A 55,639-nucleotide genomic window follows, 5' to 3' on the forward strand; every position below is an offset into this window, starting at 1 on the left:
GAGCAGCAGTGCGGCGAGCGCCTGCAGCCCGGCGGCGACGAAGACGAAGACGCGGCGCTTCCCGGTGCGGTCGGACCAGCGGCCGAGGCCGAGTGAGGCGAGCACGACGAACACCATGTAGATGAGCGTCAGCACGATGAGGTCGTCTTCCGCGTTCTCGTCCTTCAGCCCGAACATGAGGAAGTACAGCAGCAGGCTCGTGCCGAGCGCGTTGCCGACCGAGACCAGCACGCGGCTGAGCAGCGTCCAACCGAAGTCGGGGTAGCGGCGCGGGCTGATCCAGAGCGAGGCGAGGATGCCGCGGGCGCTCACCCGCGCCCGATCGGCCGCGAGGAGCGGCTGGTCGCGCCGCAGCAGGAACGGGACGGCGAGCAGCACGAGCAGGAGCGCGAGCACCGCGTAGCCGGCCACCTGGCCGGCTACGAGCTCGGTGACGAGGAGGAGGCCGGCGATAATGCCGACCGCCTGCGGCGCCGACATCCAGCCGGACACGAAGCCACGCTGGCCGACCGGCACCTGATCGGAGATCGTCGCGGTGAGCGCCGCCGTCATGATGCAGAAGCCGATGGATGCCGCGACCCACGCCGTGCCGATCGCCCAGATCTCGGTCTGGAGGCCGAGCAGCACGAGGGAGACGGCGAACACGACCGCGCCGATCGCGATCCACGGCCGGCGGCGGCCGAAGCGGCTCGTCGTCCGGTCGCTCATCGCCCCCGTCAGCGGGTAGGCGATGATCGTGGCGACGGCCGCGATGCCGGAGATGATCCCGAAGGCGACGACCGAGTCGACCCAGTTCTCCGGGTGCAGCTCGGCGTCGATCTGCGCGGGCAGCAGCAGCTGGACCGGGGTCAGCTGGGCCATCCACACACCGAACCAGACCGTCGCGAAGGCGGCGATCCAGCCCGCGGAGACGCGCCGGACGGGCTCGGCGAACGCGCCGATCGCGCCGCTCGGCGGGCCGGATGCCGCGCCGGTCGCGGCGGCGCCGGGCTCGGGTGCGCCGGGGTCGATTCGGGTCATCGGGGATCCGCCATTCTCGAGAGGGCGTCGGCCGCTGCGGCGACGACGCGGGCGGCGGCCGCGTCGTCGCGGTCGACCAGCCAGGTGAGGGTGAGGCCGTCGGTGAAGGCGACGAGCACCCGCGCGACGTGCTCGACGGGCAGCCGCCAGCGTGCGCCGGTGAGCTCGGCGGCGGCCTCGAGGGCCTCGACGACGAGCTCGGCGTAGCGGTCGTACTGCGCGACGGCGAGCGGATGCCGCTCCGGCGAGCGGAGCGCGTACTGGGTGAGCTCGAGCATCGCCTGCTCGTGCTCGGGGTCGGCGCGGAGGTGCTCGAAGTAGCGGAGCAGGCCCGCCTCGACGAGCTCGGCGAGCGTGGCGCCCGCGCCGGCCGCCGCGATGAGCTCCTCCGGTGCGACCGCCTTCCGCTCGCGGGCGACGACCGTGCCGATCAGTTCGTCGACCAGCTCGTCGCGCGAGGCGAAGGCGTAGTGGAAGCTCGCGAGGCTCATGCCCGCCTCGGCGACGATCGCCCGGGTCGTCGCCTGCGCGAGGCCCTCGCGGGACACGACGCGGAGCGCCGCCTCGATGAGGGCCGAACGACGATCGGCCGCCGACATCCGCGCCATCGCGTGCTCCTCGTCGTCGACGCGCCGCGACTGCTGCGTCGCGACGGACTGGGACGCTTGACCCAGTCCGCTCAGTATGCAGCATCCGGCCCGCGATCGCTACGCTCGCTTCATGCGCCTCGGTGTCCTCGATGTCGGTTCCAACACCGTCCACCTCCTCGTCGTCGACGCCCACCCGGGCGCGCGGCCCATCCCGACCGCCTCGAACAAGTCGGTGCTGCGCCTCATGCGCTACCTCGAACCCGACGGCTCGATCAGCTCGGAGGGCGTCCAGGCGGTGCTCTCCGCGGTCGGCGAGGCGGCCCGGGCCGCCCGCGAGGCGGGCATCGACGAGCTCCTGGCCTTCGCCACCTCGGCGATCCGCGAGGCGGCGAACGGCGAGCACCTCCTCGACCTCGTCGAGCGCGAGACGGGCATCCGCCTCGACGTGCTCTCGGGAGAGGACGAGGCCCGCCTCACCTTCCTCGCCGTCCGCCGCTGGTACGGCTGGTCGGCCGACCGCATCCTGCTCTTCGACATCGGCGGCGGTTCGCTCGAGATCGCCCTCGGCGGCGACGAGGTGCCCGACGTGGCGCGCTCGCTGCCGCTCGGCGCGGGACGTTCGACGATCGCGTTCCTCCCCGACGATCCGCCCTCGGTCGAGCAGGTCGGTCGCCTGCGCGAGCACGCCCGGCGCGTGATCGAAGGGGCGCTGGGCGACTTCCGCGCGCACCCGGGACCGGACCACGTCGTCGGCTCGTCGAAGACGATCCGCTCCCTCGCCCGCCTCGCGGGCTGGACGGAGGACGGCGTCGGATCGTCCGGCCGGGCGATGCTGAAGCTCAAGGGGCTCGACGACTGGATCCCCCGCCTCGCCCGGATCCCCGCCGACGCGCGTCCCGCGCTGCCCGGCATCACCGCCGACCGCACCTTCCAGATCGTCGCCGGCGCCGTCGTGCTCTCGGAGGCCATGCGGGCCTTCGACGTCGACGAGCTCGACGTCTCGCCCTGGGCGCTCCGCGAGGGCCTCATCCTGCGCCGGCTCGACCACCTCGACTGAGGCCGGCCCCCGGGCGGTCGGGCGGCGCGGCCGCCGCCGCACCGCAGGCCGCCGCGCGCCGCCGCGTGCCCCCACTGGGATTCGAACCCAGACTTGAGCGGGTTTAAGCCGCCTGCCTCTGCCGGTTGGGCTATGGGGGCGCGGCGCGGGGCGGAGCGCCCCGGAACGCCGAACGCGGCGCCGCCCGGAGGGCGACGCCGCGTCACAGTGTAGTCAGGCGCTACTTCGCCGCAGCGGCGACGGCCTCTTCGATCGGCGCGTCGGCAGCGGGCGCCTCGGCGGCCGGTGCGGCCTTCTTCGTCGTGGTGCGCTTGGCCGGGGCCTTCTTCGCGGCCGGCTTCGCCTCGCCCTGCGCCGCGTCGACCGCGGCAGCCTTCGCCTTCGGCGCAGCCTTCGCGGCTGCGGCCTTCGGCTCGGCCTTCGCCGGCTCGGCGGGCTTCGTCGGGGCGGCGTCGGCGGCCGGCTTCGGACGGGCGGCGAACTCCTCGAACGCCGCGCGCGGGCGCTGCACGGCCGACAGCGACACGATGTCGCGGCCGAGCCAGAAGTTGTTCCACCAGCCCCAGAAGACGCGGAACTTGCGCTCCCAGCTCGGCATGGCGAGACCGTGGTAGCCGCGGTGCGCGAACCAGGCGATGAGGCCCTTGATCGCGAGCTTGCCCGACTGGAACACGCCGGAGCCGAGGCCGAGGCCGGCGACCGCGCCGAGGTTCTTGTGGACGTAGTTCTTCGGCTCCTCGCCGCGGAGCACCGCGACGACGTTCTTCGCGAGGAGCTTGCCCTGACGCACGGCGTGCTGGGCGTTCGGCACGCAGTAGCCGCCGACGCCGCCGCCAGTGAGGTCGGGGACCGCCGAGATGTCGCCGGCCGCCCAGGCGTCGGCCACGATGTCGTCGTCGTCGCCGACGCGGAGGTCGGCGCGGGTCTTGATGCGACCGCGCTCCTCGACCGGCAGGTCGCTCGTGCGCACGATGGCGGGGTTCGCCATCACGCCGGCGGTCCACACGATGAGGTCGGACTCGAAGCTCTCGCCCGTCGACAGCTCGATCTTGCCGTCGACGGCGCTCGTGAGCTGCGTGTCGAGGTGGATCTGCGCGCCGCGCTGGTCGAGGTGCTTGATGACCCAGTGGCTCGTCGGGAGCGACACCTCGGGCATGATGCGGCCCATCGCCTCGATGAGGTGGAAGTGGGTGTCCTCGAAGCTCAGCTGCGGGTAGTACTCGAGCAGGGCGCTCGCGAAGGAGCGGAGCTCGGCGAACACCTCGATGCCGGCGAAGCCGCCGCCGACCACCGTGACGGTGAGCAGGCGGTCGCGCTCGGGACCGGCGGGCAGGTTGGACGCCTTGTCGAAGTTCGAGAGCAGGCGGTCGCGGATCGCGACGGCCTCCTCGATGGTCTTCAGGCCGATCGCGTTCTCGGCGATGCCGGGGATCGGGAAGGTGCGCGAGACGGCGCCGCCCGTGACCACGACGACGTCGTAGTCGAACTGCCAGGGCTCGCCCTCGGCCGGGGTGATCGTCGCGGTCTTCGCCGCGTGGTCGATCTTCGTGACCTTCGCGGTGACGACGTTCGTCTTCTTCAGGTGACGGCGCTGCGCGACGACCGCGTGGCGGGCCTCGATCGAGCCGGCCGCGACCTCGGGCAGGAAGGGCTGGTACGTCATGTAGGGCAGCGGGTCGACCACGGTGACCTCGGCTTCGCCGGGACGCAGCCACTTCTCGAGCTTCCACGCGGTGTAGAAACCTGCATACCCGCCGCCGACGATGAGAATCTTGGGCACGGTGAATGGACTCCTTGATTTCTGGGGATGGGCGGTCAGTCCCCGCCGCCGCGGGTGCTCCGCCTGATATGCCGAGTGGCGCCGATGCCCAACAGCGCTGCTAGCGTACCAAATCCCGCGACCAGTGAGAGCGGGATCGTGATATATGCGAGCGTCCACGAGGTGGGCAGCAGGGTCTGGGTGCTCGCCGACTCGGGCAGCGGGGGGTCGGCGTTCGGCACGATCTGCTCGTCCGGAGCCTCCGTCGCCGGCGCCTCGCCGCTCGCGCGGCGGTGCAGGCGGATCCAGTCGGAGAGGCTGCCGAGGGGGTTCGCCTCGACCTTCGGCACGTCCTCCGTGAGGGCGGCGACCGGGTCGATGATGCCGTAGCCGTAGAGCGGCCCGCCCACCGGATGCCCCTTCGGGTCGGCCGTGGAGATGACGCGGTTGATCACGTTCGCCGCGTCGAGCTCGGGGTACTGGGCGCGCACGAGGGCCACCAGACCGGAGACGATCGGGGCCGCGGCGCTCGTGCCGCTCCACTGCACGTAGGAGCCGTCAGGGCGCACGCCGACGAGGTCCTCGCTGGGCGCCGCGACTGCGATCGTGATGCCCTGGGAGCTCGCGTCGAAGCTCGCGTTGCCCTCGCGGTCGACGCCGGCGACGGTGAGCACGCCGGGGATCGTCGCCGGCGCCCCGACCTCGGTGGTGCCGCTGCCGCGGTTGCCTGCGGCGGCGACGATCACGACGTCGTGCTCGAAGGCGTGCATGAACGCGGCGTCCCAGCTCTCGGGCCAGTCGCGGGTGTTGCGGGTGAGCGACATGTTGATGACGTCGGCGCCGTTGTCGACGGCCCAGGTCACCGCCTCCGCGATCTGGTCGTCGTTGGATGCCGCGGCGCCGGTGTCCTCGCCGAAGGCGACGGAGGCGGTGAGGATGGATGCCTCGGGCGCGACGCCGATGACGCCGTTGCCCGGGGTGGACCCGCGTCCCGCGAGGAGCGAGGCCACCATGGTGCCGTGCTCGGGCTTCTCGCCGACGGGCGTCTGGCCGTCGGGCGAGCCGAGCCCCGAGACATCCGTGCCCCCGGTGATGGCGCCCTTCAGCTCCACGACGGTGCCGGCGACGCCGGTGTCGATGACGGCGACGGTGACGCCCTTGCCCTTCGTCGTGTTCCAGGCCGTCGAGAAGCCGTACTCGCTCAGCCAGTACTCGAGGTCGCGCACGGTGTCGGCGTGCGCCGGTGCCGCGCCGACGCCGACGAGGGCCGCGGTCGCGGCGGCGAGCGCGAGCCCCCGCACGATCCGCGACGCGCGCCCGCCGCGCCGGCGCCCGGTCATCGGCCGGGCTCCCCCGCGGCTTCGCCCGCGCTGGATGCGTCGTCGCCCGCCTCGTCGTCGACGCCGTAGTCGGCGCACTGGCACACGGCGGGCGACCAGCTCGAGCGGGCGAGCGCGAGGTCGCCGATCGGATTCGCGCCGGGCCCGGCGGCGAGCGCGTGGGCCGCGACGGCGTGCAGGCACTTCACGCGGGTGGGCATGCCGCCGGCCGAGATGCCGGCGATCTCGGGCACCTCGCCGAAGCGCGCGCGGTCGGCGAGGTAGTCCTCGTGCGCCCGCGCGTAGCCCGCGGCGAGCTCGGCGTCGTCGTGCAGCAGGGCGTTGCACTCGACCATCAGCTGCGCGGCCTCGAGGAAGCTCATCGCGGCGGTCGCGGCGGGGTGGCTCAGGTAGTAGAACGTCGGGAAGGGGGTGCCGTCGGCGAGGCGCGGGGCGGTCGCGACGACCGTGGGCGCGCCGCACACGCAGCGGGCCGCGATGCCGACGACGTCGCGCACGGGTCGGCCGAGCTGGGCCGAGACGATGCGGAGGTCCCGGTCGGCGACGGGCTCGAAGGGCGGGCGGGTCATCGGGTACCTCCGGATGGGGCCGCGGCGGGCGGCGTGGTCGCTGCGGGGTCGGCGGGCGGCGCGCTCGGGTCGGCGGGCCCGGGGGCGAGCCCGGCCGTCATCACCGAGTCGAGCAGGCTCGTCAGCCAGTCGTGCTTCGCCTCGGTCACCTCGGCGGACACGGCCTGCTCGGTCTCGGTCTTCGCGGCGTCGCTGCGGTCGTCGATGACGAGGTAGCTGACCTCGCCGGGGAGCACGTAGTAGAGCCGTTCGCGCGCCTGCGTCACGATGAACGTCTCATCGCTCCAGCGTTCGCGTTCGGCACGGAGCTTCGTGAGCTCGGCCTCCTGCTGCGAGACCTCGGCCCGGAGCTCGGCGATCTGCTGCCGCTGGGAGGCGAACGCGGAGATGGTCGGGGCCAGCACCACGACGGCGAGCACGAGCAGGCCCATCATGATGAGCGAGAACCCGGAGAAGCGGATGCCGCCGAGCCATCCGCTGCGGACGGCGCCGGCCTCGGGCGTCGCGGCGCTCGCCGACGGCGTCGCTCGCGCACGGGTGCTCCGCGGCTCGCGCGCCCTCCCGGCCGAGGTCGGGCCCGGCTCGTGGCCCGCTGCGGGCTGCGCGGGCGGTCTCGGCCGTCCGGGGCGCTGGGGACGCTTCGGTCCGCTCATCGCGCCTCCTTCCCGGCCGATCGCCCGGGGACGCAGCAGGGGGCGGCCGCTCGGCCGCCCCCTGTCGTTCGCGTGCGCTCTCGCGCCGCGCCCGTCTTACGCCGTGAAGCGCGGGAACGCCGTGCGACCGGCGTACACCGCGGCCTCACCGAGCTCTTCTTCGATCCTCAGAAGCTGATTGTACTTGGCGACCCGCTCGGAACGGGCGGGCGCGCCCGTCTTGATCTGGCCGCAGTCGGTGGCGACGGCGAGGTCGGCGATGGTCGTGTCCTCGGTCTCGCCGGAGCGGTGCGAGAGCACGGCGGTGTAGCCGGCGCGCTGCGCGAGCTTCACCGCGTCGAGCGTCTCGGTGAGGGTGCCGATCTGGTTCACCTTCACGAGGATCGAGTTGCCCGCGTGCTGCGCGATGCCGTCGGCGAGGCGCTTCGGGTTCGTGACGAACAGGTCGTCGCCGACGAGCTGGAGCTTCTGCCCGAGCGAGGCGGTGAGCTCGGCCCAGCCGGCCCAGTCGTCCTCCGCCAGCGGGTCCTCGATCGAGACGAGCGGGTACGCCTCGGCGAGCTCCGCGTAGTACGCGTTCATCTCGGCCGCGCTGCGGTCCTTGCCCTCGAAGCGGTAGACGCCGTTCTCGAAGAACTCGGTCGAGGCGACGTCGAGGCCGAGCGCGATGTCGGTGCCGAGCGTGAAGCCGGCCTTCTGCACGGCCTCGGAGATGAAGTCGAGCGCGGCGCGGTTGTGCGCGAAGTCGGGGGCGAAGCCGCCCTCGTCGCCGAGGCCGGTCGAGAGACCGTTGGCCTTCAGCAGGCTCTTCAGCGCGTGGTAGGTCTCGACGCCCCAGCGGAGGCCCTCGGAGAAGGTCGGGGCGCCGACCGGGAGGATCATGAACTCCTGGATGTCGACGCCGGTGTCGGCGTGCGCGCCGCCGTTGATGATGTTCATCATCGGCACGGGCAGGACGTGCGCGTTCGGTCCGCCGAGGTAGCGGAACAGGGGCAGGTCGGCGGCGTCGGCCGCGGCCTTCGCGACGGCGAGGGAGACGCCGAGGATGGCGTTCGCGCCGAGGCGGCTCTTGTTGTCGGTGCCGTCGGCCTCGATGAGGGCGGCGTCGACGAGGCGCTGGTCGCTCGCGTCGAGGTCTTCGACGGCCGGGCCGAGGACGTCGAGCACGGCGTCGACGGCCTTCTGCACGCCCTTGCCGAGGTAGCGGTCGGCGTCGCCGTCGCGCAGCTCGTAGGCCTCGAACGCCCCGGTCGACGCGCCCGAGGGCACCGCGGCCCGCGCGAGCGAGCCGTCGTCGAGGAGCACCTCGACCTCGACGGTGGGGTTGCCGCGCGAGTCGAGAATCTCGCGCGCGCCGACTGCTTCGATGAATGCCACAGTGGACTCCTCTGATGGGGGCTTCGTGGGGTTGGGAAGGTGTGGACGACGCCATCGTGATCCGCCGCCCAGTCTAGAGGCGTCGGCGGGGGCCACAACTCCGCGGGTCGCGCTACTCGCCGAGCTCGCGGAACTCGAGCGCCGCGGCGTCCGCCGTCTCCGGCGTGACGGTGGCGAAGGCGTCGAAGCCGTCGGCGGTGACCCGGTCGAGGAGGGCGCGCAGGTTCTTCACCCGGCGCTCCAACCGGACGCGGATGCCCGAGGCGACGAGCTCGCGCTTGATCGCGAGCAGGCGCTCGGCGGGGACGGCGCCGTCGTGCACGAGCACGACCGCCCGGGGGCGCCCGGCGTCGCGGAGCTCCAGCAGGTCGACGATGCGCTCGAAGCCGATCGAGAAGCCGCAGGCGGGCACCTCCTGGCCGAGGAACCGCCCGATCATCCCGTCGTAGCGGCCGCCGCCGCCGAGCGAGTAGCCGAACTCGGGGTGGGCGATCTCGAAGATCGTGCCGGTGTAGTACCCCATGCCCCGCACGAGGGTCGGGTCGAACTCGATCGCCGCGCCCGGCAGTGCGTCGCGGAGTGCGAGGAGCTCGCGGTAGGCGTCGAGGTCGAGCCAGGCCGGCGGCGGGACGACGCCGTCGTGCAGGTGCCAGTCGGCGCTCGTGAGGCCGTGCAGCGCCTCGACGACGGTGTCGGCCGCGGGGACCGCGCCGATCTCGACGAGCTCGGCGGCGACGCCGTCGACCCCGATCTTGTCGAGCTTGTCCACGGTGATGAGCGCGCGCTCGCGGAGCTCGGCCGGGACGCCCCAGGCGCCGAGGATGCCGGCGAGGATGCGCCGGTCGTTCAGCCGGATGGTGCAGCCGGCGAGCCCGAGCGCGTCCAGGGTCGCGACGGTCGCGGTGAGCAGCTCGAGCTCGGCGAGCGGGGTGGCGTCGCCGATGATGTCGATGTCGCACTGCACGAACTGCCGGTAGCGCCCCTTCTGCGGGCGCTCGGCGCGCCAGACCGGCGCGATCTGGATGGATCGGAACACGGGCGGCAGGGCCGCGCGGTGGGTCGCGTAGAAGCGCGCGAGCGGCACCGTCAGGTCGTAGCGGAGGCCGAGGTCGGCCAGGGAGAGCGCATCGCCGGACGCGGCCGCCGCGGCGAGCTCCCGCTCGCCGAGGCCGCGCTTCATCACGGCGAAGGCGAGCTTCTCGTTGTCGCCGCCGAGGCCCGCGTGGAGCCGCGAGCTGTCCTCCACGACCGGCGTCTCGATCTCGTCGAAGCCGTGCGCGGCGTAGACCCCGCGGATGACGCCGAGCGCGTGCTCGCGGCGGGCCTTCTCGGCGGGGAGGAAGTCGCGCATGCCGCGCGGAGGCGTGACGGTCTGGGCCATGCGCCCATTCTTCCAGGCGCGGGCGGTCGCTCGCGCCGCCGGACGCCGGGCCCGCGCCACCCGGTTAGCGCGGCTCGGCGTGCGCGGATGCATCGGCGGCCCGCACCTCGGCGGTGAAGTCCCGCACGGCGCCGCGCAGCGCGCGCTCGGCGTCCAGGCCGCGCGCCCGCGCCTCGGCGACGATCCGGAGCAGCGCCTCGCCGAGCTCGGCCTCGTCGCCCGGGAACGAGCCGCCCGGGAACGAGTCACCCCGGAATGAGTCAGCGGGGGACGAGTCGGCCGGGAACGGCTCGCCCGGCACCGCCTCGTCCGGGGCATCCGTCCGCGGGCCGGGCACGACCCCGGCCTTCTCGGCCTTCGTCAGCACCTTCGCGGCGAGCGCGAGCGCCGGCATCCCCATCGGCACGCCGTCGAGCACGCTCGTGCGATGCGGCTTCTCGTCGGCCTTCAGCTCGTCCCAGAACCCGACGACGTCCTCGGCGGTCTCGGCCTCGCGATCGCCGAACACGTGCGGATGCCGGGCCACCATCTTCGCCGTCATGTGCCTCGCGACGTCCTCGAGGTCGAAGTCCTCGCCGGGGGTGTGCGCGGCGAGATCCGCGTGGAAGAGCACCTGGTAGAGCACGTCGCCGAGCTCCTCGATCATCTCCGCGCGGTCGCCGGACTCGATCGCGTCGATGAGCTCCCAGCACTCCTCGACGAGGTACTGCACGAGCGAGGCGTGCGTCTGCTCCGCGTCCCAGGGGCAGCCGCCCGGCGCGCGGAGGAGCGCGACCGTCGCGATGAGCTCGTCGAGGGCGGGGTGGGCGGCTGCCGGCGATGCGGCTGCGGGATGCGCTGCGGCGGTCATGGGCCCAGCCTAGGCGCACGCGGAATCCCCGGATCGTGCGGCGGGCCCCGCTCCCCCGCCCGGTGCGCTAGCGTGCTGCACAGGGGGATCAGCGAGGGAAGGGCGCGGACGCTGATCGGCCGGACGGATGAACTCGCGAGGCTCCTGGCCTTGCTGACGACGGAGCGCGCCACGCCCACCGCGATCTTCCTCGACGGGGCGATCGGCATCGGCAAGACCGCGCTCGTGAGCGCCGTGCTCGCCACGCCGGGGCTGCCGCGCAGTTACTTCGCCCGCCCGGCCGAGTCGCCGGCGCTCATCCCGCTCGAGGGGGTGCGCGGCATCGTCGAAGCGCTCCTCGACGAGGATCTCCCGGCGCTCCTCGCGGACGGCCGCTCGATGCGCTCGCTGCGCCGACGCGTGCACGACGCGATCACGGGGCCCGCGCTGCTCGTCGTCGACGACGCGCAGTGGCTCGACGACGATTCGCTCGATCTGCTCGTCGAGCTGCTCTCGACGCCCGGCGCGACCGGGACGGCCTTCCTCTTCGCCCATCGCAGCTCCTTCGAGCCCGAGCGCTTGTCCCGGGCGGCGACCCGCGGCGGCCTCCTCGTCACCCGCCTCTCGCTCGGTCCGCTCGACGAGGCCGCCGCCCGGCGGCTGCTGGGGCGCTACGGCTCCGACGCCCCGGAGGCGCTCCGCCTCGCCGCGGGCAATCCGCTCTACCTGCGGCTCCTCGCGGAGGGCGGCCGTGCCCTCGCCGGGGCATCCGATCCGACGGGCCTCGCGGATGACGCGCCGGCGAGCCTCGATCGCACCCTCCGTCTGGAGATCGCGGGGCTGCCGACCGACGCGCGAACCCTCCTGCACGCCCTCTCGCTCGAGCCCGCCCCGCCGCCGACCGCGTTGCCCGCCCTCACCGGGCTCGACGACGCCGCGCTGCTCCGCGCGGCGGACCGGCTCGCCGTGCACGGCCTCACCGATCCGCACCAGCTGGAGATCCTGCATCCGCTCGTCCGGGCCGCCGCGTACCGCGACCTCGGCGCCGCGGAACGGCGACGGCTGCACCGCAGCGCGGCGGGGCTGCTCCGCCGGCCGCTCGATCGGGCCGCGCACCTGCAGCGCCTCGGCGCCCACCTCGCGGAGGCGGAGCTCGAACAGCTGATGGCCGCGGCGTCGCAGGTGCTCGCGACCGCACCGCGCAGCGCCCTCGGCCTCCTCGAGCCGACCCGGCGCCTCCCGCACGCCGGCCGCGACCTGCTGCTCGCGCACGCACTGCTCCTCGACGGGCGGCCGCGCGAGGCCGAGCCGCTCCTCGCCCGGCTCAGCACGACGGACGAGACCTGGCGGCCCGCGACGGCCCTCCTGCTGCAGTCGCTCCGCATCCAGGGCCGGCCCGACGAGGCGGTCGAGCTCGTCCGCGAGGTCCCCGAGTGGGAGCGCCATCCGGAGCTCGCCGTCGAGGCGGCCACGCTGATGGTGATGCACGAGCACAGCCAGGACCTCTCGCGCATCGAGCGGGCCGCCGGGGCCTCGGGGTCTCCGGGCGTCCGCGCGGCGCTCGCGGCCCTCGCCGCGCTCGCGCACCTACGGCGCGGCGACGTGGCCGAGGCGCGTGCCCCGTACGCGACCGCGCGCGAGGGGTTCCTCTCGATCACGGGATCGGAGATGCTGCCGGTCATCGACGCCGTCACGGCGGCGGGCTGGAGCGCCCACATGGTCGGCGACTTCGCCGGCGGCGTCGCCTTCGTGGAGCGGGCGATCCGGCTCGCGGAGCAGCACGGCCGCTTCCACGCGCTGCCCCACCTCTACTCGATCCTCGCCTTCCTCAGCATTCCGCTCGCCCGCACCTCGGAAGCGACCGAGCTCGCCGAGCAGGCGATCGACGCGGCCGAGCGCTACCAGTGGCCCGACGTCGTCCCGCTCGCCACGACGGCGGCGCTGGTCGCCGCACCCGATCGGCAGGCGACCGAGCACTGGTACGGCCGGCTCGCCGCGCTGGCGCCGCCGCGCACCTGGTGGTGGCGCGAGGTGACCCAGATCTTCCGCGCCCGGGTCGAGATCCGCTTCGGGCTCCCCGCCGAGCTCTCGACGCTCCGCCGCACCGAGGGCACCGTCTTCGACATCCAGAAGCACATCGGACTCGGCGAGCTCGCGCTCGCGCGCGGGGAGCTCCGCGCGGCGCAGCGGGAGGCGGCGCAGGCGGCGGAGCTGGAGCGCCGGTTCGGCGTGCCCTACCTGTCGGGCCAGGTCGCCCACTATCAGGCGGAGGTGCTGCGCGCCGCCGGTCGCCTCGCCGACGCGCGGGCGGCGGGGCGGACCGCCGTGGCGCAGTTCACGGCGGCGGATGCGCCGCTCTACGTCCGGAGCACCGAGGCATGGCTCCGGCGGCTGGACCGGACGGCCGGCGCGGCGGGAACGGACGGCGCCCCCGGTACCGAGCCGTTGACGCCTCGCGAGCGCGACGTCGCCCAGCTCGCCGCCGACGGGCTCAGCAACCGGGAGATCGCGGCGCGGCTCTTCCTCAGCGTGCGCACGGTGGAGAGCCACGTCGCGAAGATCCTGCGTAAGCGCGGGCTCCGCTCCCGAGCGGGCCTCGCTCGCGACCTCGACGGCCCTGGCGCGGAGCGCCGTGACGACGGGTGAGCATCGCGCGCGGCGCGCGGCTCACGCTGCGCGGATGGCGGCGCGCGGCGCGGCCTCAGGCCTCCCGGCTCGGCTAGTGCACGACGGCGAGGAGCACGCCGACGCCGATGAACAGGCTGCCGAAGATCCGGTTGACGATGCGCTGGCCCCGCGCCGACGCGGTGAGCCGCCGCAGCCCCTGGGCCGCGAAGGCGAAGAAGCCCCACATCACGATCACATCGACCGCGACCACTGTCGCGCCGACCACGAGGTACTGCGGCAGCAGCGGCATCCCCGGCCGGATGAACTGCGGCAGGAACGCGAGGAAGAAGACGATCGCCTTCGGGTTCAGGAGATTCACCCAGAGCCCGCGGCGGAACATCGACCAGCGCGACTCCCCCGCAGGCACCGCGGCGACCGGGGCGGCCGGCGCTTCGGCATCGGCGTCCGGGTGGCGGCCGCCCGCCGGGTGCGCGGCGTCGGCGGCCGCGGCATCGGTACCCGCCGCCTCCGCGGCGGCGTCGGCGCTCGGTTTCGCGAGGATCTGGCGGATGCCGAGATACACGAGATAGGCGGCGCCGGCGTAGCGGATGATCTCGAAGACGAGCGGCGAGGAGGCGACGAGCACGCCGACACCCGCCGCGACGATCACGATGTGCACGACGAGCGCGGCCTGCTGGCCGAGGATGCCCCAGATGGAGCGGCGGAACCCGACCGCGAGCGAGTTGCCCATCGTGTTGATCGCCCCGGCCCCCGGCGTGAAGCTGATCACGAAGCAGGCGGCGAGGAGCGTCGCCCAGAGGGAGAGGGTCACCGCTCAAGCGTACGCGGCCCCGGTCGTCCACCTGCACGCACGCTGCCGGGGCCATCCGCCCGCACGAGCAGGCCGAGTCATCCGCCCGCACCCGCCACGCACCCCGCGGCGCCAGGCCCCCGCACGGTAGGATCGATGGCGGAGTGCCGGGAAGTCTGGTCGGCGAATGAGATCGAAGACCGTACGAAAGGCTCGCATGAACCTCCTCCGATCCGAGCGCTGGGCCGCCGTGCTCCTGCTCGTCGCCGCCGCCCTCGGCCTCCTCCTCGCGAACACCTCCGCGGGTCCCGGCCTCCTCGCGCTGAAGACCGAGCACCTCGAGCTGCCGTGGCTCGGACTCGACCTCTCGATCGGCCATTGGATCAGCGACGGCCTCCTCGCGATCTTCTTCTTCATCGTCGCGGTGGAGCTGAAGCGCGAGCTCGTGATCGGCGAGCTGAACAGCCTCTCGAAGGCGCTCCTGCCCGCGATCGCGGCCGTCGGCGGGGTCGTCGTGCCCGCCCTCATCTACGTCGCGTTCACCGCGGGCAGCCCGACCGTCGACGGCTGGCCCATCCCGACGGCGACCGACATCGCCTTCGCGCTCGGCGTGCTCGCGGTGTTCGGCACGTGGATCCCGACGCGCGTGCGCGTCTTCCTCCTCGCGCTCGCCGTGCTCGACGACCTCATCGCGATCCTCATCATCGCGTTCTTCTTCACGAGCGACGCCGACCTCGCCTCCCTCGGCTTCGCCGGCATCGCGATCGCCCTGTTCGGGGCCGTCAGCCGGATGATGAAGCCGCGGTCGGCGTGGATCCTCTCGCGTCGACCCCAGTGGCCCATCGTCGCCGTGCTGATCGTGCTCGGCGTGCTCGCCTGGTATTTCGTCTACCAGTCGGGGGTGCACGCGACGATCGCCGGCGTCGCCCTCGGCCTCGTCATGGCCCGTCGTCCGGGGGGACGCGCGGTGCACGCGCTCGAGCCCTGGTCGAACGGCGTCGTGCTGCCCCTCTTCGCCCTGTCCGCGGCGATGGTCGCGGTGCCGCAGGTGAGCCCCTCCGAGCTCGACCCGGCGTTCTGGGGCATCCTCGTGGGGCTCCCGGTGGGCAAGATCGTCGGCATCCTGATCGGCGGCGGGATCGGCGCGCTCGTCGCCCGCCGCCGCGACAGCACCCCGCTCACGTGGGGCGATCTGCTCGTCGTGGGTGCGCTCGGCGGCATCGGCTTCACCGTGTCGCTGCTGATGAACGAGCTCGCCTTCGCGGGGCTGCCCGAGGTCGCCGACGAGGGCACGCTGGCCGTGCTGCTCGGCTCGGGGGTCGCGATCGTGGTCTCGGCCGTCGCGGTCACGCTGCGTTCGGCGCAGTACCGCCGCCGCGGGGCGAAGGCCGGCGTGGGCGGAGCGTTCTCCCGATGAGCGCGTTCGACGACGGAGGCGGTCCGGGCTACGGCGCGGACGACGAGCTGTCCGAGGGCGCGGAACCGGCGAGCGCGCACCTCCGAGCCGAGCTCCGGCCGCGTCGGCTGCGCGGCATCGGCAAGCTCGTGCACACGGTGCTGCTCGTCGCGGGCGAGGCGACGAGTCTCGGCGGACCGTCCGTCGCCGAGCTCGTGGTCGTGCGGGCCGACACGGCCGCGCCCGTCATCCGCACGAAGGCCGGCTCGCTCGTCGAGGCCGACACGCTGCTGCAGCAGATCCGCACCGACCTCGAGACCATGACGGTGGCGGAGTTCCTCGCCGAGTGGGGCCACCTGAAGCCGTAGCCCGGCCCTCCTCGCGGGAGGAGATTCGCATCCCGGGAGGCCTCCGGGCCCGGGAACGTCCTCCCCCGGTGACGATCTCCTCCCGCCGGAACGCGGCGGGCCGACCCTGGCCCGCTCAGCCCTGCTCGGCGGGCGCGGCGGCGGGCGCCTGCTCGAAGATGTTCGCCACGAGCCGCGACACCCACTCGATGAGGTCGCCGTCGCCCGGCGCCTCCCCGCCCGGGGTGGGGAACGGCACCAGGATGACGTCGTTCTGGGCGAAGTGCTTCGCGCCCGGGTAGAGGCGCTCGAGCCGCACCCGCCTGGAATCGGGGATCTTCGCCGGCGCGATGCGGAGCTTCGACCCCGTCGCGATGACCTCGGCGAGTCCGGCGAGCTGGGCCTGACGGCGGAGCCGGGAGACCGCGACGAGGTGCTCCACCGACTCGGGCGGGGTGCCGTAGCGGTCGACGAGCTCCTCGAGCACCTGGTCGATCTGCCCCTCCTTCGACGCCGGCCCGCTCGCGGCGGAGAGCTTCTGGTAGGCCTCGAGCCGCAGCCGCTCGCTGTCGACGTAGTCGTCGGGGATGTGCGCGTCGACCGGCAGCTCGAGCCGGAGCTCGGTCTGCCCCTCCGCGACCTCGCCGCGGAACGCCGAGACGGCCTCGCCGATCATCCGCAGGTAGAGGTCGAAGCCGACGCCCGCGATGTGTCCGGCCTGCTCGGCGCCGAGCAGGTTGCCGGCGCCGCGGATCTCGAGGTCTTTCAGGGCGATCTGCATGCCGCCGCCGAGCTCGTTGTTCGCCGCGATCGTCGAGAGCCGGTCGTGCGCGGTCTCGCTGAGCGGCTTCGACGGGTCGTACAGGAAGTAGGCGTACGCCCGCTCGCGACCGCGACCGACGCGGCCGCGCAGCTGGTGCAGCTGCGAGAGCCCGTACTTGTCGGCGCGGTCGATGATGATCGTGTTCGCGTTGGAGATGTCGAGCCCGGTCTCGATGATCGTCGTCGAGACGAGCACGTCGAACTTGCGCTCCCAGAAGTCGCTCACGATCTGATCGAGGGTGTGCTCGGGCAGCTGGCCGTGCGCCACGGCGATGCGGGCCTCCGGCACGAGCTCGGCGAGCTGCGCGGCGACTCGGTTGATCGACGAGACCCGGTTGTGCACGAAGAACACCTGCCCCTCGCGGAGCATCTCGCGGCGGATGGCCGCGCCCACCTGCTGCTCGGAGTAGGGCCCGACGAAGGTGAGGATCGGGTGGCGGTCCTCCGGGGGCGTCGCGAGCGTCGACATCTCGCGGATGCCGGTGACGGCCATCTCGAGCGAGCGCGGGATCGGCGTCGCGCTCATCGCGAGGATGTCGACGTTCGTCTTCAGCTTCTTGAGCGCGTCCTTGTGCTCGACGCCGAAGCGCTGCTCCTCGTCGATGATCATCAGGCCGAGGTCTTTGAACTGCACCTTCTCGGTGAGGATGCGGTGGGTGCCGATGACGAGGTCGACGGTGCCGTCGGCGAGGCCGGCGAGGGTCTCCCGCGCCTCCTTGTCGGTCTGGAATCGGCTGAGGGCGCGCACGTGCACGGGGAACCCGGCGAAGCGCTCGGTGAAGGTCTCGAAGTGCTGCTTCACGAGGAGCGTTGTCGGCACGAGCATCGCGACCTGCTTGCCGTCCTGGATCGCCTTGAAGGCCGCGCGCACCGCGACCTCGGTCTTGCCGAAGCCGACGTCGCCGGCGAGCAGCCGGTCCATCGGGATCGGCCGCTCCATGTCGGCTTTCACCTCGTCGATGGTCTGCAGCTGGTCGTGGGTCTCCGTGTACGGGAACGCCTCCTCCAGCTCGTGCTGCCACGGGGTGTCGGGCCCGAAGGCGTGCCCCTTCGCCGCCATCCGCGCCGAGTAGAGCTTCACGAGCTCGACCGCGATGTCGCGCACGGCCTTGCGCGCGCGCCCCTTGGCCTGCGCCCAGTCGCTGCCGCCCATCTTCGACAGCGACGGCGCCTCGCCGCCGACGTAGCGGCTGAGCAGGTCGAGCTGGTCCATCGGCACGTACAGCCGGTCGCCCGCCTGCCCGCGCTTCGACGGCGCGTACTCGAGCACGAGGTACTCGCGGACCGTCGTCGGCTGCTGGGCGATGCCCGCCGAGCGGCTCGGCCCCTTCGGCCGGGTGCCCGTCGCGACCTCGCGCTGGACGAGCTCGACGAAGCGCCCGATGCCGTGCGTCGCGTGCACGACGTGGTCGCCGGGCTTCAGCTGGATGGGGTCGACGACGTTCCGGCGGCGGGTCGCGAGCTTCTTGCCGGCGCGCTGGTCGTAGGCGGCCGACCGGCCGTAGAACTCGGCCTCGGCGAGGAGTCCGAGCTTCGCCTCGGGGACCTCGAAGCCGGCCGCCGCCTCCGCCTGCACCAGGAGCACGACGCCGGGCTCCGGGTCGGCCGGCACCGCGTCGACGATGCGCGCGGCGAGCCCCGCCTCGGCGAGCACGTCCCGCGCGCGCTCGACGAGCCCCTGGCCCGCCGCGGCGACGACGAGCGACCAGCCCTCGCGCATGCGCTCGGCGACGTGGTCGACGGCGCCGGAGACGTTGCCCTGGAAGCTCGGCATCGCGTTCGCCGCGATGCGCACGTAGCTGGCGTCGAGCTCGAGGTCGTCGGCCGCATCGCCCGCGTCGAACGGGGAGAGGGTCCACCACGCCCGATTCGGATCGGGCTCGCCGGGGGCGCTGAAGGTCGCGGCCTCGCGGAGCTCGCGGAGCGTCAGGAAGTCGCCGGCGTCGAGGTCGATCGGCGCGCCCGCGCCGACGGTCGCCGCGTTCCAGGCGGCCGCGAGGAACTCCCGGTTCGTCTCCGCGAGGCTCGCCGCGCGGCCGGCGACGCGCTCGGGCGCGATGACCGCGATCGCGGCCTCGGCGGGCAGGTAGTGCGTGAGCGGCACGAGTCGTTCGGTGAGGGCCGGCGCGAGGGACTCCATGCCCTCGACGGGGATGCCCTCGGCGATCTTCTCGAGCATCTGCGCGAGGCTCGGGAACTCGTGCACCATCTCGCGGGCGCGCTGGCGCACCGGGGCGGTGAGCAGCAGTTCGCGGCTCGGGGCCAGGTGCACGCGCTCGATGGGCTCGGGCAGCGAACGCTGGTCGGCGACGGAGAAGGCGCGGAGCTCCTCGACCTCGTCGCCGAAGAACTCGACGCGGACGGGGTGGTCGGCGGTCGGTGGGAAGACGTCGAGGATGCCGCCGCGCACGGCGAACTCGCCGCGGCGGGAGACCATGTCGACGCGGGCGTAGGCGAGGTCGACGAGCCGCAGGGCGAGCTCCGCGAGATCGTACCCGCGGCCGCCCGCGACGAGCTCGATCGGCGCGAGCTCGGCGAGGTTGTCGGCGATCGGCTGGAGGGCGGCGCGCACGGAGGCGACGACGACGAGCGGATGCCGCTCGCCCGCGGAGGCGCCCCACTCGTGCAGGCGGCGGATGGCGTGCAGCCGCCGCCCGACGGTCTCGGCGCTCGGCGAGAGCCGCTCGTGCGGCAGGGTCTCCCACGCCGGGAACTCCAGCAGTTCGGCGTCGGCCGGGAGGTAGGGCGCGAGCGCGCCGCGGAGCGACTCGCCCTCGCGGCTGGTCGCGGTGACCGCGAGGAGGACCGGCGCGAGACCGGCGGCCCGGCGGCGCTCGAGGAGCCCGGCGAGGAGCGGGGCGTCGAGCCCGGGAGGGGCGGAGAAGTCCGCGCTGCGCTGGGCCTCGCCGAGGGCGCGCTCGATCGTGGAGGCGCGCTCGAGCGCCGTGTTCAGACCCTGCAGACTCACCGGAGAAGTCTACGTCGCACCGCCGACACGAGGGCCGGTCGAGGCATCCGCCCCGCCGCTGCCGGTCCGTGCGCGGTGGTGCCGGATACGATTGGCGCGGCCAGACGGAAGGACCAGCCCCATGATCATCGCCGCCGCAGACGGATCGGCCCTCGGAAACCCCGGCCCGGCGGGCTGGGCCTGGTACGTCGCCGACGACTGCTGGGCCGCCGGCGGCTGGAAGCACGCCACGAACAACCAGGGCGAGCTCACGGCGGTGCTCGAGCTCTTCCGCGCGACGGCGCACCTCGACGAGGAACTCCTCGTGAAGTGCGACAGCCAGTACGTGATCAACTCGGTGACGAAGTGGATGCCGAACTGGAAGCGCAAGGGCTGGCGCAAGTCCGACGGCAAACCCGTGCTGAACGTCGAGCTGCTGAAGCAGATCGACGAGGCGATCGCGGGACGGCGCTACCGCTTCGAGTGGGTGAAGGGCCACGCCGGGCACGCGATGAACGAGGCCGCCGACGAGCGCGCCCGCGCCGTCGCGGAGGCGTACCGGAGCGGCTCGGCGATCCCCGCCGGCCCCGGCTGGTCCGGCGCGTGCGCGGCCGAGGACGGGGCGGATGCCGCGGCGGCGCCCGCCGCGAGCGCGACCCCGAGCAGCACCGGCCCGAGCAGCACTGCCCCGAGCAGCACCGCCCCGAGCAGCACTGCCCCGGGCGCGGCCTCCGCGAGCACGTTCCGGGCATCCGCGGAGCCCGACGTGCCGAGCCACGACGACCGCTCCCCCGCCGACGCCACGCTCTTCGACTTCGACGACCCGGCGGCCGACTGGCTGACCATGTCGATCGAGCTCACCACCGACGAGCACACGAGGCTCGTCGAGCGTGCCCGCGCCGCGGGCACGAGCCCCGAGGAGTTCCTCCGCGGCCTGATCTAGCGGCGCCTGATCTCGCGGCCCGATCTCGCGACCCGATCTCGCGGCGCCTGATCTCGCGGCCCGATCTCGCGGTGCTCCGCGGCCCGGCTCAGCTCGGCGCGTGGAAGCGCTGCTGCGCGGCGAGGAGCCCGTCGTCGGCGATCGCCTCGACGGCGTCCGCGGCATCCGCGAGGAGGTTCGGCAGCGTCTGCCGCTCGGTGCCGGAGAAGTCCTTCAGCACGAAGTCGGCGGCGTCCTGCCGGCCGGGCGGCCGGCCGATGCCGACGCGGACCCGGAGGTAGTCGGGGCCCAGCGCCTTCGAGATGTCCCGCAGGCCGTTGTGGCCGCCGTGGCCGCCGCCCTGCTTCAGCCGCACGGTGTCGAAGGGCAGGTCGAGCTCATCGTGCACGACGATGAGCCGCTCGGGCGGCACGTCGTAGAACTTCGCGAGCGCCGAGACCGGGCCGCCCGAGGTGTTCATGTAGCTGTTCGACTTCGCGAGCACGAGCTTCGGGCCGCCCGGGCGGAGGAAGCCCTCGGCGACGCGCGACGGGGTCTTGTGGCTCTTGAAGCTCGCACCGAGGCGGGCGGCGAGCTCGTCGAGCACCATCTGCCCGACGTTGTGCCGGTTGCCGGCGTACTGCGCTCCGGGGTTGCCGAGTCCGACCACGAGCCACGTGTTCTGGGCCACCTCGGGTTCCTCTCGCGCACGCCGCCGGAACCACGCCATCCGGTGCTCCGTCCAGGTCGATCGGGCCGATCGGCCCGATGACCGAGCGTACCCGACGGCGGAGGCGGGCCGTGCGCCCGGGGACGGCGAGGGCCCGCCGCGATCCGGGGATCGGGGCGGGCCCTCGTGACGATGCGGCCGGAGTTACTCGGCGGCCTCCTCGGCGGGAGCCTCTGCGGCCTCCTCGCCCTCGGCGGGCTCCTCGGTCTCGGCGGCCTTCTGCGGCACGTGCACGTTCACGACGAGCGCGTCGGCGTCGCTGATGAGCGCGGCGCCCTTGGGCAGCGGCACGTCCTTGGCGTGGAGCTGCGTGCCCTCCTCGAGGCCCTCGACGGAGACGACGACGTTCTCGGGGATGTGGGTGGCCTCGACCTCGAGCAGCAGGGTGTGCGAGTCGAGGTCGGCGACGGTGCCCGAAGCGGACTCGCCCTCGAGGTGCACGGGCACCTCGACCTGGACCTTCTCGCCCTTCTTCACGACGATGAGGTCGAGGTGCTCGATGACCTGGTGCACCGGGTCCTTCTGGACGTCCTTCACGAGGGTGAGCTGGCTCTTGCCCGCGATCTGCAGGTCGAGCACGGCGTTCGCCTTGCGGATGATGAGGCCGATCTGGTGCGCCGGCAGGCTCACGTGCACCGGGTCGGTGCCGTGGCCGTACACGACGGCGGGGATGCGGCCGGCGGCGCGCAGCTTGCGGGCCGCGCCCTTGCCGAACGAGTCGCGCTCGAGGGCTTCGACCTTGTTGTCTTCGTCCATGGTGGTTCTCCTTGCGGGGCCCGAGGTGGTGCGCTCCGGAGTGGTGCGCTCTGGCGGCCCAGATCGTTGTCTGTTCTCTTCAACTCGAACGCGCGGCACCCGAGGGGTGCGCGTGAGGAATCGCCGTGAGTCGCATTCGACCGCGTCGATCACGGATGCCTCGTGCCGGCTCTCGCCCGCCCGCGGCATCCCTCGCCGAAGTTCAATCGCCCAGTCTACCCGATCCCCGCGATCCGGCCGAGCGGCCCGTTCGGCGACCCCGCAGTCGACGCCGCGGACGCCCTCGTGCGACCCCGCGCAGCACCTCGGCCCCGCCGCGCACTACGCTGAGAAGACCCCACTTTCCCGTTCCGAGGAGAATGACCTTGCCTGAAGCCGTCGCGAACATCGGAGTCGTCGGACTCGCCGTCATGGGTTCGAACCTGGCGCGCAACCTCGCCAGCCGGGAGGGGAACACCGTCGCGGTGTTCAACCGCTCCCCCGAGCGCACCCGCACGCTCGTGACCGAGCACCCGGAGGCGGGCTTCGTCGCCGCCGAGAGCTACGACGAGTTCGTCGCCTCGCTCGCGACCCCGCGCACCGCCATCATCATGGTCCAGGCGGGCCGCGGCACCGACGCCGTCATCTCCGAGCTCGTGAGCCGCTTCGAGCCGGGCGACATCATCGTCGACGGCGGCAACGCGAACTTCCACGACACCATCCGCCGCGAGGGCGAGATCAGCCCCACCGGCATCCACTTCGTCGGCACCGGCATCTCCGGCGGTGAGGAGGGCGCGCTGAACGGCCCCTCGATCATGCCCGGCGGCACCGCCGAGTCCTACGAGACCCTCGGCCCGATCCTCGAGACCATCGCCGCCCGCGCCCCCGAGGACGGCGCGCCCTGCGTGACCCACGTCGGCACCGACGGCGCCGGCCACTTCGTGAAGATGGTGCACAACGGCATCGAGTACGCCGACATGCAGCTCATCGCCGAGGCGTACGACCTCATCCGGCAGGGCACCGGCAAGTCGCCCGCCGAGATCGCCGACATCTTCGCCGAGTGGAACACCGGCGAGCTCGAGAGCTACCTCATCGAGATCACGGCCGAGGTGCTGCGCCAGGTCGACGCCGAGACGGGCGCCCCGCTCGTCGACGTCATCCTCGACTCCGCCGGCGCGAAGGGCACCGGCGCCTGGACCGTGCAGAACGCCCTCGACCTCGGCGTCCCCGTCTCGGGCATCGCCGAGGCGGTGTTCGCGCGGAGCCTCTCCTCGCAGCGCGCGCAGCGCGAGGCCGCACGAACGCTGCCCGGCCCCGACGCCGGCTGGGCGGTCGCCGACGCCGACGCGTTCATCGAGGACGTCCGTCAGGCGCTCTACGCGTCGAAGATCATCGCCTACTCGCAGGGCTTCGACGAGATCATCGCCGGCGCCGCGCAGTTCGGCTGGGACGTCAAGAAGGGCGACATCGCCCGCATCTGGCGCGCCGGCTGCATCATCCGCGCCCGCTTCCTGAACCGCATCGCCGACGCCTACGCCGAGAACCCCGAGCTGCTGGCCCTCGTCGTCGCGCCCTACTTCCGCGACGCCGTCGCCGGCGCGCAGCAGGCCTGGCGCCGCGTGGTCGTGGCCGCCGCCCAGTCCGGCATCCCGGCCCCGGCGTTCGCCTCCTCGCTCGCGTACTACGACGGCCTCCGCGCGGAGCGGCTGCCGGCCGCCCTCGTGCAGGGCCAGCGCGACTTCTTCGGGGCGCACACCTACCAGCGGGTCGACAAGCCCGGCGTCTTCCACACGCTCTGGTCCGGCGACCGCAGCGAGATCGAGACGACGCCGTCGTCGCACTGATCGCACGCACGACCCGACGGCGCGAGCCCGGCCCGCCGCACGCGGGCCGGGCTCGCGGCCGTTAGGCTCGCGACGATCGCACGTTCCCACGACCGTACAGACACCAGACCAGGAGGCGCGGATGCCGGAACCGAGCTGGAAGCGCGAGGGGAAGGACCCCGACTACCGGTTCTCGCTCGCCAACGAGCGCACCTTCCTCGCCTGGATCCGCACCGCGCTCGCCCTCATCGCGGGCGGCGTGCTGCTGCACGAGTTCGCCGCCGGCATCGGCCCGCGCGCGGTCGTGACGGTGCTGTCGGTCGGTCTCGGCGTCGCCGCCGCGGGCCTCGGGCTGCTGTCGTACCTCCGCTGGCGCAGCAACGAGATCGCGATGCGCCACGACCGGCCGCTCCGCTTCAGCTGGTCCCTCCCGGTGCTCGCGGGCGTCTGCCTCGTCACCTCGGTCGTGCTCACGGTGTTCCTCATCCTGCCGTGAGCACGGTCATCCGCGATCCGGGGCTGCAGCCCGAGCGCACGGCGCTGTCGTGGACGCGCACCGCGCTCGTCGTCGCCGTGAACGCGTTGCTCGCGCTCCGCACGGGGCTCGTCGAGGGCGAGCCGTGGCTCGTCGTCACGGGCGCCGTGCTGTTCTTCGCGGCGGGCGCCGTGGGCGCCGTCGGCGGCGTGCGCCGGCGGGAGCTCAGCGAGGGCCGCTACGCGCCCGCGCCGTGGCTCATGCTGGCCGTCGCCGCGGCGACGCTCGCCGCAGCCGCTGCGGGGATCGCCTCGGTGTTCGCCGGGCGCTGAGCCGGCGCTGAACCGGGCGCCGAGCGCGGGCTGCGGGCGTGCGGCGGACGCGTTCGTCTCCGTGCCGGCATCCGCCCCGCTGCCGTGCACCCAGCCGCGGATGCGAGACTGGAGCACATGGCACCGCGCGACCTCGAACCACGCCACCCGGCGGAGCCCGGCGAGCCCGGCCCCCGCGGCCCGCGCGACTGGGACGAGGTGCCCGCGGAGCTCGCCTTCGCCGAGGACGGGCCCGCCGAGGGCCCGAGCCGCTGGGAACGCCGCCGCCGCGCCATCCGCATCACGGTGATCGTCGCGCTCGTCGCGATGCTCGCTCCCATCGTGCTGTCGACCGTCTCGGTCGCGCAGTCGAGCGCGGCGCGCAGTTGCGCCGTCATCGTCGCCGGCTTCGACCGGGATGCCGTGGGCTCGCACGTGTCGCTCGAGCTCTTCGGTCCCGGCGGCCCCGGCTGGATCTGCTACGCGGATGCCTCGGGCGAGCCGCGGGCGGTCGCGAACCTCGGCCTGCTGCCGGGCGCCCCGCCGCGCGTGCTCGGCCCCGACGAGGTGCCCGCCTAGTCGGCGCGCTCCCCTGCGCCGCTGCGACCCGTGCGCTGCCGCGGCCGCACGCCCGCCCCGCGGCTGCTGTGCCCCTGCGCTCAGTCCTCGGGCGCGTCGCCGTCCGGGAACACCCGCTTGTACTTGCGCCCGTCGGGCAGTTCCACTGTGCGCGCCTCCAGCTGGCCGCGGCTCACCCGCAGGTAGATCGCCTGCGGCGTGACGCCGAGCTTCGCGGCCGCCTCGGCGACGGAGAGCCCGGGCAGCTCGGTCGGACGGCTCGACGGCCGTTCGCGCTTGCGCTTCCGGCTCGCCTCGCGCCGCTCGGCGATCGCCGTGTCGTCGCCCGCCCAGCGCTGCTTCGCAGCGCCCTCGCTGAGCCCTGCGGCCTCGGCCACTTCGTTCCAGTCGGCCCCGGCCTCGCGGGCCTCGCGCACCGCGGCGAGCACGGCCGGCTCGGCGTCGAGCGCACGGAGGAGCCGTCGCACGGCGCGGACCCGATCCAGCGGCGCCGAGGCATCCGCCGCCCCGCCGCCCGCGTCCGGGGTCGAGCCCGCATCCAGCGCCGCGAGCGCATCGAGCGCCGCCCTGGTCTCCGCGTCGAGGAACCCCATCGTTCGGGCCTCGTCAGCCCTGCCCGGCCTCGGCGTTGATGAGACGCGTGCGCACCTCGCGGCGGATCACCTTGCCGATCAGCGAGCGCGGCAGCTCGTCGACCGCGACGACCCGCTTCGGCACCTTGTAGGGCGTGAGCTGATCGCGGGCGGTCTGGCGGATGCCCGCCTCGTCGAGCTGCTGCCCGGGCTTCAGCACGACGACCGCGACGACCTGCTCGCCCGAGTGCGCATCGGGCAGCCCGACGACCGCGGCGTCGGCGACGGACGGGTGCTGCCGCACCGCCTCCTCCACCTCGCTCGGTGCGACGTTGAAGCCGCCCGTGATGATGAGCTCCTTGATGCGGTCGACGATGCGCACGAAGCCCTCGTCGTCGATCGTGACGATGTCTCCCGTGCGGAACCACGGCGTCCCGCCCTCGGGGTCGTCGGCGAAGACCGCGGCGGTCTCGTCGGGCTTCTTCCAGTAGCCGGAGAACACCTGCGGCCCCCGGACGACGAGTTCGCCCTCGGCGCCCGCCTCGACGTCGCGCGTCGGCTCCTCGGGGTCGACGACGCGGCACTCGGTGCCCGGCAGCGGCAGTCCGACGGTGCCCGCCTTGCGGTTCGGGGCGACGGGGTTCGCCATCAGCACCGGCGAGCACTCCGAGAGCCCGTAGCCCTCGACGAGGTAGCCGCCGGTGGCGGCCTCCCACGGCTCCACGACGGCCGGCGAGAGCGGCATCGCGCCGGAGATGGCGATGCGGATGCCGGCGAGCGGCACCCCCTCGGCGGCGGCCGCGGCGGTGAGTCGCTCGTAGATCGGCGGCACGGCGGGCAGGAAGGTCGGCGGGCGGCGCTTCACGACCTTGAGCACGAGGTCCGGGTCGAACTTCGGGAACAGCACGAGCCGCGCGCCCATGCTCATCGCGAAGGTGAGGCAGAGCGTCAGCCCGTAGGCGTGGAACATCGGCAGGACGGCGTAGACGACGGCGCTGCCGCGCGGGATCTCGGGCACCCAGCTGCGCGCCTGCGCGGCGTTCGCGATGAGGTTCGCGTGGCTGAGGGTCGCGCCCTTCGGGCTGCCCGTGGTGCCGCTCGTGTACTGGATGAGGGCGACGTCGTCGACGCCCGGGGCGATGATGTGCGCGTCGATCGGCGCGGCGCCCGTGAGCTCGGGCCACGGCACGGTGCCCCGCACCTTCGTCGTGAGAGCGGCGCGCGACTCGCGGGCCTTCGCGATCGGCAGGCGCAGCGCGAGCCTGGTGCCGAACGGCATCGCCCGGGTCGGGTCGACCGAGACGATGTGCGCGAGCTTCACGTCGGCCGGGAAGGCCTGCAGCGTGTCGACGACCTTGTCCCAAGCGATGACGACGCGCGCGCCGTGATCCTCGAACTGGTGGCGGAGCTCCCGCGGCGTGTACAGCGGATTGTGCTCGACGACGATGCCGCCGAGACGGAGCACGGCGTAGAACGCGACGATGTGCTGCGGGCAGTTCGGCAGGACGATGGCGACGGGGTCGCCCTTCTGCACGCCGAGGAGCCGCAGCCCCTCGGCGGCGCGCTCGATCTCGGCGCCGAGCTCCGCGTACGTCGTCTCACGCCCGAAGAACTCGAGTGCGACGTGCTCGGGGTAGGTCTCCACCGAGTGGCGGATGAGGTCGTAGAGCGAGCCCTCGGGCGCCGGGAGCTCGTCGGGCACGCCGTCGGCGTAGCTCGCCACCCAGGGCCGGCCCGGAAGCGCAGGACGGCCGGACGGCGCCCGCTCGCCGGACTGCGCCTCCTGGCCGGGCTGCGCCTCCTGGCCGGGCTCGCCCATCAGGCGGCGCCGTCGAACATGCTCGTCACCGAGCCGTCCTCGAAGACCTCGTGGATGGCGCGGGCGAGGAGCGGCGCGATCGGCAGGATCGTCAGCCGGTCCCAGTGCTTCTCGGCCGGGATCGGCAGCGTGTCGGTGACGACGACGCGGTCGATGAAGTCGGACTGCAGGATCTCGACCGCGGGGTTCGAGAACACGGCGTGGGTCGCGGCGACGACGACGCCGATCGCGCCGTTCGCCTTCAGTGCCTCGGCAGCCTTCACGATGGTGCGGCCAGTGTCGATGAGGTCGTCGACGAGGAGGCAGACGCGGCCCTTCACGTCGCCGACGATCTCGTGCACGGAGACCTGGTTCGGCACGAGCGGGTCGCGGCGCTTGTGGATGATGGCGAGCGGTGCGCCGAGCTTGTCGCTCCAGATGTCGGCGACGCGCACCCGGCCCATGTCGGGCGAGACGACCGTGAGGGTCGAGGGGTCGAGGGAGTTCTTGAACTCCTCGAGGAGCACCGGCATGGCGAAGAGGTGGTCGACGGGCCCGTCGAAGAAGCCCTGGATCTGCGCGGCGTGCAGGTCGACCGACATGATGCGGTCGGCGCCGGCGGTCTTGAACAGGTCGGCGACGAGCCGGGCCGAGATCGGCTCGCGGCCGCGGCCCTTCTTGTCCTGCCGGGCGTAGGGGTAGAACGGCGCGACCACCGTGATGCGCTTCGCGGAGGCCCGCTTCAGCGCGTCGACCATGATGAGCTGCTCCATGAGCCACTCGTTGATGGGCGAGGTGTGCGACTGGATGACGAAGGCGTCCGAGCCGCGCACGCTCTCGTCGTAGCGGGCGTAGATCTCGCCGTTCGCGAAGGTGCGGGCGTCGGTCGGCACGAGGTCCGCGCCGAGCTCACGGGCGATCTGCTCGGCGAGCTCCGGATGCGCGCGCCCCGACACCAGCACGAGGCGCTTGGATCCGGTGGTCTCGATACCCGACATGTGTTCGTCCTCTCAGCCGGTCCGGCCTCGTGTCAGTCGGCGTCGGTCGCGGCGCCGGTGCCGGCGGCCTCGGCCGCCCGGGCGGCCGCGGTCCCTGCACGATGCGTCGTGACCCACCCCTCGATGTTGCGTTGCGGAGCGACGTTCACGGCGAGCGCTCCGGCCGGGACGTCTTTTCGGACGACCGTTCCGGCGCCCGTGTAGACGCCGTCTCCAATCGTAACGGGCGCGACGAACACCCCGTGCGAGCCGGTGCGCACGTGGGACCCGATCTCGGTGCGGTGCTTGTTCACCCCGTCGTAGTTCGCGGTGATGGAACCGGCGCCGACGTTCGACTGCTCGCCCACCCGGGTGTCGCCGATGTAGCTCAGGTGCGGCACCTTGCTGCCGCGGCCGATCTCGGCGTTCTTCGTCTCCACGAAGGTGCCGATCTTGCCGTCCTCGCCGAGGACCGTGCCGGGGCGGAGGTACGCGAAGGGCCCCACCTCGGCGCCGGCTCCGATGACGGCGAGCGTGCCGTCGGTGCGCTTCACGTGCGCACCGGCACCGATCTCGCAGTCGACGAGCGTGGTGTCGGGGCCGACGATCGCGCCCGTCGCGATGGTGGTCGCGCCCTTCAGCTGGGTGCCGGGACGGATGGTGGTGTCGGGCTCGATCGTGACCGCGAGGTCGATCCAGGTCGTCGCCGGATCGTCGATCGTGACGCCGTTCAGCTGCCAGCCGCGCACGATCAGGGCGTTCAGCCGGGCGGCCGTCTCCGACAGCTGGGCGCGGTCGTTGATGCCGGCGACGAGCCAGGGCTCCGCGACCGGGACCGCCTCGACCTCGCTGCCCGCCTCGCGGAGCAGCTGGATGACGTCGGTGAGGTACTTCTCGCCCTGCGCGTTCTCGGTGGTGAGGTTCGCGAGCTGGTCGCGGAGCGCGGCGGCGCCGAAGGCGTAGATGCCTGCGTTGATCTCGGGGATGGCCCGCTCGATCTCGCTCGCGTCCTTCTGCTCGACGATGCGGTCGAAGGCGCCCGCCGCGCTGCGCACGATGCGGCCGTAGCCGTGCGGGTCGTCGTAGATCGCCGAGAGCACGGAGGCGGCCGATCCGGTCTCGCGGTGCTGGGCGAGGAACGCGGCGAGCGTGTCCGCGTCGAGGAGCGGCACGTCGCCGTTCAGCACGAGCACCTCGCCGGTGAAGTCGGCGGGCAGCGCGGCGACGGCCTGCTCGACGGCGCGGCCGGTGCCGGGGATCTCGTCCTGGTCGACGATGGTGGTGCCGGGCAGCTCCGCCTCGATCGTCTCGGCGACGCGGTCGCGCTCGTGCCGCACCACGGCGAGCACGTGCGCGGCGTCGAGGGCGCGCGCGGTGTTCAGCACGTGACCGACGACGGGCGAGCCGGCGAGCGGGTGCAGCAGCTTCGGGGTCGCCGACTTCATGCGGGTGCCCTGTCCTGCCGCGAGGACGATGATCGCGAGGTTCTGATCGCTCATGCTCCGCCACCAGGATTCGAACCTGGGCCTCACAGCTCCAAAGGCTGTCGTGCTGCCGTTACACCATGGCGGACCGCGCCGCGGCGGGCCGCTGCGCGCCATCAAGTCTGCCACGGCGCGCGCCGCGGCATGACGGCCGCTCGCGCGGGGGCACCGCGATCCGTCGCGACGCGGGATGACGGCCGGCGGCGGCGCGGCGGGACCGGACGCGCGGCTCGGGCGATAATGGCCGGATGACGCACGCGGACGAGGTGGATCGGATCGTCGCCGACTGGGAGCGGGAGCGCCCGGATCTCGACTTCTCGCCCCTGCAGGTGCTCTCCCGCGTCGCCCGGCTGTCGAAGCACCTCGACCGCGAGCGCAAGCAGGCCTTCGCCCGCTCGGAGCTCGAGTCCTGGGAGTTCGACGTGCTCTCCGCCCTCCGCCGCGCGGGCGCGCCGTACCGGCTCTCGCCGAAGGCGCTGCTCCAGCAGACGCTCGTCTCGAGCGGCGCCATGACGAACCGGATCGACCGGCTCGTCGCGCGCGGGCTCGTCGGCCGGCAGACCGACCCGCACGACGGCCGCGGCATCCTCGTGGAGATGAGCCCGGCCGGGCTCACCCGGGTGGATGCCGCGATCACCCGGCTCGTCGACGCGGAGGCGGAGCTGCTCGGCAGCCTGCCGCCGGCCGAGCAGAAGCGGCTCGCGGGGCTCCTCCGCAAGCTCATCGTGAGCTTCGAGGAGCCCGCCTAGGCTCTCCGATCGGCCTCGTCCGCCGGCTCGGCCTCGGCCGTCGGCTCGGCCTCGGCTGTCGGCTCAGCCGGCGTGCGCTGCCGCGGCGCGGATGACCTCGGCGAGGTCGCGGGGGCGGCTCCACATGGGCCAGTGCCCCGTGGGGAGGTCGACGAAGTCGACGTTCCCGAGCTGCGCGAGCTCGGCGAACATGGGATGCCCCGCCGCGACCAGCTCCCGCACCTGCTCGGCCGAGATCGAGCAGCACACCAGGGTCGTCGGGACGCCGTGGCGGGCCTCGTTCGCGAGCTCGACGGGGTGGCGGAGCACCGGGGCGGGCTCCGGGACGGCCCTCGCCCGGAACCGCTCGAGGTCGTCGGCGCTCAGCCCGTCCAGGCTCGCCTGCTCGCCGAGCGCGTCGAACGACGGCAGCGGCAGCTCCTCGAGCTCGTCCGGAAGCCCCGGGGCGAACACGGCGCCGTCGGCCACCGGACCGGAATCGACCCAGATCACCCGCGCGACGAGCTCGGGCGACCGGTCGAGGACGAGGCTGACGGGGGCGTTGGCCCCGCTGTGCGCGACGACGACCACCGGCTGATCGCCGTGCCGGGCGATGAGCTCGCGGATCGCCGCCGCCTGGTCGTCGAGCGTTCTCGCCGTGCGACCGGGGTCGGCTCCGTCGAGACCGGGCAGCGTCATCGCGACGGCGCGGACGCGGTCGTCGGGTTCGCGGCGGTCGGCGTCGGCGCGGTCGTCGGTTTCGGCGCGGTCGGCGTCGAGGTGCTCGAGCACGTCGTCCCACGCCCACGCCCCCAGCCAGTGGCCGGCGATGAGGACGATGGTGGGGGTGTTCGCGGGAGCGGTCATGGGACCACCCTCGCAGCCCGGTCGGACAGCAGTGTGTCACTATTTCTGACATGAATTCAGTGCGGAATGCCGGCGCGAGCGCTCGAGGGGCCGGACCGTGAAACGAGCCGAACGTCTGCACGCCCTGTCCGAGATGCTCCGCCGGAGCGGCGCGCGCGGCGTCACGGCCGAGCGTTTGGCGCGGGAGTTCGAGGTCTCGGTGCGCACGGTCAAGCGCGACCTCGACGCGCTCGAGAACAGCGGCGCGCCGATCTGGTCCCGGCCGGGCCCGGGCGGCGGGTACGGGCTCGCCGCGGGCGCCTCCCTGCCGCCCGTGACCCTCTCCCCCGCGCAGGCCGTCTCGCTCCTGGCCGCGGTGTCCGCCGCAGCCGACGCCCCCTACGCCGACCTCGCCGCTGCCGGCATCCGGAAGATCATGGACGTCCTCGACCCCAGGACCCGCGCGCACGCCGAGGAGCTCGCCCACCGCATCTGGGTCGATGCGCCGCCCGCATCCTCGCGGGCCGTCCGGTCGGCGCTCGAAGCGGCGATGGCCGAGCAGCGGGTGGTCCGCATCCGGTACACCTCGCGGGACGGCGCCACGACCACCCGCGATGTCGAGCCCGTGCTGTTCGCCTCCACGAACGGGCGCTGGTACCTCGTGGGCTGGTGCCGGCTGCGTGACGCGATGCGGTGGTTCATCGTCTCGCGCATCGAGCGAGCCGACCTCACCACGCTGGCCTGCAGCGGCCACACCGTCGAGGAGGTCGGCGAGCCGCCGGAGACCGCCCGCCCCGTGCACGGCGCCCGGATCGCCTGACCGCCACATCGCCTGACCGCCACACCGCCCGACCTCCACACCGCCTGACCCCCACCGAGTTGCCCGACTTCCATGAACGTCGGGCAACTCGGTGAATCCGGTGTAGTTTTGAGAATGATTATCGTTAACGATAGCGTGACGGCCATGATCACACGCACCAGTCCCCCGTCACCGCGCCGCCGGGGCATCCTCCTGTCGGCCGCCGCTCCCGCCCTGCTCCTCACCCTCGCCGCCTGCGCCTCCCCCGGCGGCGCAGCACCCGCCGCCCAGCCCGACGCCGACGCCGAGCCCGCCGCCCGCGAACTCGCCGCGCCGCGCCTCGTCGCGAGCTACGAGGGCGGCCTGCTCGTGCTCGAGGGCGACACGCTCGAGGTCGCGGCCGAGCTCGAACTGCCCGGCTTCCTCCGAGTGAACCCGGCCGGCGACGGCCGACACGTGCTCGTCTCCACCGACGCGGGCTTCCGCGTGCTCGACACGGGCCTCGAGGCGGAGCAGCACGGCGACCACGCCCACTACTACGGCGCGGAGCCGCAGCTCACCGAGCTCGTGTTCGAGGCCGACCATCCGGGGCACGTCACCACGAACGAGGGCGTCACCGCGCTCTTCGCCGACGGCAGCGGGGAGGTCCAGCTCTTCGAAGCATCCGAGCTCGCCGATGCGGCCGCCGACGCGGCGGGCCTCGACGCGCTCGAGCTCCGCGGCCACGAGAGCGCGGCCGCGCACCACGGGGTCGCGGTCGCGCTGCCCGGCGGCGAGCTCCTCTCGACGCTCGGCACCGCGGAGGCGCGCACCGGTGTCGCCGTGTACGACGCCTCGGGGGCCGAGCTCGCCCGCGACGAGCGCTGCCCCGGCGTGCACGGCGAGACCGTCGCTGCGGGCGGCACGATCGTCGTCGGCTGCCAGGACGGCGCGCTCGCCTACCGCGACGGCGTCTTCACCAAGGTCGCCTCACCAGACGCCTACGGCCGCATCGGCACCCAGGCCGGATCGCCCGAGTCGGCCGTCGTGCTCGGCGACTACAAGACGGATGCCGAGGCCGAGCTCGAGCGGCCGACGCGGGTGAGCCTCATCGACACCGAGACCGGCACCATGCGGCTCGTCGAGCTGGGCACGAGCTACACCTTCCGCTCGCTCGCCCGCGGCCCGCACGGCGAGGCGCTCGTGCTCGGCACCGACGGCGCGATCCACGTGATCGATCCGGCCGCGGGGACCGTCACGGCGACGATCCCCGTGCTCGGCGAGTGGACCGAGCCGCTCGACTGGCAGCAGGCCCGGCCCGCACTGCGGGTCGACGGCCACCGCGCGTACGTGACCGATCCGGCGGCGTCGACGGTCCACCTCGTCGACCTCGACGCCGGCGAGCTCCTCGACAGTGTGGAGCTGCCCGCCGCCCCGATCGAGCTCTCGACGGTCGCCGCCGGGCACTGATCGCACGAGTTGCCCGACTTCCATGAAAGTCGGGCAACTCGTGGTTCAGCGAGGTCGCGCGCCGCCCGCGCCGAGGTGGCGCGGGCGGCACTGCGTGCAACTACCGCCGCAGCACCTTCCGCGCCAGCCAGTTGCCGAGGTACTGCACGATCTGCACGAACACGATGATGAGCAGCACCGCCGCCCAGGTCACGATCGGCTCGAACTGGCGGTAGCCGTAGAGCTGCGCGAAGTAGCCGAGGCCGCCGCCGCCGAGGAAGCCCGCCATCGCCGACATGTCGATGACCGCGACGATGATGAAGGTGTAGCCGAGGATCAGCGGCCCGAGGGCCTCGCCGATCACGACGGTCGTGAGGATGCGCCACGGGCCGGCGCCCATCGAGCGGGCCGCCTCGATGACGCCCGGCTTCACGGTGAGCAGGTTCTGCTCGACGATGCGGCCGATCGCGAAGGAGGCCGCGAGCGAGAGGGCGAACACCGCCGCGTTCGTGCCGATGCCGATGCCGATCACCGCGCGGGTGAGCGGCTGCACCGCGGCGATGAAGATGATGAACGGGATCGGCCGGAAGAAGTTGATCAGCACGTTCAGCACGTTGTTCACGACGGCGTTCGGCAGCAGGCCGCCCTTCCGGGTGACGTAGAGGCCGATGCCGAGCACGAGGCCCGCGAGCCCGCCGAAGAGCATGGTGAAGAACACCATGTAGAGGGTCTCGCCGGCGGCGGTCCAGAACTCGGGTCCGAGGTCGATGAGCTTGTCCATCAGCGCGTCCCTCCGCTCTCGGCGCCGTCCCCGACTGGCGGCTCGGTCACCTCGACGAGCTCGCCGATCCGGCCGAGCGCGGCGTCGATCACGCCCTCGTCGCCGCGGATGGCGAGGGTGAGATGGCCGAAGGCGCGGCCCCGGATGTCGTTGATGCCGCCGTAGACGAGCTCGAACTCGAGCCCCGCCTGCGCGAGCTCGACGAAGACGCCGGCCTGCGAGGCATCCCCGTCGCGGAACGAGACGGTGACGATCCGGCCCGGGTGGCGCTCCCGGAGCACTGCGAGCTCCGCGGGCGACGGCACGCCCTGCACGACGGTCGCGACGAACTTGCGGGAGGAGGCGTGCTGCGGGTCGGAGAACACGTCGAAGACGTCGCCCTGCTCGATGACGCGCCCGCCGTCCATCACGGCGACCTTCGTCGCGATCGACTGGATGACGTCCATCTCGTGGGTGATGACGACCATGGTGACGCCGTACTCCTCGTTCACGCGCTTCAGGAGCGCGAGCACCTCCTGCGTCGTCTCGGGATCGAGCGCGCTCGTCGCCTCGTCGGCGAGGAGGATCCGCGGGCGGGTCGCGAGCGCCCGGGCGATGCCGACGCGCTGCTTCTGACCGCCCGAGAGCTGCTCGGGGTAGGCGCGGGCCTTGTCGGCGAGGCCGACGAAGTCGAGCAGCTCGGCGACCCGGGCCGCGGTCTCGGCCTTGCCCCAGCCGGCGACCTTCAGCGGGTAGGCGACGTTCTGCGCGACAGTCTTCGCCTCGAAGAGGTTGAACTGCTGGAAGATCATGCCGATGCCGAGGCGGACGCTGCGGAGCTCGCGCTCGGGAAGCCCGGTGATCGTGCGGCCGTCGATCGTGACCGTGCCCTCGGTGGCGGGCTCGAGTGCGTTGATCAGGCGCACGAGCGTGGACTTGCCGGCGCCGGAGTACCCGATGATGCCGGTCACCTCACCGGCCTCGATCTCCAGACTGACGTCGTCGACGGCGACGATGCGCGGCGCGCCCCGTTCGGGCGACGGGTACGACTTGCTCACGTTCGCGAGGCTCACGATGGCCATGCGGGTTCCTCCTCGGGTACGGCGCGGAACGCGCCGACGGCTCCCGGGCGACGCGGGGTGCGCGCCGCCCGGGAGCCGGATGGTGATGCGTCGATCAGCCCTGCTGGGCGGCAGTGTCGGCCTCGACGTCGGCGAGGGACTTCTCGAGGTCGGCGACCGGGACCTGCAGCGAGACGCCGGTGCCGCCGGATGCCTCGTCGAGGCCGGCCTGGACCTTCTCGTTCGTCTGGAAGATCTCGACGAGCTTCGCGTAGGTCGCGTTGTCCTTGTCCTCGGCGCGCGCGGCGAAGATGTTCACGTAGGGCAGCGCGTTGGGGTCGCTCGGGTCGTCCTGGGCGATCGCGTCGGCGAAGGTGAGCCCGGCGTCCTCGACGAAGTCGTTGTTGATGATCGCGGCGGCGACGTCGGGCAGCGAGGTCGCGGTGATGGCCGCCTCGAGCGGGGTGACCTTGACCTTCGACTTCGCCTCGTCGATGTCGGCGATCGTCGAGAAGATCGAGCCGCCGTCGTTCAGCTCGATGAGGCCGGACGACTGCAGCACGAGGAGCGCGCGGGCGAGGTTCGAGGGGTCGTCGGGCACGGCGACGGTCTCGCCCGCCGGGATCGACTTCACGTCGTCGTACTTGGTGGAGTACAGGCCGAGCGGGTAGATCTGCGTCGAGCCGATCGGGGTGAGGTCGGCGTCCGCGTTCACGTTGTAGTCGGCGAGGTAGACGATGTGCTGGAACTGGTTGAGGTCCAGCTCGCCCTCGGTGAGCGCGGGGTTCGGCTGGTTGTAGTCGCCGAAGTCGACGAGCTCGACCGTGATGCCCTCCTCCGCGGCGGCCTCGACGAACGGCGCCCACTGCGGGTCGGACTTGCCGACGACGCCGATCTTCACGGTCTCGCCGGCGTCGTCGGAGCCGGTCGATCCCGTCGAGGCGCAGGCGGCGAGCGAGGCGACGAGGGGCACCGCGGCGAGCGCGGCGATGACGGAGGTGATGCGGGAGCGTCGTGACATGGTGGTCCTCTCTTGGTGGGCGCGCGTTCGAGGGCCGCTTGGCTGTGGGCCGGCATGGCTCCGCCACGGAGGATGTCGGTGGGGGCTTCGATGCCGCGAACGCGGGTGCTCTCCTACGGTAGGCGAAGGTTCTGCACGCTGTTGACCACCTGGTCACATGGCGTCACAGCTTCTGCGAACGACGTTATATATGACGACGGATGCTTCGGGATCGCGCCGCAGCCCCAGCGCGTCCAGCGCAGCTCAGCGCGTCCAGCGCCGCAGCTCAGCGCGTCCAGCGCTGGAGGCAGCCCACCATCACCCGGAACGGCAGCACCTGCGCCTGCGTCTGGTCGACGGTGCCGGCGAGCGTCACGCCGAGCTCGGGACAGCTGAACAGCCAGGTGCCGGTGGACCCGGAGTGGCCGACGAGGGTCACCGGCCCGATGCGCGGCAGGTTCAGGCGGTGCACGCCGAAGATCATCGTGCCGAGGCCGTAGCGGAGACTCGGGGCGTTCCGCAGCCGATTGCGCCGCTCGGTGAGCAGCCGCGCCGTGCCGGGGTCGGCGAACAGCTCGCCGGCGACGAGCGCCCGCTCGAAGGCGATGAGCTCGGCCGTCGTGCTGAATAGGTCGTGGCTCGAGGCGAACACGCCGTCGAGCCGCACCTCGCGCCGCTTCACGTGCAGCGGCATCGGCTCGGGCGCGGCGGGGTCGCCGGGGGCGCCGGCCGGATGCCACGTGCGCACGAGCCCGAGCGGCGCCGCGATGCGCTCGGCGACGAGCTCGGCGAAGCTCCGGCCAGTGACGACCTCGAGGATGCGGATGAGCAGCAGGAAGCCGGTGTCGGAATAGGAGGCGCGCTGCCGCGGTGCGGCGAGGTCCTGCGGCGGGAAGTGCGGGTGCTGCTCGTCGCGCGCGATCGCGATCGCGTCGTCGAACGTCCAGCCGAGATCGTGCCCGGCGCGGAGCTGCCGGTAGAGGCTCGGCCCGCCGCTGCGCCGCTCGTAGAAGTCCGGCAGGCCGGAGGTGTGGCTCGCGAGGTGGCGCACCGTGATCTCCGGAGTGCGGTCGCGGCCCTTCCACACGTGCAGACGCGCGGTGGTCTCGGCGGGGAGGTACGCGGTGATGGCGGCGTCGAGGTCGAGCTCCCCGCGCTCGTGCGCCTGGAGCACGAGCGCGACGATGAAGCGCTTGGTGATGGAGGCGATGAAGAACGGAGCGTCCGCGCTCGCTCCCGGGCCGGCGGGCGTCCCCGGGCCGGCCGCGCCCGACCAGGATCGCCCGTCGGCGTCGGCGATGGCGAGGCTCACGTGGTGCAGGCCGGGGCGGCGCGCGAGGCGCTCGGCCAGGGTGGTGAGCTCGCGGTCGAGCTCGCTCGGGCCGGATGCCGCGGGCACGGCGGGCGCGTGGGTCATGGGGCCGACTCCTCAATATATCTCATAGAGATGTCTACTAGACATGTCTCCGGCAGTCAACAGCTAGGCTCGGCACGTGGCACACGTGATCCTGGGGCTGCTGCTGCTCGCCCCGCAGAGCCTCTACGACCTCATCAAGAACTTCGAGGCGGGCGTCGCGCTCGTCTACAGCGCGAGCTCGGGAAGCATCAAGCGCGCCCTCGACGGCCTGCTCGCGAACGGGTCGATCGAGGTCGAGAGCGTCGAGCCGGGCGGACGGGGACGCAAGGTCTACCGGGCCACCGACGCGGGGCGAGCGGAGTTCCACCGCTGGATGTCGGGCCCCATCGAGGGCGCGGATCTCGAGACGGCGGCCCTCTCCCGCCTCTTCTTCCTCGGCCTCCTCGCCCCAGCCGAGCGGGCCGCGGTGCTCGAACGCATCCGGGAGCGCGCCGCGGCGAACGTCGCCGAGCTCGAGGCCGTCGAACGGCACCTCTCCGCCCTCGAGGTGCCGGAGGAGTTCCGCGAGGTGCTCGCCTACCAGCGGGCGACGCTCGACTACGGGCTCTCCTCGGGGCGCCACGCGCTCGCCTGGTTCACCGAGCGCGCCGAGCACGAGGCATCCGCCTGAGCCTCGCCGAACGCGCCAAGCGCGAGGCATCCGCCTGAGCCTCCACGAGCGCGGCTCGGTCCGTCGCCGGCGCCGCCGCGCGCTCAGCCCAGCTGCTCGGTGAGCGCGAACCAGCGCTCCTCGAGCTCGGCGACCTCCTGCTCGGCGGCGGTCACCTTCGCCATCTCGGCGTTCAACCGCTCGTAGTCGCTCTGATCGAGCTCGGCGAAGCCGTCGCGGGCGGCCGCGATCTGCTGCTGCAGCCGCTCCATCCGGCGCTCGACCGAGGCGAGCTCCTTCTCGGCGGTTCGCCGTTCCGCCCCCGACAGCGCCGGGGCGCTCCCGGCCGCCGCCGCGCCGCCCGAGGCATCCGCTCCGGCCGCCGCGACCCGGGCGGCGCCGCTCGCCGCGCCGTTCTCCGCGGCCGCGCGCTGGAGCTGCGCGCGCAGCTCCAGGTACTGGTCGACCCCGCCCGGCAGGTGCCGCAGCCTCGCGTCGACGATCGCGTACTGCTGGTCGGTGACGCGTTCGAGCAGGTACCGGTCGTGGCTCACGACGAGCAGGGTGCCGGGCCAGGAGTCGAGCAGGTCCTCGATCGCCGCGAGCATGTCGGTGTCGAGATCGTTCGTGGGCTCGTCGAGGATGAGCACGTTCGGCTCGGTCAGCAGGATGAGGAGCAGCTGCAGGCGCCGCTTCTGCCCGCCCGAGAGATCGCGCACGGGGGTCGCGAGCTGCTGGTTCGTGAAGCCGAGCCGCTCGAGCAGCTGCCCGGGTGAGAGCTCGACCGCCTTGGAGCCGCTGCCGATCGTGTAGCTCGAGCGCTGCGCGGCGACGACCGCGCTGACGCGCTCGTCGGCCCAGTCGGCGAGTTCGGCGAGCTCCTGGCTGAGGGTCGCGATGCGCACGGTCGTGCCGCGCTTCACCCGGCCGTGGGTGGGGCTGACCGCCCCGGTGACGAGGCCGAGCAGGGTCGACTTGCCCGCCCCGTTCACCCCGAGGATGCCGGTGCGCTCCCCCGGCGCGATCCGCCACTCCACATCGCGGAGGACGGTGCGGGTGCCGCCGCCGGGCGCCGGGTAGTCCACGCCGGCGTCGAGCAGGTCGACGACGTCCTTGCCGAGCCGGGCCACGGCGAGCCGGCTGAGCTCCACCCGGTCGCGCACGGGCGGCACGTCCTCGATGAGCTGGTTCGCGGCGTCGATGCGGAACTTCGGCTTCGAGGTGCGCGCGGGCGCGCCGCGGCGGAGCCAGGCGAGCTCCTTGCGCATCAGGTTCTGGCGCTTCGCCTCGGTGGCGGCCGCCATCCGGTCCCGTTCAACGCGCTGCAGCACGTACGCCGCGTAGCCGCCCTCGAAGGGCTCGACGATGCCGTCGTGCACCTCCCAGGTGCCGGTGCAGACCTCGTCGAGGAACCAGCGGTCGTGCGTCACGACGACGAGCGCGCCCTCGCTGCGGCTCCAGCGCGCCTTCACGTGCTGCGCGAGCCAGGCGATGCCCTCGACGTCGAGGTGGTTCGTCGGTTCGTCGAGGAAGAGCACGTCCCAGTCGCCGACGAGGAGGGCCGCGAGTCCGACCCGGCGGCGCTGACCGCCGGAGAGCGAGCCGACCCGGCCGTCCCATGGCACGTCGCCGAGGAGCCCGGCGATGACGTCGCGCACCTTCGGGTCGCCGGCCCAGACATGCTCGTCGATGCCGCCGACGACCGCCTCGGCGACCGTCGAGTCGGGGTCGACGGTGTCGGTCTGGTCGAGCATGCCGATGCGGATGCCGCGGCGCACGGTGACCCGCCCGGCATCCGGTTCGAGGCGACCCGCGAGGAGCTTCAGCAGGGTCGACTTGCCGTCGCCGTTGCGGCCGACGATGCCGATCCGGTCGCCCTCGTCCAGGCCGAGGGTGACCTCGTCGAAGACCGTGCGCGTCGGGAACTCGAGATGCAGGCGCTCGGCGCCGAGGAGGTGTGCCATTGCTTCAAGCGTAGGTGCAAGCAGCACACTGGGGGTCTCGCGTGGAGCAATGGAGGCTTCGCCATGTGAGTTGGCTGAATTCGTCATCCTCTCTCCGTTTAGATAGCATCACCCACGTGCCTGACACCAATGCTGATGCTCGGCTGCTCACCTCCTTGTCGCTCCCGTCTCGCTATGAAGCTCTCGTGCGGACGATCGGCCCTGAGGTCCTGCGATTGCTCGTGCCGCCAGCAACCGGAACGATGAGTGTTCTCGAAGAAGCTGCTGAAGCGATTCGGTCGCTTCATGAGGGCCTCTTCCTGCCCATATATGCCGACTCAGGTACGGGCAAGACCACCCTGGCCGAGAACCTCTCGCTCTTCGCACCAAAGCTCTTCGCTCCGACGCTGTCCTACGCAGGCGACGTGAGTGCGACTAGCATCTCGCATGCGTTGACACTTCATCGACGCGACCAGCTCCCGGCAAACGACAGTCGAGTAATACCGATCAACGTCGACCACCGTGAGGGCGCGCCCCCGACAGACGTTGAGCTTGCCCAGATCAAGCGTTTCCTTCGGCAGGACGAGGGACACAACGTGCTGCTCATTTGGCCGGATACTTCTCGAGATGTTGCAGCAACGATGTCCGCAGCATATCGACAGGTCGCAGGCGTACTCCCGCTATCTATTCCCGTGTCCGTATCTGGGCCACCGGAGGACACGTGGAGCGACCTGGCAGCGCAAACGCTGACTCTCGCGAATGGAGTGGATTCTCTCGAGAATCTTGTGGATCTTGGCGCCTATGACCCGACGGCGTTCGGATCCTTGGGAGATTTCCTAAAACAGATCGCGGTCGATTTCAACACGCGCAAGCTCGAGTTGGCCAAAGCGACAGTTCGAGACGTGAGGCTCACCGTCGTTTGGGTGTCTGAGTCGCAGGGGCATGGAGTGCTCTCGACCCTCTCGTCTAGCAAGAGATTCGGGATGCTCGACCCTAGTGCGCTTGTGCAGGCTTGCTCCGAGAGCGTGATCGGTCAGTGGTGGGATAGCCACCGCGGCCTGTTGGTCCAGACGATCGTTGCGCTGGATGCCCACGTAGTTGCCGTTTCTCCGCCCCTTGCGCTCGCCGTCATGTCGAGATTCGGCACGTCTGAGTATCAACAAGCACTGACGGACCTCAAGTTCGCAAAGAGGACCAGAACGGATGTTGCGACGTATCTCGGCCGGAGTGATCTCGGGCGCCGACTGGCGGGCGAAGTCCGCGCCGTGGGCGAGGGCCGCGGCAATCCAGCTGAAGAAGCGCGGCTCACGTTCGAGACCATCGCGGACTCGATCGGCTTTCAGGGAGCACGCGATAAGCAGCTGAACCGAGCGTTCGCGAGCGCGATTGAGGAGAGCTTGAAAATGGACAAGCCCGTCGCGACCGCAACCGAATCGGCGTTGTCGTTCCTACCTTCGCTGATCCCCGATGTCGCGATCGATGACCATGCAGTGGCCCACTGCCTCGAGTTCACGTATCGAAAAGGTGACTTCTTAACCTCAAAGAATCGATCTGCGATCGCCCAGTACTGCCTAACAAAACTCAAGAACTACGCACGCGCGATGGGCTGGCTTGGAGGTGGCGAGTAGGCGGAGGAGGCCTGCCCGCGCGGCGTACCTGCAAAGGTGTCGAAAGCCAACCACGGGCCCACGAGTTGCGGCAACACGGTTAGCTGGAGCAGGCGGACGGGTCCTAGTGCGGCTCAGCGCACGATGCGGGCGCCGTGCACCGGACCGTGCACGTGGGTCGCCAGATGCCCCGCGGAGGAGAGCGTCACGGCGAGCGAGATCGCGTCGTCGGCGCCCTCGGCGAGGAACGCGAGAGTGGGGCCCGAGCCCGAGACGAGCCCGGCGAGCGCGCCCGCGGAGTGCCCGAGGCGGAGCACCTCGTCGAGCTCGGGAGCGAGCTCGATCGCCGCCGCGGCGAGGTCGTTGTGCAGCGCGCCCGCGAGGAGCGCGGGGTCGCCGGCGCGGAGCGCTTGGAGCACGGCCGGGTCGACCGCGGGCGCCCCGGCGGGGGCGAGCGACTCGGGCGGCACCCGCCCCTCGCCGCGCAACCGGTCGAGCTCGCCGTAGACGGCGGGCGTCGACAGCCCGAACTCGGCGAACACGAGCACCCAGTGGAACGACCCCGTCGCGAGCACCGGGCTCAGCCGGTCGCCGCGCCCGGTGCCGATCGCGGTGCCGCCGGCGAGGGCGAACGGCACGTCGGCGCCGAGCTGGGCGGCGAGCCCGTGCAGTTCGTCCTTCGAGAGGCCGGTCCCCCACAGCGCGTCGCAGGCGACGAGGGCGGCCGCGGCATCCGCCGAGCCCCCGCCCATGCCGCCCGCGATCGGGACGTGCTTGTCGATCGCGAGGTGCACGCCCTCGGTGACGCCCGTCGCCTCGGCGAGGAGGCGGGCGGCGCGGAGCGCGAGGTTCGTGTCGTCGACGGGCAGGCCCGTGACGTCGACGCTGCCGGAGAACGACACCTCGAAGCCCGCGGCGGGCGTCGCGACGACGTCCTCGTAGAGCGAGACGGCCTGGTAGGTCGTCGCGACGTCGTGGTAGCCGTCGTCGCCGGGCTCGGCGACGCGCATGAAGAGGTTGATCTTGCCGGGCGCCCGCACGTGCACCGACGGCTGGGCTGCGGCGATCGTCATGCGACCACGCTAGCCGAGCTCTGCTCCGCCCGCTGCGCCACCCGCCGCGGCCTTCGCGCGCGCGATCGCGAGGAACGCCGGCATGCCGAGCTGCTCGCCGCGGGCCTGCGGGTCGACGCCGGCCCGTTCGAGGACGGCGGATGCCTCGGCCGCGCTGCCGCCGAGGACGCCCGAGAGCGCCTGGCGCAGCATCTTGCGCCGCTGCTGGAAGGCGGCGTCGACGAGCTCGAAGGTCGCCAGCCGCTCCGCCTCGCTGCCGGGCAGCTCGTCGCGCTCGAAGCCGACCAGCACCGAGTCGACGTTCGGCACCGGCCAGAAGACCTGCCGCGAGACCTGGCCCGCGATGCGCCAACTGCCGTACCAGGCGGCCTTGACGCTCGGGGCGCCGTAGACCTTCGAGCCGGGCCCGGCGGCCAGCCGATGACCGACCTCCGCCTGCACCATGACGATGCCGGCCGTGAGCGAGGGGAAGTGCTCGAGGAGGTGCAGCAGCACCGGCACCGAGACGTTGTACGGCAGGTTCGCGACGAGCCGCACCGGTTCGCCCGGCAGCTCGGTCACGCGGAGCGCGTCCTGGTGCACGACCTCGAGCGAGGCGTCCGGCTGCAGCAGCGCGGCCGTCTTCGGCAGTTGCTCGGCGAGTCGTCCGTCGATCTCGACGGCGACGACCTTCGCACCGGTCTCGGTGAGGCCGAGCGTCAGCGAGCCGAGACCGGGGCCGATCTCGAGCACCGTCTCACCGGCCTCGACGCCCGCGAGCTGCACGATGCGCCGGACGGTGTTCGCGTCGTGCACGAAGTTCTGGCCGAGCTTCTTCGTCGGGGTGACCCCGAGCAGCTCCGCGAGATCACGGATCTCGGCGGGGCCGAGCAGCGGCTGGCGCGGCGCCGTCATGCGAGTCCCTCCTGCCACGAGCCGTACACGCGCACCGTGTTCTCGGCGAGCTGCGCGCAGAGCTCGTCGAGCGGGGCGTCGAGCAGCTCGGCCAGGAAGCGCACCGTGAGCGGCACGAGGTAGGGCGCGTTCGGGCGTCCGCGGAGCGGCGCGGGCGTGAGATAGGGGGCATCCGTCTCGACGAGGAGCAGTTCGCGCGGGAGCAGCCGCACCGCCTCGCGCAGGTTCTCGGCGTTCTTGAACGTGACGTTCCCGGCGAAGGAGCAGTACCAGCCGGCGTCGGCCGCCGTGCGGGCGAGCTCCTCGCCGCCCGAGAAGCAGTGGAAGACGGTGCGCTCGGGCGCACCGACGCGCCGCAGCGTCGCGACGACGTCGTCGTGAGCGTCGCGGTCGTGGATCTGCAGGGCGATGCCGTGCCGCTTCGCGATGTCCAGGTGCGCCTCGAAGGCGCGGTGCTGGGCGCCGCGCCCCTCCTCGCCGGTGCGGAAGTAGTCGAGCCCCGTCTCGCCGATCGCCCGCACGCGCGGCTCGGCCGCGAGCTCGTCGATCACCTCGAGCGCGGCGTCGAGCTCCCCGCGGGCCTCGAGCTCAGGCGCCTCGTTCGGGTGCAGCGCGACGGCGGCGAGGAGGCGCGGCTCGCGCGCGGCGATCTCCGCCGACCAGCGGCTCGTCGCGACGTCCGTGCCGACCTGCACCGCGCCGGCGATGCCGACGGCCGCGGCCCGCTCGAGGTGCTCCGCTGGCGACAGCGGCAGCGCGCCGTCGGCGATCTCGAGGTGCGTGTGGTTGTCGTAGACCGGCACCGGCAGCGGCTCGGGGGCCGGCGGGTACTCGGCCGCCCGGCCGCCGTCCGATCGCCGACGCAGGTGCTCGCTCACGACCGCGCCTACTCCGCGACCTCGACGCGCGGGAAGAGCGCCTCGAGGGGCTGCACCCGCTCGCCGAGCTCCGCCTCGTCGGCACGGTCGATGCGCTGCGCCGAGACCTCGCCGGGGGCGCCGAGCGCGGTCCAGAGCTTGGCGCTCGCCTTCGGGACGACCGGCGAGAGCAGCACGGCGAGGGTGCCGAGGCCGCGGTACGCGGTTGCGAGCACGGCCTCGAGGCGATCGCGCTGCTCCGGGTCCTTCGCGAGCGCCCACGGCTCCTCGCTCGTGAGATAGCCGTTCAGCGCGTCGACGAGCTGCCAGACCTCGGCGATCGCCTCGTGGATCGCCAGCCGGCCGATGGCCTCCCACGAGCGCTCGGTGGCGCGGCGCGCGATCGTCCCGATCTCGGCGTCGGCCGGGCTCAGCACGCCCGCGGTCGGCACGACGCCGTCGCAGTAGCGGGTGATCATCGCGACCACGCGCGAGGCGAGGTTGCCGAAGCCGTTCGCGAGCTCGGCCTGGTACCGGGCGGCCAGGTCCTCCCAGGAGAACGAGCCGTCCTGGCCGAAGGAGATCGCCGACATGAAGTAGAAGCGGAACGCGTCGGAGCCGAAGACCTCGGTGATCTGCTCGGGGGCGATGCCCGTGAGCTTCGACTTCGACATCTTCTCGCCGCCGACGAGCAGCCAGCCGTGGCCGAAGACGCCGCGGGGCACGTCGAGTCCGGCGGCCATGAGCATGGCCGGCCAGATGACGGCGTGGAAGCGCAGGATGTCTTTTCCGACGATGTGCTGGGCCGGCCAGCGGCGGGCGAACTCGGCGTCGTCCTCGCCGTAGCCGACGGCGGTGATGTAGTTCAGCAGCGCGTCGAACCAGACGTACACGACGTGCGTCTCGTCCCAGGGGACCTTCACGCCCCAGTCGAACGTCGAGCGCGAGATCGAGAGGTCGGCGAGGCCCTGGCGCACGAAGCTCACGACCTCGTTGCGCGCCGACTCGGGCTGCACGAAGTCGGGGTGCTCCTCGTAGAGCGCGAGCAGCCGGTCGGCGAAGGCCGACATGCGGAAGAAGTAGTTCTTCTCGTGCAGCAGCTCCACCGGCTTGGAGTGGATGGCGCAGACGAGCTGGCCCTCGTACTCGCCGGTGCCGTCGACGAGCTCGGACTGCTGCTTGTACTCCTCGCAGCCGACGCAGTAGTAGCCCTCGTACTCGCCCGTGTAGATGTGGCCCTCGTCGTACAGCTTCTGCAGGAAGCGCTGCACGTTGCGCTCGTGCCGCTCGTCGGTCGTGCGGATGAAGTCGTCGTTCGCGATGTCGATCGTCTCGAGCAGCGGCTTCCACGCCTCGGCGACGAGCTTGTCGGCCCACTGCTTCGGGGTCACGCCGTTGGCGGTCGCGGTGCGCAGGATCTTCTGGCCGTGCTCGTCGGTGCCCGTGAGCGACCAGGTGTCGTCGCCGGCCTGGCGGTGCCAGCGGGCAGCCACGTCGGCCGCCACCTCCGTGTACGCGTGCCCGATGTGGGGCACGTCGTTGACGTAGAAGATGGGCGTGGTGATGTAGAACGAGGAGCCGTCGGCCATGCGCTCAATCCTACGGGCGCGGCGGATGCCCCGAGCGCGGGTTACGGGTGCGGGCGCCCGCCCTCGGCATCCGTCTGCTCGTGCGCCTCGGCATCCGCCTGCCCGCGCGCCCCGGCATCCGCCTGTTCGCGCGCCTCGCGGTGTCGGCGGCGCACGCTGCCGTCGCCGATCGCCGCGGGCACCGCCTCGACGGCCTCGAGCCGCTCGTGCGGCGTCGGGACGCCGAGCGTGACGTCCTGCTCCTTGATCGCGGGCTCCTTGACGCGCTGCCCGGGGTAGTCGACGACGCGGAGGCCGAGCACGATCTTGCCCGCGGCATCCCTCCGGTCCAGCGCCCGGTAGGCCTCGGCGACCTCGTCGATGGCGAACACGTCCGCGATGGGCAGCCGCACCTGCTTGGCGGCGATCGCCGCGGACACCCGCCCGAGCGCCACGAGGTCGCCCGGTTCGACGCGGGCGACGCCGCGCTCGTCGATCGCCTCCTCGTCGAGCACGGTGAGCACCCGGCCGGTGGGGACGCCGAGCTCGACCGCGGCGCCCGCCTCGCCGCCGAGGAAATCGAGGAACGCGGTGATCGGCGCCGAGGTCGTCACGCGCACCCGGGCCGCGAGCCCCGGCCCGTAGCCGAGCGGCTGGATGCCGAACTGGCGCAGGAAATCGAAGCGGGCGTCGGCGCTCGTGCCGATGACGGTCGCCCCGTGGAGGCGCGCGAACTGCGCGGCGAGGCAGCCGACGCCGCCCGCGGCCGCCGTGACGACCACCGTGTCGGCCGGCCCGAGCGCGAGCCCCTCGACCGCGTTCCACGCCATGGTCCCGGCGGTCGCGAGCGAGCCGGCGACCTCCCAGGAGATCCCCGGCGGTTTCGGCATCAGCTGGCTCTCGGGGACGACGACGTGGCTCGCCTGGGTGCCCTCGCCCCAGCCCATCACCTCGTCGCCCCGGGAGAAGCGTTCGACGCCCGGGCCCGTCGCGATGACCACGCCGGCGAGATCGCGCCCCTGCCGGGCCGGGAGCTCGACGGTGCTGCCGGCTCGCGCCTCCCCGCGCCGGAGCGCGCTCTCGGCGGGATTCAGGCCGGTGGCGTACACCTCGACGAGGACCTCCGCCGGCCGCGGGAGCGGCGCTTCGATCTCCACGACCTCGAGCACCTCGGGGCCGCCGTAGGAGCTGAATCGCACTGCGTTCGACATGTCGCACCTCCACGCCCGGCGCGGATCGGACCTCTTGCCGCGGCGCGGCCGGGCTCACCTCAATTGTCGCGCGTTCCGGGCGATTCGGCGGGGCCTTGCGGGAATCGCTCAGGGATGCTTCGGCGGGGGCGCATCCGCCCTGCGCGTCGCCGCGGCGATCAGCCTCCGGCGCGTTCGCGGAGCGCCGCCTCGTACAGCTCGCGTTTGCCGAGCCCCGTGGCCGCGGCCACCTCCGCCGCGGCATCCTTCAGCCGTGCGCCTGCGGACGTGAGTTCCAGAACGCGCGCGACCGCCGCGCCGGCGTCGGCCGCCTCCGGTTCGGGGGCGCCGCCGACGACGATGCAGATCTCGCCGCGCACGCCCTCCGCCGCCCACTCGGCGAGCTCCGCGAGCGGCCCGCGCCGGACCTCCTCGTGCAGCTTCGTCAGCTCGCGGCAGACCGCGGCCGGCCGATCGGCGCCGAACGCCTCGGCGAGCGCGACGAGACTCGCCGCGAGCCGGGTCGGCGCCTCGAAGAACACGAGTGTGCGCCGGTCGCCGGCGAGCTCCGCGAGGCGGCGGGAGCGCTCGCCCGCCTTGCGCGGGAGGAACCCCTCGAACGCGAAGCGGTCGGTCGGCAGCCCCGAGAGGGCGAGGGCCGTCACCACGGCGCTCGGACCGGGGATGGCGGTCACGAGGACGCCGCCGGCCGCGGCCGCCGCGACGAGCGGGAAGCCCGGGTCCGAGACGGTGGGCATGCCGGCGTCGCTCAGGACGAGCAGGTCCTCGTCGCGGGCGAGCTCCACGAGCTCGGCCGCCTTCTGCCGCTCGTTGTGCTCGTGCAGGGCGATGAGCCGCGGTCGGTTCTCGATGCCGAGGGCGGCGAGGAGGCGCTGCGTGACCCGGGTGTCCTCAGAGGCCACGACGCGCGCCTCGGAGAGCGCGGCGCGCAGGCGCGGCGAGGCGTCGCCGAGGTTGCCGATGGGCGTGGCCGCGAGGATGATCATGGCCTCAAGTCTCCCGCATCCGGCGCCGATGGAGTTCTCCACAGATCGCCTCCGACTCCGCAGATTCGAATCAATGTTCGATAAAATCGGGTCATGGTGGGAATCGAGACAGCCGCTCCGGCGACAGCGGGCCGGGCGACCGATGAGCCGGCGGCGGCCGACTGGGCGTCGACTGAGTCGGGCGCAGCCGACTGGACCTCGCCCGATCCGGGTGCACCCGACTGGGCCTCGACCGATCCGGGCGCGGCCGACTGGACCTCACCCGATCCGGGCGCAGCCGACTGGGCCTCGGCCGACTGGGCCTCGCTCGACGCGTGGCGCGCGGCGTCCGCGGCGGGCGGCTCCCGCGCGGTGTTCGCCGAGCTGCAGGCGAGCCTCGATGCGGCCGAGGGCGCGCAGCTCCTGCACACCAGGCAGTTCGCGGCGCAGCTCGATGCGTTCCGACGCGCCTTCGCACTCGCCGACGCCCATCCGGAGCTGTATCTGCACGCCGAGACGCTCGCCGACGGCGAATCGATCGGCGCGTCGTCGACCGGCACGTCGGCGACTGGCACATCGTCGACTGGCACATCGTCGACCGCCACATCGGCGACTGGCACATCGTCGACCGGTGCGTCGCCGACCGGCGCATCCCGCGGCGGTCCTCGCACCCGGGCGCCGTCGCCCGACATCCCGGAGCTCGCCGCCCGCTCGGTGGCCGCCGAACTGTCGATGCGCCTGATGCTGCCCGCCTCGACCATCCGCAGTCGCGCCCACGAGGCGACGTACTGCCACGACCTCCTGCCTCGGCTCTGGGCCCGCTTCCGAGAGGGCATCGCGTCGTACGCCGAAGTGCGCGTCGCGCTCGAGGTCATCTCGGGGCTCCCCGTGCCGTCCGATTTCCGGGGCGGCACGTCGGAGCACCGGGCCGCCGCGCGTGCCGCCGCGGAGCGGCTCGCAGCCCTCGATGCGGAGTTCGCCGAACTCGCGGCGACGGTGCCGCTCGCCCGGTTCCGGCGGCGGGCTCGGCTGCTCCGCGCGAAGCTCGATCAGCCCGACGAGGTCTCCGCCCGTCACACCCGCGCGCACGCCCGGCGCCGTCTCGTGGTCGATCCGGCCGACGACGGCATGGCCTGGGTCACGCTGCACATCTCGGCGGTCGACGCAGCGCGCATCCGCGCTCGAATCGGTGCCACGGCGACCGGCTGCGCGGGGCGGCCCGGCGAGACCCGCACCCTCGATCAGCTGCGCGCCGACGTCGCGACGGAGCTCCTCACGGGCGCGGGCACGCCCACCGCGGTGCGCACCGAGATCCTCGTCACCGTGCCCGCGCTGACGCTCATCGGTGCGAACTCGACCACGACCTCTGTCTCGTCCTCGCCCATGACCACGCCCCCGGCCACGGCGACGGCGACGGGGACGGCGACGGCGACGGCGACGGCGACGGCGACGGCGACCAAGACCACCGCATCCGGCTCAGCGCCCGGCCCCGCGCCCCGCCCCGCGTATCGACCCGCCGAGCTCGAGGGCTACGGCCCGATCGACGACGACACCGCCAGGCGGTTGTTCGCCGAGGCGCCGACGTTCCTCCGGCTGGCCACCGACCCGTTCAACAACGCACCGCTCGCCCTCGACCGCACGCGCTACCGGGTGACCGCAGCCCAGCGCAGATGGCTCGCCCACCAGTACGAGGGCTGCACCCGGCCGGGGTGCACGAGCCCGGCGACCACAGCGGATCTCGACCACCTCACCGCATGGGCGAACGGCGGCACGACCGACATCGACAACCTGGCCCCGGTGTGCCGCTCCGATCACACGCTGAAGCACCGGGCCCGATTCACCGTCGCCCGCTCCTCCGACGGCACGATCACCTGGCGGAGTCCCGGGGGCCGTCTCGCGCGCACCGACCCGCTCCGCTCACGGGACTACCCCGATCGTGCGCCGTTCTGATGTCTTAGGGTGGGGCGCATGAGTGTCGCCGAGCCGCCGGAGCAGCCTGCGCGCAACGGCGACGCTGCAGAGGCAGACGTGTCCGCGGAGACTCCCCCGCCGGCGCAGTCGCAGCCGCAGTTGCAGCCCGAGCCGGAGCCAGAGCCGCAGCCGCAGCCGCAGACGCAGACGCAGACGCAGCCGCACGCCCGGACAGCCACGCCCCCGCTTCCGGGCTCCGACCTCTTCGCCGCCGATCCGTTCCCGCCCGAACGCGACGCCGCCGCCGAGCCGACCGGCTCGCGGCACGACGAGTGGTGGGCGAGGCTGCTCTCGACCCCGCGGCGCCGCGCGCTCTGGTACTGGGGCGGGCCGATCCTCGTGACGCTGCTCGCCGCGGTGCTCCGCTTCTGGAACCTCGGACACCCGCAGGCGATCGTCTTCGACGAGACGTACTACGTGAAGGACGCCTGGACCCTCCTCCACAACGGCTACGAGTCGACGTGGCCGGAGGGCGCCGACGCCGACTTCGCCGCGGGCGACACCGACATCTACGGCGACCAGGCCTCCTACGTCGTCCACCCGCCGCTCGGCAAGTGGATGATCGCGCTCGGCATGGCCGCGTTCGGCGCCGACTCCGCGTTCTGGTGGCGCGCTTCGACCGCGCTCGCGGGCACCGTCGCGGTGTTCCTGCTGACGCTGGCCGGGCGCCGGCTCTTCGGCTCGACGATGCTCGCGGTCCTGGCCGGGCTCCTCTTCGCGGTCGACGGCAACGCGATCGTGATGTCGCGCGTCGCCCTCCTCGACAACTGGCTCATGCTCTTCGCCCTCATCGGGTTCTGGTTCGTCCTGCTCGATCGCGATTGGAGCGCCCGCCGGCTCGAACGCCGCGTGGGAGAGCTCCGCGCGGCGGGCCGCGATCCGCACTACGGACCGGTGCTCTGGGCGAGGCCCTGGGTGTTCGCCGCCGGCGCGGCGTTCGGCGCCGCCGCATCGGTGAAGTGGTCGGGGGCCTGGTTCCTCGCGGCGTTCGGCATCTACCTCGTCGTCGTCGACGCCGTCGCCCGCCGCCGTGCCGGCCTCCAGCTCTGGGCGAGCGGCGCCGTGCTGAAGCAGGCTCCGGCCACGTTCCTGCTCCTCGTCCCCGTCGCGCTCGCGGTCTACCTCGCCTCGTGGACCGGATGGTTCGTCACCTCGGGCGGCTACGACCGGCACTGGGCGGAGGAAGCCGGCAACGCGGCGAGCGGATGGCTCTCCTGGGTGCCGCTTCCGCTGCAGAGCCTCTGGCACTTCCACCAGAGCGCGTACACCTACCACGTGGGCGTGCACACGCCGCATCCGTGGCAGGCGAACCCGCTCACCTGGCTCTTCATGATCCGGCCGACGAACATGTACTACGCCGACAGCGCGGGCTGCGGCGGCGGCTGCACGGAGTCGATCATCGGCCTCGGGAACCCGCTCATCTGGTGGGCCGCAGCGATCGCGGCGGGCTACCTCGTCTACCGGCTCGTCCGCCGGCGCGAGTGGGCCGTCGGCGCCATCCTCGTCGGCCTTGCCGCCGGGTACCTGCCGTGGCTCGCCTACCTCGACCGCACCGTGTTCGAGTTCTACTCGATCGCCTTCGAGCCGTACCTGCTGCTCGGGCTGGTGTTCGTCATCGGGCTCGTCCTCGGCACACGAGACGATCCGCGCTGGCGACGGGAACGCGGCATCCTCACCGTCGCGATCTTCCTCATAGCCGTCGTGCTGGTCTCGGCCTTCTTCCTGCCGATCTGGACGGCGCTGCCGATCCCGCCCCTCCTCCGCCAGCTGCACTTCTGGCTGCCGAGCTGGGGCTGAGCGCGAGACTCGCTACCCCGACAGCTCCGCCAGGCGCAGCTCGAGCTGATCGAGCACGAGGTCGAGCCCGTAACCGAACTCGTCGCCGTAGTCGTAGCGCTGCCCGACGATGCGGGTCTCCAGGAACTCGGTCAGGTACGGGTACTCCTCGGCCGCCAGTTCGAGGCCGGCGGCGAACTCCTCGGCCCCGACCTCGGGCGTGAAGGGCAGGTTCGTCTCGGTGAGCACGAAGCCGTAGACGTACGCGTCGACCACGGAGAACGCATGGCCGGCGAGCAGCACATCGAAGCCGTTCGTCCGGAGCACGCCGAGCACGCGGTCGTGCTGCCGGACGACGGCCGGGCCCGGATCGCCCCGCGATTCCAGCAGCACGAGGGCCCACGGATGCGCCGACAGCACTGTTCTCGCGCCGTGCGCGCGCTCGGTGAGCGCTTCGCGCCACGGCGCCCCGAGCTCGGCGAGCGGGAACCGGGAGAAGATCTCCTCGGCGAGCGCGTCGAGCATCGCGTCCTTGCCGTCGACGTGGTGGTAGAGCGACATGGCCTCGACGCCGAGCTCGCGGGCGACGGTACGCATGCTGACCGCGGCGAGTCCGCCGGCATCGGCGACCGCCATCGCGGCGGCCACGATCCGCTCGCGGGTGAGCGGCGTCCGAGCCCGGCCCGCTGCGCGACCAGCCCCCGAGCCCGAGCCCGACCCCGAGCTCGATGCCCGGCTCGATGCCCGATCCTGCGCTGCTTCGGCCACAGTTCCTCCCGACTCTCCCGCGCCGGCTGACGAGCGCCGAGCGGCTGGGCTGAACGCGGGCCCGGGCGATTCGACGTGCAGCACTTGCGTCCTTACGAGTGTAAGGCTACCGTTGGCGCCAACAGACTTACAGGCGTAAGGGAGCAGCATGCGCGCAGTCGTCGTCGAACGGTACGGCCCGCCCGAGGTGGCGCGAGTCGTCGAACGCCCCGATCCGGTGCCGGGGCCGGGCGAGGTCCTCGTCCGGGTCGAGGCCAGCACGGTGAACTCGGGCGATGCGCGCATCCGCGGCGGGCGATTCCCCGAGGGCTTCGGTGCCGTCGCCCGGCTCGCCTTCGGGTTCCGCGGCCCCAGGCGCCCCGTACTCGGCAACGTCGTGTCCGGCGTCGTCGTCGCGGCGGGGCCGGAACCGCGCGGGCGAGCGGCGGCGCGGCTCGCTGCCACGCCCGGCGCCGGACTCGCGGTCGGCGACCGGGTGTGCGGCATGACGGGGGTCGCCATGGGCGCGCACGCCGAGCTCGTCGCCATCTCCCGAGGCAAGCTCGCGCCCATCCCCGCGGAGGTCGCGCACGAGGATGCCGCGGGCGTGCTCTTCGGCGGCAGCACCGCGCTGCACTACCTCACCGACAAGGGCGGCATCCGCGCGGGCCATCGCGTGCTCGTGATCGGCGCCTCGGGCGCGGTCGGCACGAGCGCCGTCCAGCTCGCGAAGCACTTCGGCGCGCACGTCACGGCCGTCTCGAGCGCCCGCAACGCCGCGCTCGCGACCGAGCTCGGCGCCGATCGCGTCGTCGACTACCGGGTGACCCCGCCCGAGGAGCTCGACGAGCGCTTCGACCTCGTCCTCGACACCGTCGGCGCGCTCTCCCCCGCGACCGGACGGCCCCTGCTCGCCGACGGCGGACGCCTCCTCCTCGTCGTCGCGAGCCTCGGCGAGACGATCACCGCGCACGGGCCGGTGAAGACCGGCCCCGCCCCGGAGCGGCCGGAGGGCTTCGCCGCGCTGCTCGACCTCCTCGCCGACGGCCGGCTCCGCGTCGTGCACGAGCCGGCACTCCCGCTCGACCGGATCGCCGAGGCCTACGCCCTCGTCGACAGCGGACGCAAGGTCGGCAACCTCGTCGTGCACCCGCAGCGGCTCGGCCTTCGCCCGCGACCCGCGCAGCAGACGCCGGAGCGGAGCACGCCGTGACCGGCGAGGCCGCCGCGGCGGTCACGAGCGCCGCGAGCACCGCCGCCACCACCGCGGCGGGCACCGTCGGCATGGACCCGGTGCGCATCGTGCTCGCGGGCGCCTGGATCTCGCTCATGCTGATCTATCTGCTCGGCGACGTGCTGCGGATCTTCTCGGGCGACCTCACGCCCGGTCGCATCAGCGGCACCGAGGCGACGAGCGGCATGTGGCTCGCGGCGGCGCTCATCATGCTCGTGCCGATCGCGATGATCCTCGTGTCGCTCCTCACCCCGGCCGAACCGCTGCGCTGGATCACGATCGTCGTCTCCGCCGCGCTCGTCGTCTTCAACCTCGTCGGGATGCCCTACCCGGGCCTCTACGACAATGTGCTCCTCGTCGTGAGCTTCCTGGTCAACGGGGTGCTCATCTGGCAGGCGATCGCCTGGCGCCCGGCGGGATGAGGACGCGGGGCGGTGCAACGCGACCCGCGCCGCACCGCGCCGCGCCGCGCCGCGCCGCTCCGCACCGGCGCCTAGTGGCCCGAGCCGCCGTCGACGAACTTCAGGCCCACGACGCAGCCGACGAGCCCGACGAGGAGCGCGATCTTGATCCACGACACCTCGGCGTCGCCGGTGACCATCGCCCAGACGACCGTGAGCGCTGCGCCGATGCCGACCCAGACGGCGTACGCCGTGCCGGTCGAGATGTCGCGCATCGCCCAGGCGAGGCCGCCCATCGAGAGCGCGAGCGCGCCGAAGAAGATCACCGAGGGCCAGAGCTTCGTGAAGCCCTCGGACTTGCCGAGCGCCGTCGCCCAGACGGCCTCGAGAACACCGGATGCGATGAGGATGACCCACGCCATGATCGTTCACTCCTGACTCGTGCGGCACCGATGATACGGATGCCTCGCGCCAGTCGTCGTGTCCGGGTACTGGGTGCCCTCGTCCGGTGGCCGCCGGAGTGGGCGACCCGGGCTTCATCGTAGCAACGGCGCCTGATCAGGGGCTGTGCAGGCTGATCAGGGGCTGTGCACCCCGCGCCGCTACCGCTACGCGAGCGCCATCCGGTCGAAGTGCTCGACGACGGGGAACGGATCGTAGAAGCCGTGCAGGAGCTCCCGCCACCGGCCGTACTCCGCCGAGCCGCGGAAGCCGGGGTCGTGCGCCTCGAGCGATTCCCAGCGCACGAGCAGCAGGTACTCGTTCGGCGTCTCGATCGAGCGCGACAGCTCGAGGTCGAGGAAGCCCGGCATCCCGGCGATGATCGCCTTCGCCTCGGCGAAGGCCTCCTCGA

General features: G+C 72.8%; 50 protein-coding genes and 2 tRNA genes (2 of these 52 only partly in view). 18 read left to right on the forward strand and 34 right to left on the reverse strand.

Annotation, left to right across the window (positions count from 1 at the left end; all coding sequences use genetic code 11):
- Both ROT00_RS09785 and ROT00_RS09790 read right to left on the reverse strand, forming a co-directional pair.
- Window positions 1-1,020, reverse strand: partial view of an MFS transporter gene (locus ROT00_RS09785; RefSeq protein WP_404774410.1) — the 5' portion only. It extends 297 nt beyond the left edge of the window; only the first 1,020 of its 1,317 coding nucleotides appear in the window; it begins with the start codon at window positions 1,018-1,020; its stop codon lies beyond the left edge, outside the window.
- The gene (locus ROT00_RS09790; protein ID WP_404774412.1) at window positions 1,017-1,628 is read right to left on the reverse strand and encodes a TetR/AcrR family transcriptional regulator; all 612 of its coding nucleotides are present in this window, start codon (window positions 1,626-1,628) and stop codon (window positions 1,017-1,019) included. The genes ROT00_RS09785 and ROT00_RS09790 overlap by 4 nt, the downstream gene beginning before the upstream one ends.
- Before the next feature lie 112 nt (window positions 1,629-1,740).
- Here ROT00_RS09790 and ROT00_RS09795 point away from each other — a divergent pair, with 112 nt between their 5' ends.
- A complete protein-coding gene (locus ROT00_RS09795) occupies window positions 1,741-2,667 on the forward strand; it encodes a Ppx/GppA phosphatase family protein (RefSeq protein WP_404774414.1) in 927 nt (308 codons plus the stop codon).
- 66 nt (window positions 2,668-2,733) lie between these two features.
- Here ROT00_RS09795 and ROT00_RS09800 read toward each other — a convergent pair.
- The 8 genes from ROT00_RS09800 to ROT00_RS09835 form a co-directional block, all read right to left on the reverse strand.
- Window positions 2,734-2,807 (reverse strand) — tRNA-Leu (locus ROT00_RS09800).
- An 80-nt stretch (window positions 2,808-2,887) separates the two neighbouring features.
- Window positions 2,888-4,447, reverse strand: coding sequence for an NAD(P)/FAD-dependent oxidoreductase (locus tag ROT00_RS09805; RefSeq protein ID WP_404774415.1), 1,560 nt, complete (start codon window positions 4,445-4,447; stop codon window positions 2,888-2,890).
- A 35-nt stretch (window positions 4,448-4,482) separates the two neighbouring features.
- Complete coding sequence (locus ROT00_RS09810; protein WP_404774417.1) at window positions 4,483-5,766, reverse strand: S8 family serine peptidase; 1,284 nt, start codon at window positions 5,764-5,766, stop codon at window positions 4,483-4,485.
- A complete protein-coding gene (locus ROT00_RS09815; RefSeq protein ID WP_404774419.1) occupies window positions 5,763-6,335 on the reverse strand; it encodes a DUF501 domain-containing protein in 573 nt (190 codons plus the stop codon). The genes ROT00_RS09810 and ROT00_RS09815 overlap by 4 nt, the downstream gene beginning before the upstream one ends.
- The gene (locus ROT00_RS09820) at window positions 6,332-6,988 is read right to left on the reverse strand and encodes an FtsB family cell division protein (protein ID WP_404774421.1); all 657 of its coding nucleotides are present in this window, start codon (window positions 6,986-6,988) and stop codon (window positions 6,332-6,334) included. Before ROT00_RS09820 ends, ROT00_RS09815 begins: the two co-directional genes overlap by 4 nt.
- 96 nt (window positions 6,989-7,084) lie before the next feature.
- Window positions 7,085-8,365 (reverse strand): phosphopyruvate hydratase, encoded by a 1,281-nt coding sequence (gene eno, locus ROT00_RS09825; protein ID WP_404774422.1) that lies wholly within the window; start codon window positions 8,363-8,365, stop codon window positions 7,085-7,087.
- A 112-nt stretch (window positions 8,366-8,477) separates the two neighbouring features.
- Complete coding sequence (gene hisS / locus ROT00_RS09830; RefSeq protein WP_404774423.1) at window positions 8,478-9,746, reverse strand: histidine--tRNA ligase; 1,269 nt, start codon at window positions 9,744-9,746, stop codon at window positions 8,478-8,480.
- 64 nt (window positions 9,747-9,810) lie between these two features.
- Window positions 9,811-10,596: a nucleoside triphosphate pyrophosphohydrolase gene (locus ROT00_RS09835; RefSeq protein WP_404774425.1), complete on the reverse strand. Its 786-nt coding sequence runs from the start codon at window positions 10,594-10,596 to the stop codon at window positions 9,811-9,813.
- Here ROT00_RS09835 and ROT00_RS09840 point away from each other — a divergent pair.
- Window positions 10,579-13,221, forward strand: coding sequence for a helix-turn-helix transcriptional regulator (locus ROT00_RS09840; protein ID WP_404774427.1), 2,643 nt, complete (start codon window positions 10,579-10,581; stop codon window positions 13,219-13,221). The two genes, ROT00_RS09835 and ROT00_RS09840, sit on opposite strands and share 18 nt — an antisense overlap.
- A 73-nt stretch (window positions 13,222-13,294) precedes the next feature.
- Here the strand turns inward: ROT00_RS09840 and ROT00_RS09845 are convergent, their stop codons facing one another.
- Window positions 13,295-14,014 carry a LysE family transporter gene (locus ROT00_RS09845; protein WP_404774429.1) on the reverse strand — a complete coding sequence of 240 codons (720 nt, stop codon included), beginning with the start codon at window positions 14,012-14,014 and terminating at the stop codon, window positions 13,295-13,297.
- Window positions 14,015-14,210: 196 nt separating this feature from the next.
- On the opposite strand from ROT00_RS09845, the gene nhaA reads away from it, so the two are divergent.
- Together nhaA and ROT00_RS09855 are read left to right on the forward strand one after the other, a co-directional pair.
- On the forward strand, window positions 14,211-15,410 hold the full coding sequence (gene nhaA / locus ROT00_RS09850; protein ID WP_404774431.1) for a Na+/H+ antiporter NhaA: 1,200 nt from the start codon (window positions 14,211-14,213) through the stop codon (window positions 15,408-15,410).
- On the forward strand, window positions 15,407-15,757 hold the full coding sequence (locus ROT00_RS09855; protein ID WP_404774433.1) for a hypothetical protein: 351 nt from the start codon (window positions 15,407-15,409) through the stop codon (window positions 15,755-15,757). Before nhaA ends, ROT00_RS09855 begins: the two co-directional genes overlap by 4 nt.
- A 115-nt stretch (window positions 15,758-15,872) precedes the next feature.
- Here ROT00_RS09855 and mfd read toward each other — a convergent pair whose 3' ends face one another.
- Window positions 15,873-19,526 (reverse strand): transcription-repair coupling factor, encoded by a 3,654-nt coding sequence (gene mfd, locus ROT00_RS09860; RefSeq protein ID WP_404774434.1) that lies wholly within the window; start codon window positions 19,524-19,526, stop codon window positions 15,873-15,875.
- Between the two features lie 121 nt (window positions 19,527-19,647).
- On the opposite strand from mfd, the gene ROT00_RS09865 reads away from it, so the two are divergent.
- A complete protein-coding gene (locus ROT00_RS09865) occupies window positions 19,648-20,448 on the forward strand; it encodes a ribonuclease H family protein (protein ID WP_404774436.1) in 801 nt (266 codons plus the stop codon).
- 88 nt (window positions 20,449-20,536) lie between these two features.
- On the opposite strand, the gene pth is transcribed toward ROT00_RS09865, so the two are convergent.
- Entirely contained in the window at window positions 20,537-21,157 is a 621-nt protein-coding gene (gene pth, locus ROT00_RS09870) for an aminoacyl-tRNA hydrolase (RefSeq protein ID WP_404774437.1), read from the reverse strand.
- A gap of 144 nt (window positions 21,158-21,301) precedes the next feature.
- The gene (locus tag ROT00_RS09875) at window positions 21,302-21,913 is read right to left on the reverse strand and encodes a 50S ribosomal protein L25/general stress protein Ctc (RefSeq protein WP_404774439.1); all 612 of its coding nucleotides are present in this window, start codon (window positions 21,911-21,913) and stop codon (window positions 21,302-21,304) included.
- Window positions 21,914-22,272: 359 nt separating this feature from the next.
- Between ROT00_RS09875 and gndA the strand changes: the two genes are divergently transcribed.
- From gndA to ROT00_RS09895, 4 genes are all read left to right on the forward strand, one after another.
- Window positions 22,273-23,736 (forward strand): NADP-dependent phosphogluconate dehydrogenase, encoded by a 1,464-nt coding sequence (gene gndA, locus ROT00_RS09880; RefSeq protein ID WP_404774440.1) that lies wholly within the window; start codon window positions 22,273-22,275, stop codon window positions 23,734-23,736.
- Between the two features lie 121 nt (window positions 23,737-23,857).
- The gene (locus tag ROT00_RS09885) at window positions 23,858-24,211 is read left to right on the forward strand and encodes a YidH family protein (protein ID WP_404774442.1); all 354 of its coding nucleotides are present in this window, start codon (window positions 23,858-23,860) and stop codon (window positions 24,209-24,211) included.
- Entirely contained in the window at window positions 24,208-24,522 is a 315-nt protein-coding gene (locus ROT00_RS09890) for a DUF202 domain-containing protein (protein WP_404774443.1), read from the forward strand. The genes ROT00_RS09885 and ROT00_RS09890 overlap by 4 nt, the downstream gene beginning before the upstream one ends.
- Before the next feature lie 117 nt (window positions 24,523-24,639).
- A complete protein-coding gene (locus tag ROT00_RS09895) occupies window positions 24,640-25,080 on the forward strand; it encodes a hypothetical protein (RefSeq protein ID WP_404774445.1) in 441 nt (146 codons plus the stop codon).
- 80 nt (window positions 25,081-25,160) lie between these two features.
- Here ROT00_RS09895 and ROT00_RS09900 read toward each other — a convergent pair whose 3' ends face one another.
- The 5 genes from ROT00_RS09900 to ROT00_RS09920 all read right to left on the reverse strand — a co-directional run bounded on the left by ROT00_RS09900 (window position 25,161) and on the right by ROT00_RS09920 (window position 29,999).
- A complete protein-coding gene (locus tag ROT00_RS09900) occupies window positions 25,161-25,673 on the reverse strand; it encodes a hypothetical protein (protein ID WP_404774446.1) in 513 nt (170 codons plus the stop codon).
- 13 nt (window positions 25,674-25,686) lie between these two features.
- Window positions 25,687-27,471, reverse strand: a complete 1,785-nt coding sequence (locus ROT00_RS09905) for a long-chain-fatty-acid--CoA ligase (protein WP_404774448.1) — start codon at window positions 27,469-27,471, stop codon at window positions 25,687-25,689.
- Window positions 27,471-28,448 (reverse strand): ribose-phosphate diphosphokinase, encoded by a 978-nt coding sequence (locus tag ROT00_RS09910; RefSeq protein WP_404774450.1) that lies wholly within the window; start codon window positions 28,446-28,448, stop codon window positions 27,471-27,473. The genes ROT00_RS09905 and ROT00_RS09910 overlap by 1 nt, the downstream gene beginning before the upstream one ends.
- 32 nt (window positions 28,449-28,480) lie before the next feature.
- A complete protein-coding gene (glmU, locus tag ROT00_RS09915; protein ID WP_404774452.1) occupies window positions 28,481-29,926 on the reverse strand; it encodes a bifunctional UDP-N-acetylglucosamine diphosphorylase/glucosamine-1-phosphate N-acetyltransferase GlmU in 1,446 nt (481 codons plus the stop codon).
- A gap of 1 nt (window position 29,927) precedes the next feature.
- Window positions 29,928-29,999 (reverse strand) — tRNA-Gln (locus ROT00_RS09920).
- A gap of 160 nt (window positions 30,000-30,159) precedes the next feature.
- Here ROT00_RS09920 and ROT00_RS09925 point away from each other — a divergent pair.
- Entirely contained in the window at window positions 30,160-30,660 is a 501-nt protein-coding gene (locus ROT00_RS09925; RefSeq protein ID WP_404774454.1) for a MarR family winged helix-turn-helix transcriptional regulator, read from the forward strand.
- A gap of 63 nt (window positions 30,661-30,723) precedes the next feature.
- Here the strand turns inward: ROT00_RS09925 and ROT00_RS09930 are convergent, their stop codons facing one another.
- Window positions 30,724-31,506: an alpha/beta fold hydrolase gene (locus ROT00_RS09930; RefSeq protein ID WP_404774456.1), complete on the reverse strand. Its 783-nt coding sequence runs from the start codon at window positions 31,504-31,506 to the stop codon at window positions 30,724-30,726.
- A 97-nt stretch (window positions 31,507-31,603) separates the two neighbouring features.
- Between ROT00_RS09930 and ROT00_RS09935 the strand changes: the two genes are divergently transcribed.
- Both ROT00_RS09935 and aztD read left to right on the forward strand, forming a co-directional pair.
- On the forward strand, window positions 31,604-32,305 hold the full coding sequence (locus ROT00_RS09935; RefSeq protein ID WP_404774458.1) for a helix-turn-helix transcriptional regulator: 702 nt from the start codon (window positions 31,604-31,606) through the stop codon (window positions 32,303-32,305).
- 144 nt (window positions 32,306-32,449) lie between these two features.
- Complete coding sequence (gene aztD / locus ROT00_RS09940) at window positions 32,450-33,733, forward strand: zinc metallochaperone AztD (RefSeq protein WP_404774460.1); 1,284 nt, start codon at window positions 32,450-32,452, stop codon at window positions 33,731-33,733.
- 100 nt (window positions 33,734-33,833) lie between these two features.
- Here the strand turns inward: aztD and ROT00_RS09945 are convergent, their stop codons facing one another.
- From ROT00_RS09945 to ROT00_RS09960, 4 genes are all read right to left on the reverse strand, one after another.
- Window positions 33,834-34,493 carry a methionine ABC transporter permease gene (locus ROT00_RS09945; RefSeq protein ID WP_404774462.1) on the reverse strand — a complete coding sequence of 220 codons (660 nt, stop codon included), beginning with the start codon at window positions 34,491-34,493 and terminating at the stop codon, window positions 33,834-33,836.
- A complete protein-coding gene (locus ROT00_RS09950; RefSeq protein ID WP_404774464.1) occupies window positions 34,493-35,554 on the reverse strand; it encodes a methionine ABC transporter ATP-binding protein in 1,062 nt (353 codons plus the stop codon). The genes ROT00_RS09945 and ROT00_RS09950 overlap by 1 nt, the downstream gene beginning before the upstream one ends.
- 94 nt (window positions 35,555-35,648) lie before the next feature.
- A complete protein-coding gene (locus tag ROT00_RS09955) occupies window positions 35,649-36,554 on the reverse strand; it encodes a MetQ/NlpA family ABC transporter substrate-binding protein (protein ID WP_404774466.1) in 906 nt (301 codons plus the stop codon).
- Window positions 36,555-36,819: 265 nt separating this feature from the next.
- Entirely contained in the window at window positions 36,820-37,950 is a 1,131-nt protein-coding gene (locus ROT00_RS09960; protein WP_404774468.1) for a serine hydrolase domain-containing protein, read from the reverse strand.
- Between the two features lie 76 nt (window positions 37,951-38,026).
- On the opposite strand from ROT00_RS09960, the gene ROT00_RS09965 reads away from it, so the two are divergent.
- Complete coding sequence (locus ROT00_RS09965; protein WP_404774470.1) at window positions 38,027-38,560, forward strand: PadR family transcriptional regulator; 534 nt, start codon at window positions 38,027-38,029, stop codon at window positions 38,558-38,560.
- Between the two features lie 83 nt (window positions 38,561-38,643).
- Here ROT00_RS09965 and ROT00_RS09970 read toward each other — a convergent pair whose 3' ends face one another.
- Window positions 38,644-40,503 (reverse strand): ABC-F family ATP-binding cassette domain-containing protein, encoded by a 1,860-nt coding sequence (locus ROT00_RS09970; RefSeq protein ID WP_404774471.1) that lies wholly within the window; start codon window positions 40,501-40,503, stop codon window positions 38,644-38,646.
- Between the two features lie 116 nt (window positions 40,504-40,619).
- Between ROT00_RS09970 and ROT00_RS09975 the strand changes: the two genes are divergently transcribed.
- Window positions 40,620-42,110 carry a hypothetical protein gene (locus tag ROT00_RS09975; protein ID WP_404774473.1) on the forward strand — a complete coding sequence of 497 codons (1,491 nt, stop codon included), beginning with the start codon at window positions 40,620-40,622 and terminating at the stop codon, window positions 42,108-42,110.
- Window positions 42,111-42,223: 113 nt separating this feature from the next.
- Here ROT00_RS09975 and ROT00_RS09980 read toward each other — a convergent pair whose 3' ends face one another.
- The 6 genes from ROT00_RS09980 to rsmI form a co-directional block, all read right to left on the reverse strand.
- Window positions 42,224-43,162, reverse strand: a complete 939-nt coding sequence (locus ROT00_RS09980) for a 4-(cytidine 5'-diphospho)-2-C-methyl-D-erythritol kinase (RefSeq protein WP_404774475.1) — start codon at window positions 43,160-43,162, stop codon at window positions 42,224-42,226.
- Window positions 43,163-43,171: 9 nt separating this feature from the next.
- Window positions 43,172-44,056: a 16S rRNA (adenine(1518)-N(6)/adenine(1519)-N(6))-dimethyltransferase RsmA gene (rsmA, locus tag ROT00_RS09985; RefSeq protein WP_404774476.1), complete on the reverse strand. Its 885-nt coding sequence runs from the start codon at window positions 44,054-44,056 to the stop codon at window positions 43,172-43,174.
- Window positions 44,053-44,934 (reverse strand): TatD family hydrolase, encoded by an 882-nt coding sequence (locus tag ROT00_RS09990; RefSeq protein ID WP_404774478.1) that lies wholly within the window; start codon window positions 44,932-44,934, stop codon window positions 44,053-44,055. Before ROT00_RS09990 ends, rsmA begins: the two co-directional genes overlap by 4 nt.
- 8 nt (window positions 44,935-44,942) lie before the next feature.
- A complete protein-coding gene (gene metG, locus ROT00_RS09995) occupies window positions 44,943-46,502 on the reverse strand; it encodes a methionine--tRNA ligase (protein WP_404774480.1) in 1,560 nt (519 codons plus the stop codon).
- Between the two features lie 41 nt (window positions 46,503-46,543).
- Complete coding sequence (locus ROT00_RS10000) at window positions 46,544-47,692, reverse strand: NADP-dependent oxidoreductase (protein ID WP_404774481.1); 1,149 nt, start codon at window positions 47,690-47,692, stop codon at window positions 46,544-46,546.
- Between the two features lie 158 nt (window positions 47,693-47,850).
- A complete protein-coding gene (rsmI, locus tag ROT00_RS10005) occupies window positions 47,851-48,678 on the reverse strand; it encodes a 16S rRNA (cytidine(1402)-2'-O)-methyltransferase (protein WP_404774482.1) in 828 nt (275 codons plus the stop codon).
- A gap of 93 nt (window positions 48,679-48,771) precedes the next feature.
- Between rsmI and ROT00_RS10010 the strand changes: the two genes are divergently transcribed.
- Window positions 48,772-50,607 (forward strand): HNH endonuclease signature motif containing protein, encoded by a 1,836-nt coding sequence (locus tag ROT00_RS10010; protein ID WP_404774484.1) that lies wholly within the window; start codon window positions 48,772-48,774, stop codon window positions 50,605-50,607.
- Window positions 50,608-50,625: 18 nt separating this feature from the next.
- Window positions 50,626-52,425 carry a dolichyl-phosphate-mannose--protein mannosyltransferase gene (locus ROT00_RS10015; RefSeq protein ID WP_404774486.1) on the forward strand — a complete coding sequence of 600 codons (1,800 nt, stop codon included), beginning with the start codon at window positions 50,626-50,628 and terminating at the stop codon, window positions 52,423-52,425.
- A 12-nt stretch (window positions 52,426-52,437) separates the two neighbouring features.
- Here ROT00_RS10015 and ROT00_RS10020 read toward each other — a convergent pair whose 3' ends face one another.
- Complete coding sequence (locus ROT00_RS10020) at window positions 52,438-53,052, reverse strand: TetR/AcrR family transcriptional regulator (RefSeq protein ID WP_404774488.1); 615 nt, start codon at window positions 53,050-53,052, stop codon at window positions 52,438-52,440.
- 268 nt (window positions 53,053-53,320) lie between these two features.
- Between ROT00_RS10020 and ROT00_RS10025 the strand changes: the two genes are divergently transcribed.
- Both ROT00_RS10025 and ROT00_RS10030 read left to right on the forward strand, forming a co-directional pair.
- The gene (locus ROT00_RS10025) at window positions 53,321-54,364 is read left to right on the forward strand and encodes an NAD(P)-dependent alcohol dehydrogenase (protein WP_404774490.1); all 1,044 of its coding nucleotides are present in this window, start codon (window positions 53,321-53,323) and stop codon (window positions 54,362-54,364) included.
- Window positions 54,361-54,807, forward strand: coding sequence for a hypothetical protein (locus tag ROT00_RS10030; RefSeq protein WP_404774491.1), 447 nt, complete (start codon window positions 54,361-54,363; stop codon window positions 54,805-54,807). The genes ROT00_RS10025 and ROT00_RS10030 overlap by 4 nt, the downstream gene beginning before the upstream one ends.
- A gap of 71 nt (window positions 54,808-54,878) precedes the next feature.
- On the opposite strand, the gene ROT00_RS10035 is transcribed toward ROT00_RS10030, so the two are convergent.
- Window positions 54,879-55,208 carry a DMT family transporter gene (locus ROT00_RS10035; RefSeq protein ID WP_404774493.1) on the reverse strand — a complete coding sequence of 110 codons (330 nt, stop codon included), beginning with the start codon at window positions 55,206-55,208 and terminating at the stop codon, window positions 54,879-54,881.
- 186 nt (window positions 55,209-55,394) lie between these two features.
- Window positions 55,395-55,639: the 3' portion of an antibiotic biosynthesis monooxygenase family protein gene (locus ROT00_RS10040; protein ID WP_404774494.1), read on the reverse strand. The gene runs 52 nt beyond the window's last position; only the last 245 of its 297 coding nucleotides appear in the window; its start codon lies beyond the right edge, outside the window; its stop codon occupies window positions 55,395-55,397.

It is taken from the genome of Agromyces mediolanus (genome assembly GCF_044917495.1).
Taxonomy (GTDB): domain Bacteria; phylum Actinomycetota; class Actinomycetes; order Actinomycetales; family Microbacteriaceae; genus Agromyces; species Agromyces mediolanus_B.

Bases quoted from the DNA above. Each gene is read 5' to 3' on its own strand.
- ROT00_RS09795 (WP_404774414.1), top strand. From the start codon at position 1,741: ATGCGCCTCGGTGTCCTCGATGTCGGTTCCAACACCGTCCACCTCCTC.
- ROT00_RS09930 (WP_404774456.1), bottom strand. From the start codon at position 31,506: ATGACCGCTCCCGCGAACACCCCCACCATCGTCCTCATCGCCGGCCAC.
- ROT00_RS09960 (WP_404774468.1), bottom strand. From the start codon at position 37,950: ATGACCCACGCGCCCGCCGTGCCCGCGGCATCCGGCCCGAGCGAGCTC.
- gndA (WP_404774440.1), top strand. From the start codon at position 22,273: ATGACCTTGCCTGAAGCCGTCGCGAACATCGGAGTCGTCGGACTCGCC.
- glmU (WP_404774452.1), bottom strand. From the start codon at position 29,926: ATGAGCGATCAGAACCTCGCGATCATCGTCCTCGCGGCAGGACAGGGC.
- ROT00_RS09875 (WP_404774439.1), bottom strand. From the start codon at position 21,913: ATGGACGAAGACAACAAGGTCGAAGCCCTCGAGCGCGACTCGTTCGGC.
- nhaA (WP_404774431.1), top strand. From the start codon at position 14,211: ATGAACCTCCTCCGATCCGAGCGCTGGGCCGCCGTGCTCCTGCTCGTC.
- pth (WP_404774437.1), bottom strand. From the start codon at position 21,157: ATGGCGTGGTTCCGGCGGCGTGCGCGAGAGGAACCCGAGGTGGCCCAG.
- ROT00_RS09955 (WP_404774466.1), bottom strand. From the start codon at position 36,554: ATGTCACGACGCTCCCGCATCACCTCCGTCATCGCCGCGCTCGCCGCG.
- ROT00_RS09810 (WP_404774417.1), bottom strand. From the start codon at position 5,766: ATGACCGGGCGCCGGCGCGGCGGGCGCGCGTCGCGGATCGTGCGGGGG.
- ROT00_RS09925 (WP_404774454.1), top strand. From the start codon at position 30,160: ATGACGCACGCGGACGAGGTGGATCGGATCGTCGCCGACTGGGAGCGG.
- ROT00_RS09910 (WP_404774450.1), bottom strand. From the start codon at position 28,448: ATGTCGGGTATCGAGACCACCGGATCCAAGCGCCTCGTGCTGGTGTCG.
- ROT00_RS09835 (WP_404774425.1), bottom strand. From the start codon at position 10,596: ATGACCGCCGCAGCGCATCCCGCAGCCGCATCGCCGGCAGCCGCCCAC.
- ROT00_RS09820 (WP_404774421.1), bottom strand. From the start codon at position 6,988: ATGAGCGGACCGAAGCGTCCCCAGCGCCCCGGACGGCCGAGACCGCCC.
- ROT00_RS09900 (WP_404774446.1), bottom strand. From the start codon at position 25,673: ATGGGGTTCCTCGACGCGGAGACCAGGGCGGCGCTCGATGCGCTCGCG.
- metG (WP_404774480.1), bottom strand. From the start codon at position 46,502: ATGGCCGACGGCTCCTCGTTCTACATCACCACGCCCATCTTCTACGTC.
- aztD (WP_404774460.1), top strand. From the start codon at position 32,450: ATGATCACACGCACCAGTCCCCCGTCACCGCGCCGCCGGGGCATCCTC.
- ROT00_RS09980 (WP_404774475.1), bottom strand. From the start codon at position 43,162: ATGACGATCGCCGCAGCCCAGCCGTCGGTGCACGTGCGGGCGCCCGGC.
- ROT00_RS09895 (WP_404774445.1), top strand. From the start codon at position 24,640: ATGGCACCGCGCGACCTCGAACCACGCCACCCGGCGGAGCCCGGCGAG.
- hisS (WP_404774423.1), bottom strand. From the start codon at position 9,746: ATGGCCCAGACCGTCACGCCTCCGCGCGGCATGCGCGACTTCCTCCCC.
- ROT00_RS09970 (WP_404774471.1), bottom strand. From the start codon at position 40,503: ATGGCACACCTCCTCGGCGCCGAGCGCCTGCATCTCGAGTTCCCGACG.
- ROT00_RS09885 (WP_404774442.1), top strand. From the start codon at position 23,858: ATGCCGGAACCGAGCTGGAAGCGCGAGGGGAAGGACCCCGACTACCGG.
- ROT00_RS10015 (WP_404774486.1), top strand. From the start codon at position 50,626: ATGAGTGTCGCCGAGCCGCCGGAGCAGCCTGCGCGCAACGGCGACGCT.
- ROT00_RS10025 (WP_404774490.1), top strand. From the start codon at position 53,321: ATGCGCGCAGTCGTCGTCGAACGGTACGGCCCGCCCGAGGTGGCGCGA.
- ROT00_RS10000 (WP_404774481.1), bottom strand. From the start codon at position 47,692: ATGTCGAACGCAGTGCGATTCAGCTCCTACGGCGGCCCCGAGGTGCTC.
- ROT00_RS10035 (WP_404774493.1), bottom strand. From the start codon at position 55,208: ATGGCGTGGGTCATCCTCATCGCATCCGGTGTTCTCGAGGCCGTCTGG.
- ROT00_RS09790 (WP_404774412.1), bottom strand. From the start codon at position 1,628: ATGGCGCGGATGTCGGCGGCCGATCGTCGTTCGGCCCTCATCGAGGCG.
- ROT00_RS09840 (WP_404774427.1), top strand. From the start codon at position 10,579: ATGCGCTGCGGCGGTCATGGGCCCAGCCTAGGCGCACGCGGAATCCCC.
- rsmI (WP_404774482.1), bottom strand. From the start codon at position 48,678: ATGATCATCCTCGCGGCCACGCCCATCGGCAACCTCGGCGACGCCTCG.
- ROT00_RS09945 (WP_404774462.1), bottom strand. From the start codon at position 34,493: ATGGACAAGCTCATCGACCTCGGACCCGAGTTCTGGACCGCCGCCGGC.
- ROT00_RS10010 (WP_404774484.1), top strand. From the start codon at position 48,772: ATGGTGGGAATCGAGACAGCCGCTCCGGCGACAGCGGGCCGGGCGACC.
- rsmA (WP_404774476.1), bottom strand. From the start codon at position 44,056: ATGACGGCGCCGCGCCAGCCGCTGCTCGGCCCCGCCGAGATCCGTGAT.
- ROT00_RS09855 (WP_404774433.1), top strand. From the start codon at position 15,407: ATGAGCGCGTTCGACGACGGAGGCGGTCCGGGCTACGGCGCGGACGAC.
- ROT00_RS09950 (WP_404774464.1), bottom strand. From the start codon at position 35,554: ATGGCCATCGTGAGCCTCGCGAACGTGAGCAAGTCGTACCCGTCGCCC.
- ROT00_RS09865 (WP_404774436.1), top strand. From the start codon at position 19,648: ATGATCATCGCCGCCGCAGACGGATCGGCCCTCGGAAACCCCGGCCCG.
- ROT00_RS09815 (WP_404774419.1), bottom strand. From the start codon at position 6,335: ATGACCCGCCCGCCCTTCGAGCCCGTCGCCGACCGGGACCTCCGCATC.
- ROT00_RS09905 (WP_404774448.1), bottom strand. From the start codon at position 27,471: ATGGGCGAGCCCGGCCAGGAGGCGCAGCCCGGCCAGGAGGCGCAGTCC.